This window comes from Williamwhitmania taraxaci (genome assembly GCF_900096565.1).
Classification (GTDB): Bacteria; Bacteroidota; Bacteroidia; order Bacteroidales; family Williamwhitmaniaceae; genus Williamwhitmania; species Williamwhitmania taraxaci.
Genome location: NZ_FMYP01000003.1, coordinates 57,672 through 109,153, shown reverse-complemented (window position 1 = coordinate 109,153; position 51,482 = coordinate 57,672). Strand labels below are relative to the sequence as shown.

42 protein-coding genes (1 of these 42 only partly in view) are annotated in these 51,482 nt (G+C 42.0%); 13 read left to right on the top strand and 29 right to left on the bottom strand.

Annotated elements, in window-relative coordinates; all coding sequences use genetic code 11:
* Positions 1 to 203, bottom strand: a 203-nt coding sequence (locus BLS65_RS01705) for a hypothetical protein (protein WP_394331446.1), incomplete at its 3' end; no start/stop codon positions are given.
* A gap of 190 nt (positions 204 to 393) precedes the next feature.
* Between BLS65_RS01705 and BLS65_RS01700 the strand changes: the two genes are divergently transcribed.
* Positions 394 to 1,866 (top strand): aminotransferase class V-fold PLP-dependent enzyme, encoded by a 1,473-nt coding sequence (locus BLS65_RS01700; RefSeq protein ID WP_092434802.1) that lies wholly within the window; start codon positions 394 to 396, stop codon positions 1,864 to 1,866.
* An 81-nt stretch (positions 1,867 to 1,947) separates the two neighbouring features.
* Here BLS65_RS01700 and BLS65_RS01695 read toward each other — a convergent pair whose 3' ends face one another.
* The 9 genes from BLS65_RS01695 to recR all read right to left on the bottom strand — a co-directional run bounded on the left by BLS65_RS01695 (position 1,948) and on the right by recR (position 15,391).
* Positions 1,948 to 2,511, bottom strand: a complete 564-nt coding sequence (locus BLS65_RS01695; protein WP_092434797.1) for a GNAT family N-acetyltransferase — start codon at positions 2,509 to 2,511, stop codon at positions 1,948 to 1,950.
* Positions 2,512 to 2,519: 8 nt separating this feature from the next.
* Entirely contained in the window at positions 2,520 to 5,021 is a 2,502-nt protein-coding gene (locus BLS65_RS01690; protein WP_092434792.1) for an OmpA family protein, read from the bottom strand.
* Positions 5,018 to 7,453 carry a PD40 domain-containing protein gene (locus BLS65_RS01685; protein WP_092434788.1) on the bottom strand — a complete coding sequence of 812 codons (2,436 nt, stop codon included), beginning with the start codon at positions 7,451 to 7,453 and terminating at the stop codon, positions 5,018 to 5,020. The genes BLS65_RS01690 and BLS65_RS01685 overlap by 4 nt, the downstream gene beginning before the upstream one ends.
* A gap of 124 nt (positions 7,454 to 7,577) precedes the next feature.
* Complete coding sequence (locus BLS65_RS01680) at positions 7,578 to 8,867, bottom strand: PD40 domain-containing protein (protein ID WP_092434784.1); 1,290 nt, start codon at positions 8,865 to 8,867, stop codon at positions 7,578 to 7,580.
* A 297-nt stretch (positions 8,868 to 9,164) separates the two neighbouring features.
* Positions 9,165 to 10,442, bottom strand: coding sequence for a dihydrolipoamide acetyltransferase family protein (locus BLS65_RS01675; RefSeq protein WP_092434780.1), 1,278 nt, complete (start codon positions 10,440 to 10,442; stop codon positions 9,165 to 9,167).
* A gap of 64 nt (positions 10,443 to 10,506) precedes the next feature.
* The gene (locus BLS65_RS01670) at positions 10,507 to 12,447 is read right to left on the bottom strand and encodes a glycosyltransferase family 2 protein (protein ID WP_092434777.1); all 1,941 of its coding nucleotides are present in this window, start codon (positions 12,445 to 12,447) and stop codon (positions 10,507 to 10,509) included.
* Between the two features lie 70 nt (positions 12,448 to 12,517).
* On the bottom strand, positions 12,518 to 13,723 hold the full coding sequence (locus tag BLS65_RS01665; RefSeq protein ID WP_092434774.1) for an aminotransferase-like domain-containing protein: 1,206 nt from the start codon (positions 13,721 to 13,723) through the stop codon (positions 12,518 to 12,520).
* A 290-nt stretch (positions 13,724 to 14,013) separates the two neighbouring features.
* Positions 14,014 to 14,742, bottom strand: coding sequence for a tetratricopeptide repeat protein (locus tag BLS65_RS01655; RefSeq protein WP_092434768.1), 729 nt, complete (start codon positions 14,740 to 14,742; stop codon positions 14,014 to 14,016).
* 19 nt (positions 14,743 to 14,761) lie between these two features.
* Positions 14,762 to 15,391, bottom strand: coding sequence for a recombination mediator RecR (gene recR / locus BLS65_RS01650; RefSeq protein WP_394331445.1), 630 nt, complete (start codon positions 15,389 to 15,391; stop codon positions 14,762 to 14,764).
* 273 nt (positions 15,392 to 15,664) lie between these two features.
* Between recR and BLS65_RS01645 the strand changes: the two genes are divergently transcribed.
* Positions 15,665 to 17,104, top strand: coding sequence for a sodium:solute symporter (locus tag BLS65_RS01645; protein ID WP_092434820.1), 1,440 nt, complete (start codon positions 15,665 to 15,667; stop codon positions 17,102 to 17,104).
* Between the two features lie 16 nt (positions 17,105 to 17,120).
* Positions 17,121 to 17,990, top strand: coding sequence for a ChaN family lipoprotein (locus BLS65_RS01640; RefSeq protein ID WP_092434765.1), 870 nt, complete (start codon positions 17,121 to 17,123; stop codon positions 17,988 to 17,990).
* 58 nt (positions 17,991 to 18,048) lie between these two features.
* Here BLS65_RS01640 and BLS65_RS01635 read toward each other — a convergent pair whose 3' ends face one another.
* Both BLS65_RS01635 and alaS read right to left on the bottom strand, forming a co-directional pair.
* Complete coding sequence (locus BLS65_RS01635; RefSeq protein ID WP_092434762.1) at positions 18,049 to 18,543, bottom strand: RDD family protein; 495 nt, start codon at positions 18,541 to 18,543, stop codon at positions 18,049 to 18,051.
* 99 nt (positions 18,544 to 18,642) lie between these two features.
* Positions 18,643 to 21,261, bottom strand: a complete 2,619-nt coding sequence (gene alaS / locus BLS65_RS01630; protein ID WP_092434759.1) for an alanine--tRNA ligase — start codon at positions 21,259 to 21,261, stop codon at positions 18,643 to 18,645.
* Positions 21,262 to 21,406: 145 nt separating this feature from the next.
* On the opposite strand from alaS, the gene BLS65_RS01625 reads away from it, so the two are divergent.
* From BLS65_RS01625 to BLS65_RS01605, 5 genes are read left to right on the top strand one after another with little or no spacing between them, the layout of a single operon-like run.
* Positions 21,407 to 22,378, top strand: a complete 972-nt coding sequence (locus BLS65_RS01625) for a M23 family metallopeptidase (protein ID WP_092434756.1) — start codon at positions 21,407 to 21,409, stop codon at positions 22,376 to 22,378.
* Between the two features lie 13 nt (positions 22,379 to 22,391).
* Positions 22,392 to 23,363 (top strand): M23 family metallopeptidase, encoded by a 972-nt coding sequence (locus BLS65_RS01620; protein WP_092434752.1) that lies wholly within the window; start codon positions 22,392 to 22,394, stop codon positions 23,361 to 23,363.
* 7 nt (positions 23,364 to 23,370) lie between these two features.
* Positions 23,371 to 23,706: a MerR family transcriptional regulator gene (locus tag BLS65_RS01615; protein WP_092434749.1), complete on the top strand. Its 336-nt coding sequence runs from the start codon at positions 23,371 to 23,373 to the stop codon at positions 23,704 to 23,706.
* Positions 23,707 to 23,716: 10 nt separating this feature from the next.
* Entirely contained in the window at positions 23,717 to 24,820 is a 1,104-nt protein-coding gene (locus tag BLS65_RS01610) for a Nif3-like dinuclear metal center hexameric protein (RefSeq protein WP_092434818.1), read from the top strand.
* Between the two features lie 5 nt (positions 24,821 to 24,825).
* A complete protein-coding gene (locus tag BLS65_RS01605; RefSeq protein ID WP_092434745.1) occupies positions 24,826 to 25,602 on the top strand; it encodes a zinc ribbon domain-containing protein in 777 nt (258 codons plus the stop codon).
* A 32-nt stretch (positions 25,603 to 25,634) separates the two neighbouring features.
* Here BLS65_RS01605 and BLS65_RS01600 read toward each other — a convergent pair whose 3' ends face one another.
* From BLS65_RS01600 to BLS65_RS01590, 3 genes are read right to left on the bottom strand one after another with little or no spacing between them, the layout of a single operon-like run.
* Entirely contained in the window at positions 25,635 to 26,414 is a 780-nt protein-coding gene (locus BLS65_RS01600) for a TPM domain-containing protein (RefSeq protein ID WP_092434815.1), read from the bottom strand.
* 11 nt (positions 26,415 to 26,425) lie between these two features.
* Positions 26,426 to 26,860 carry a TPM domain-containing protein gene (locus BLS65_RS01595; RefSeq protein WP_092434742.1) on the bottom strand — a complete coding sequence of 145 codons (435 nt, stop codon included), beginning with the start codon at positions 26,858 to 26,860 and terminating at the stop codon, positions 26,426 to 26,428.
* 3 nt (positions 26,861 to 26,863) lie between these two features.
* The gene (locus BLS65_RS01590; RefSeq protein ID WP_092434739.1) at positions 26,864 to 27,454 is read right to left on the bottom strand and encodes a LemA family protein; all 591 of its coding nucleotides are present in this window, start codon (positions 27,452 to 27,454) and stop codon (positions 26,864 to 26,866) included.
* Between the two features lie 260 nt (positions 27,455 to 27,714).
* On the opposite strand from BLS65_RS01590, the gene BLS65_RS01585 reads away from it, so the two are divergent.
* Entirely contained in the window at positions 27,715 to 29,727 is a 2,013-nt protein-coding gene (locus BLS65_RS01585; protein WP_092434736.1) for a urocanate hydratase, read from the top strand.
* 462 nt (positions 29,728 to 30,189) lie between these two features.
* Here BLS65_RS01585 and BLS65_RS01575 read toward each other — a convergent pair whose 3' ends face one another.
* The 5 genes from BLS65_RS01575 to porU form a co-directional block, all read right to left on the bottom strand.
* Positions 30,190 to 30,516, bottom strand: a complete 327-nt coding sequence (locus tag BLS65_RS01575) for a thioredoxin family protein (protein ID WP_170829964.1) — start codon at positions 30,514 to 30,516, stop codon at positions 30,190 to 30,192.
* A 5-nt stretch (positions 30,517 to 30,521) separates the two neighbouring features.
* On the bottom strand, positions 30,522 to 30,881 hold the full coding sequence (locus BLS65_RS01570; protein ID WP_092434728.1) for a CoA-binding protein: 360 nt from the start codon (positions 30,879 to 30,881) through the stop codon (positions 30,522 to 30,524).
* 87 nt (positions 30,882 to 30,968) lie between these two features.
* On the bottom strand, positions 30,969 to 31,445 hold the full coding sequence (gene ispF, locus BLS65_RS01565; protein WP_092434725.1) for a 2-C-methyl-D-erythritol 2,4-cyclodiphosphate synthase: 477 nt from the start codon (positions 31,443 to 31,445) through the stop codon (positions 30,969 to 30,971).
* 1 nt (position 31,446) lies between these two features.
* On the bottom strand, positions 31,447 to 32,622 hold the full coding sequence (gene porV, locus BLS65_RS01560; protein WP_092434722.1) for a type IX secretion system outer membrane channel protein PorV: 1,176 nt from the start codon (positions 32,620 to 32,622) through the stop codon (positions 31,447 to 31,449).
* A 46-nt stretch (positions 32,623 to 32,668) separates the two neighbouring features.
* Complete coding sequence (porU, locus tag BLS65_RS01555) at positions 32,669 to 36,325, bottom strand: type IX secretion system sortase PorU (RefSeq protein WP_212590477.1); 3,657 nt, start codon at positions 36,323 to 36,325, stop codon at positions 32,669 to 32,671.
* A gap of 225 nt (positions 36,326 to 36,550) precedes the next feature.
* Between porU and BLS65_RS01550 the strand changes: the two genes are divergently transcribed.
* From BLS65_RS01550 to BLS65_RS01535, 4 genes are all read left to right on the top strand, one after another.
* Entirely contained in the window at positions 36,551 to 37,588 is a 1,038-nt protein-coding gene (locus BLS65_RS01550) for a PorP/SprF family type IX secretion system membrane protein (protein ID WP_092434716.1), read from the top strand.
* A gap of 104 nt (positions 37,589 to 37,692) precedes the next feature.
* Positions 37,693 to 39,228 carry a gliding motility lipoprotein GldJ gene (gene gldJ, locus BLS65_RS01545; protein ID WP_212590476.1) on the top strand — a complete coding sequence of 512 codons (1,536 nt, stop codon included), beginning with the start codon at positions 37,693 to 37,695 and terminating at the stop codon, positions 39,226 to 39,228.
* 72 nt (positions 39,229 to 39,300) lie between these two features.
* A complete protein-coding gene (locus BLS65_RS01540; RefSeq protein ID WP_092434710.1) occupies positions 39,301 to 40,587 on the top strand; it encodes a UDP-N-acetylmuramoyl-tripeptide--D-alanyl-D-alanine ligase in 1,287 nt (428 codons plus the stop codon).
* Between the two features lie 9 nt (positions 40,588 to 40,596).
* On the top strand, positions 40,597 to 41,271 hold the full coding sequence (locus BLS65_RS01535) for an inorganic pyrophosphatase (protein ID WP_212590475.1): 675 nt from the start codon (positions 40,597 to 40,599) through the stop codon (positions 41,269 to 41,271).
* 44 nt (positions 41,272 to 41,315) lie between these two features.
* On the opposite strand, the gene BLS65_RS01530 is transcribed toward BLS65_RS01535, so the two are convergent.
* From BLS65_RS01530 to BLS65_RS01490, 9 genes are all read right to left on the bottom strand, one after another.
* Positions 41,316 to 42,953, bottom strand: coding sequence for an AMP-binding protein (locus tag BLS65_RS01530; protein ID WP_092434707.1), 1,638 nt, complete (start codon positions 42,951 to 42,953; stop codon positions 41,316 to 41,318).
* A gap of 54 nt (positions 42,954 to 43,007) precedes the next feature.
* The gene (locus BLS65_RS01525; protein ID WP_092434704.1) at positions 43,008 to 44,039 is read right to left on the bottom strand and encodes a glycosyltransferase family 2 protein; all 1,032 of its coding nucleotides are present in this window, start codon (positions 44,037 to 44,039) and stop codon (positions 43,008 to 43,010) included.
* Positions 44,040 to 44,042: 3 nt separating this feature from the next.
* Positions 44,043 to 44,930 (bottom strand): lysophospholipid acyltransferase family protein, encoded by an 888-nt coding sequence (locus tag BLS65_RS01520; RefSeq protein WP_092434701.1) that lies wholly within the window; start codon positions 44,928 to 44,930, stop codon positions 44,043 to 44,045.
* A gap of 3 nt (positions 44,931 to 44,933) precedes the next feature.
* On the bottom strand, positions 44,934 to 45,728 hold the full coding sequence (locus BLS65_RS01515) for an inositol monophosphatase family protein (RefSeq protein ID WP_092434698.1): 795 nt from the start codon (positions 45,726 to 45,728) through the stop codon (positions 44,934 to 44,936).
* Position 45,729: 1 nt separating this feature from the next.
* Entirely contained in the window at positions 45,730 to 47,031 is a 1,302-nt protein-coding gene (gene mtaB / locus BLS65_RS01510; protein WP_092434695.1) for a tRNA (N(6)-L-threonylcarbamoyladenosine(37)-C(2))-methylthiotransferase MtaB, read from the bottom strand.
* 34 nt (positions 47,032 to 47,065) lie between these two features.
* Positions 47,066 to 48,028: a Ppx/GppA phosphatase family protein gene (locus BLS65_RS01505; RefSeq protein WP_092434692.1), complete on the bottom strand. Its 963-nt coding sequence runs from the start codon at positions 48,026 to 48,028 to the stop codon at positions 47,066 to 47,068.
* Positions 48,009 to 50,072 (bottom strand): RNA degradosome polyphosphate kinase, encoded by a 2,064-nt coding sequence (locus BLS65_RS01500; protein WP_092434689.1) that lies wholly within the window; start codon positions 50,070 to 50,072, stop codon positions 48,009 to 48,011. Before BLS65_RS01500 ends, BLS65_RS01505 begins: the two co-directional genes overlap by 20 nt.
* Before the next feature lie 12 nt (positions 50,073 to 50,084).
* Positions 50,085 to 50,576: a SixA phosphatase family protein gene (locus BLS65_RS01495; protein ID WP_125869726.1), complete on the bottom strand. Its 492-nt coding sequence runs from the start codon at positions 50,574 to 50,576 to the stop codon at positions 50,085 to 50,087.
* A gap of 101 nt (positions 50,577 to 50,677) precedes the next feature.
* Positions 50,678 to 51,482, bottom strand: the 3' portion of a protein-coding gene (locus BLS65_RS01490; RefSeq protein WP_092434684.1) for a PhoH family protein. The gene runs 518 nt beyond the window's last position; the window shows 805 of its 1,323 coding nt (coding positions 519-1,323); its start codon lies beyond the right edge, outside the window — the gene reads right to left on this strand; it ends in the stop codon at positions 50,678 to 50,680.

The window sequence follows — 51,482 nt, the reverse complement described above, 5'->3', positions numbered from 1 at the left end:
ATATCCTCGGCGCATTCGCCGCCGCATAAAACCAGCATGAGGTAGGATCGAAACAAATCACTGTAGGAATACTGTGCCTTAACTCCCCGAATGCCAAGCGTTTGGTCTATGGTGTCGTAAATAGAGGCCTCCCGGATAATTTTGTCTGCAAAATTTATTCCGCCAAAAGAGTTGATGGTGTCGCTAGAATATGTAATTTTCATCCGCTACGATGTTTTCACCTAAGTAGGTGAAAATATTTTAATCGGGAAAGCCTTGTGATGATTATTATTACAGGGGTTCCCGATTATTTTATGCTTTTATGTTGCGGATATAAGGTATTAACAGTTTCGAACAAACGTTTGCGAGGCGATTTTTTTTTACTACTTTTCGCTCGCTTAATTCTAGGGCATAATGGGAAATGTGAGTGGCAAATTAGAGGATTATTTCGATAAGTTCAGGCAAAATATTGTCGGCATTGATGCTACTTACGAGTCTCCGTATGGTGTAAAGAAGGTGGTTTATGCCGACTGGATTGCCAGTGGTCGACTCTATGGACCCATTGAGGAAAAGATGCTCAAGGTTTTTGGACCAATGGTGGCTAATACGCATACCGAGAGCAGTGAGATGGGGCGGTTTATGACTGAAGCCTATCACTTTTCGCTTCACGAAATTAAGCGCCATGTAAACGCAAATGCCAGCGATGTGATTATTATGGCTGGCTTTGGAATGACTTCGGCCATAAATAAGTTCCAGCGCATATTGGGGTTGAAGAATTTGGGGGCAAAATTTGCCTCGGCTGATGAGCGACCTGTGGTTTTTGTTACCCACCTTGAGCACCACTCCAACCACACCTCTTGGTACGAAACCAATGTGGATGTGGTAGTCGTTGAGCCTGATGAGAATCTGTTAGTCTCTGCCGATAAGTTGAGAGAGGCACTTGAGCCGTATAGGCATCGTCCGCTCATTATTGGCTCGTTTAGTGCTTGTTCAAATGTAACGGGAGTATTTACACCCTACCATAAGTTAGCTGCCGCCATGCACGAAGTTGGTGGCTACTGCTTTGTTGACTTTGCGGCGTCGGCACCGTATGTTCACATGGATATGCATCCGGAGAATGAGGCTGAACGATTGGATGCCGTTTTCTTTTCGCCACACAAATTCTTAGGTGGCCCTGGTACTTCCGGCGTGTTGATATTCAATTCTTTGCTTTATAAAAATCGTGTTCCTGATCAGCCGGGTGGGGGAACTGTAGATTGGACCAATCCTTGGGGAGAGTATAAATACATCGACGATATTGAACGGCGCGAAGATGGTGGAACTCCAGGTTTTCTTCAAGCCATACGTTCGGCACTCGCCATTGGGCTTAAAGAGCAGATGGGGGTAGATAATATTGTGAAACATGAGCACGAGTTGGTATGCTATGCGCTCCAAGAACTGGATAGTATTCCTCGTCTTGTTAAGTTGGCTGATAACTGTAGAAGTCGGATAGGTGCCGTTTCCTTTTACATGAAGGATATACACTATAATTTGATTGTTAAGTTATTGAGCGATCGGTTTGGGATTCAGATGAGGGGTGGTTGCGTATGTGCAGGTACTTATGGGCACTTTCTGCTGCACGTTACCAAGGAACAATCGCACGCTATTACCGAAATGATTTCGCATGGTGACCTATCGCAAAAGCCCGGTTGGGTGCGGTGGTCGATTCATCCGACTACTACCATGTCGGAGATTAATTTTATTGTAGGATCCCTGAAAGAAATTGCTGAGAAAGTTGAAGAGTGGGCCCTCGACTATAAATATTGCAAAAAATCCAACGAGTTTTGTTATTCGGGATTGAATAAGATAGAGCCCGCACCCATTGAGAACTCTTTTACTCTAGATTAATACCTAAACCTAACCTAGACCCGAGGGGCTTGCATTACCTAAGTGTGAGTCCCTCATTTTTTTTGATTAACCTACTGCAATCTAATTAATGCTGTTTAAAGAGAGAGGGTTTACCATCTGCAGCATTAGTTCGTCCATCCATCCGTTTTGGGTCTTTAGCCATTGCTCTTTAATGCCGACTATCTTAAATCCCATTTTCTGGAATATTTGAAGGCTTGCTGTGTTTGTGGCGGCAACGTTACAGTAGAGCTGGTGTAGTTGCAGTGTTTCAAATGCATACTTGGTTAGCAACCGGATTGATTCACTGGCATAGCCCTTGTTGCGTTCCTCTTCGTTGTGGATCAAAATGCCGATACCTGCTCTGGAGTGGAATGGATCAAAGTCGAACAAATCAATGGCTCCTACTGGGTGAAACATAAAGGAACTTTGATCCTTTGCCTCGATGATCAACCGTAATTGCTTTGCTTCATAAATATCGATATGAGCCGATTCAATATACTTCTTAAGTAGGTATTTTGAGAATGGGGTAAGGGTGTTGCTTACTGCCCATATTTTCATGTTATTTTCCCAACTGTAGAGCAATTCAATATCGCTAGGCTCTATAGCTCTCAGTCGGATATGTGCACTTTGCAGCAAATTGTCCATAAATATTTCTATTTGATCCTACTCAAATTGGTAACAAAAGCATCGGGGTAGATTGGTGAAACTTTTTGCTTTAGTACCTGGATTGCCATTTCACGATCGCTAAATTCGCCCAAAATATAACGGTACATGTTGTCTTTTCCTCTTACCTCCTTCACCAAATCGGCTAGTCCTTTAAAATTGGAGACGGGCACTGGTTGTTTTGCGGCTAATATTTGAATGGTGAACTTGACCTCATTTGAGGCAGCAGGCTCTTGTTGCTCAAGGTTGCTATCTTGGGTTAGAGTTGATAGAGTAACGTCACTGATAATGGTTGCTGTTGCGTATCCGCCGTCGATACACTGGTTCATCAACTTGATTGCATCAGCTTTGTTGCCGAATTCACCCACCGTAACGAGGTATCCAACAGGTGTTTTATATGGCTTAACAATTTGGTTTTTCAGCAGGGGCAACGTTTGAAAAAATGTGGTATCGGGCTGATTGCTTGTCCGACATAATAGGATCGTAAAGAAGTTCTCTTTATTGGCCTTCAGGTTTTCAGGGATGGAGATATCCTCTGCGATAATTAAAGACCTATCTGATTTTAGAATTTTAATGGATACCCGTCGGTTGAATCGACGGCCTAAAGGGTTGTCGGTTCCATCCGGATTTTGATTGATGGCAATATTTTCAGCTGCGCCCACACCCCGGGCGACAAATCTAGAGGGATCAATTCCTTTGTCCGTAAGGAGATCTATCGCTGCTTTCGCACGTTTCAACGAGAGCGTCTTGTTGTATGCTTGTGCTCCTTTTGTATCCGTATGACCAACAACCTCAACGAGAACTGAAGGATATGCTTGCATGATGTTGTAAACCTTTTCGAGTTCAACTTGGGCGTCTCGGGAAAGGATATAACTGTCAAATCCAAATTGAATAGATCTTACGGTTAAATATTCCCCCGAAAGCACTTCGCTTGGGATAAGAAAAAAGGTGTAAGGTAGTGTTGCTCCGGCAACTTCTTCCGGTACATAAAAGTCGTTTCGGATAGTCTGATAACCATCGGCTTCGGCAATCATGGTATAGTTTCCTGTTGATACCGAGAAGGAGAAGTCTGTGCTTCCGACAGCCATCTTTGGCAAAAGCGTATCGCCAGAACGTTGATCTATGGTGAATAGTTTTAGGTTAGCACTTGATAAATCGGCCTTGTCTTGGCTTAAAACGCTACCACTAATTTCAGCCAAATTACTATTAGGAACGAGCCCAATCTCGGCAAGTTGAGTTATAACTTTTGTTGTGTTTTTTCGCTTAAAGACAAGTCCTTTTATGCCAGGTCCACAAAGGGGGCTGAAAAAAAGATCGTCGTCGGTTGAGTTCATTGGATAGCCTAGGTTTATTGGACTGGAGTATCCTTCAGAACTTACTTTGGAGAAGAATATGTCGTAGCCTCCCATGTTTTCGTGACCTTGGGATGCAAAGAACAGCATTCCTTTGTCTTCACAAAAGTAAGGGGCTTCTTCGTTGTAAGGGGTATTGATTGATGAACCTGCATTTTGAGCTGGGCCCCATTCCCCCTTGCTATCTAACTCCGATTTATAGATGTCTATTCCTCCAAATCCACCTTTGCGATTCGATGAGAAGTAAAGCGTTTTTCCATCCTTGGATATAGATGCGTTGGTCTCCCAGTAAGGCGTGTTAATGTTTTTGTTTAGTTTGGTTGCCTTTGACCACTCCTTTCCATTGAACTTACTATAGAATATTTCACCATTTCCATGGTCGTTGCTGAAAATGAAGATCTCCTTTCCATCTGCACTGCAACTCGAAATGCTGATTTCGCCATCAAGCCCAACAGGTATATTGAGGCTTATAGGTGTTGTCCATTTTCCTTCAACCTTTTTGCTCCAGTATAATGCCTCATAGAATTTTTTGTGTTGAGTGAAGAATAATGAGGATTCGTCTTCCGAGACAATGGGAGCGTAGGCCAATTCTAGGTTTGGAAATTCAAATTCTAAAATATCGAGAGTTGTTTTCACTGGTTTTGCAAGAAAAAACTTAGCTTTTTCGCAGGCTTTGATTTGTTGATCAACAAAGTCGTGATTGTAAACATCCTTAACGTCGAGTTGTGCCTTAAAAGTGTTGTAGGCTATAATCGCTTTTTCTAACTCAATCTTTATTCGATAGGCATCACCTAGGTAAAGCCAGATAATCGGGGGCGCTGATGTTTCTTTATAAGAACCCTCTTGGTAGGTATCGCTTATCTTGTTCGAGGCATACTCGAGATAGGCCAGTGCTTTTTCCTTCTGTCCTGGAATATTAAGCAAGCAAAATCCTATTCGGTAGTTGATGTTATGATTCGCCGGTTCAATCCTTTGGGCTTGGGAGTATAGAGCCAGAGCTTCGCGGTAATCTCCATACTGGAAATAGTATTCCGCATCCGAAAAAATATCTTTAAACGATTTCGGGAGGCTTTCCTGAGAAAAACTTGGCGAAATGCTAAAAGTTAGTAGCACCGATAGAAGTAGATGAAGCCCTTTCATTTTCTGTCGCGTTTTTTTTGTTTTCTTTTCTTCGCAAGAATCAATAGAAATATAAAGGCGCCAATTGCGAGTATGAATCCGCCTGTATATTTGATGATATGCATTGCACTCGGCCTTTCAAAGGCAAGCGTGAGGTCGTTCCGTGCCTGTGCATTAAGCGAGTAAAACTCTTCAGAGGCTATTTCAGCCATAATAGAAATCAGTTCCTGCTTGTAGTTTTGAAACTCAACTTCGTCGATTGATTTTAGCAATGCAATTAGTTGATCAAATGTGGTAATATGGTTTGTTTCTGGGTCGATACTGTTTAGCATCAACTTCAATTTGCCGCTTGCTTTTGCCTTTAGCAAGTTTGCAAGCGCAAGGAAAGTGGACCCGCTTCGATCCTTTTTAATAGAGCCTGTCTTCGAATAGGAGATGTAACTGTTGTCGCGATTAGCAGCAAACTTATCGAGGTAAACTATGAGGGCATTCAGTAGTTCATCACTGGAAATTATCCCTGATTTTTGTGCTTTCAACAAGGACGCCATTAGAAATAGCGGCGATCCCGACTGGGTGTTTTGGGCTGTGGTGAATATGCTCTGGGGGATGTTTAATCCAATCGATTTGAATATTCTGTAGAATTGTGTCGCTTGATTATCGGAATTACTCGCTGCAAATGCACTGTTCTCCTTGGTGGAATGGGGCATGCCTGGTACGTAAAATATATCTTCAATCAGGCTGCGAATTTGCTGGGTAAGGTTTGTTTGAAATCGTATGTCGAGTAGAAAGGGTATGTTTAGGTTGCTAAACGATCTGGTTTCAAGTCGATTATGGTCAGTGTCTCTAGCGGAGTTGCTCTTTTGTGTATTTTCTAAATCAGATATTGCTTGAGCATTAATTGGAACGAAATTGGTTGGAGCCTCTTCAATGTTGCCCTTCTTTGACGCTAGAAGATTGACTTGGTCGCGTAGGTTGTAGCGCTTGCCCTCAAAGTATAGTTTAATCCTTTTATTTGCGTCGGAATAGTCGTCGAGGTTCAATCCCTCCGGTAAAATAAGTGCCAACTTTTGTGCGTTTACCGTATCTATGACCAATGACTTTTTGCTAGACGATCGCTTTCTTAGTTCTAACTGGTTGTGCATTACTACTTCCTTAGCGTATCGTTCCGAGAAAATTTCAATTTTAAAAATATCCATCTCACCATAGCTGTCTTCGTCAAAACGGGCCAGTAATCCATATTGGCCATCATCAATCGGGCAAAACTCAATATCGTCATCGGATGTGTTAATCGGATAGCCTAGATTTTCCGGTTTTGACCATTCGTCGCCTTTGCTTGCGTTGGCGAAATATATATCATAACCGCCGAGCCCGAGAAAGCCATCCGAGGCGTAAAATAGGGTTGTACCGGTTGATGTTAGTGAGGGCGCTATTTCGTTGTAAGCGGAGTTTATGTTTGGGCCTAGATTTTGAGCAACATCCCAAGTTCCATTAGGCAGTTTACGGCTTTTATATAAATCTAACTCTCCGTAACCACCTTCTCTATTACTCGAAAAGTAGAGCGTTTTTCCATCAGGGGAAATTGCTGCACTGGCTTCCCAATACTTGGTGTTGATGTTGGATCCTATATCTTCAATGGGATTCCATCTTCCGTTGCGATAATGGCTTACATAGATGTTTCCATCTCGGTTATCATCTTTGTAAAGGTATAATTCGGTTCCGTCAAAATTAAGCGATAACGTTTTAAGGTTTTGGTCGGTTTCTAACTCTGGAGTTATATTCACAGGAGTCGACCATTCATTGCCTTTTTTACGGGCAACAAAAACAGCTTGATAGAACTTACGCTTGGAGGTGTAAGCCAGAACTTGTCCATTGTAGGAAAGTGTAGGGCTAAAGTTGGAGAATCGATCGTTGATTTTCTGCCCTAAGTTGCTAAGCAAAAAGTTAATGGGTTTTTTTTGTATGGCTTTCGAACTTTCGATTGTACCCAGCTGAAGTTTGAGCATCGATATGTCGTAATCAGTGTCCTTCTTACCTGTCAGGCTTTGGAATTTTAAGAATGCCTCTTTTGCTTTGCTTAACTGGTTGTTTGCCAGATACGCACTGCCTAAAAAGAAGAATGATTCAATGGGCGCATTAGCCTCTTTTATCGAGTTTTCCTTGTAACGTTTACTTGTGCTGGCTGTGGCCGTTTCCAAAAAAGGGATTGATTTGTTTTTCTTTCCCGGTATGTTGAGATAGCAAATGCCGATACGATAACTGAGGTTGCTATTTTTGGGGATTTCGCGAACAACCTGCTGGTATAGTGCTAATGCTTCTTCGTAATCTTCAAAGAAAAAATAGCTGTTGGCATCAAGATAGAGTTCTTCTACAGAAGTTTTTTCATCTTTTTCTTGAGCTTGAACTAAACAAACCAGCAGCAGTAGCAGTGCAGTTGCAATAAACTTTAATTTCATTATAATGATTTAGCCAGTAATAGTTAGGAGTAAATAGCACATAATAATGCCTAAGCCAAGTTATGACTTTTTTAGAAAACATCCAATTTAAACTTTAAGCATTTTTGAAGGGGAATCGAAAATGCTAAGGATGTGTTGTAGCAATGGTTTGGATGTCATAATCACCAAATCCATTGATGTCGGGTCGGGCAATAATGAAGCGATTACCATTGTCCATAACGCAGAAATAAGTGTCGTCGTCGGTAGTATTGATACCGAACCCTAGATTTTGAACAGGACCAAAACTGGTTGTACTCATCGGAGCCGAGAAAATGTCGATCCCTCCATAACTTGGATGTCCGTTGGAGGAGAAGAAAAAGGTTTGGCCATCCTCTGACAGCACTGGCGAGTCTTCATCGAACGTGGTATTGATTCCTGGTCCAAGATTGATTGCCTCACCCCACTCATTGTTTACGCCTAGGTATGATTTGTATAGATCATAACCGCCATATCCGCCCTCTCGATTGCTGCTGAAATATAATGTTTTGCCGTCTTTTGAGAGGCAAGCCGACATCTCCATTGCATTGCTGTTGATATTTTTGTTGAGCCGCACCATCGAATTCCATCTCTTTGCAATGGTGTCGTAGCTGCTCATGAAGATGTTGAAATCATCCAACTCGCTGCGTGTAAAAAGGAGAATGTTTCCATCGAACGAGAGAGAACTGGTAAAGACAGAGCCTTCTGCATTGACCTCTGCTGTGACGTTTTTTGCCGGTATCCATTGGTCTTTTGCTCCAATTCGGCTTATGAAAATCGCACTGTAAAATCGCTGCATTGAGGTGTATGCAAGTACTTTGCCTGTTCCCGAAACAGTGGGTCTTACTTCTGGAAATGAGGTATTAATGTTGTTTCCCAAATTGGTCGCTTCTCGCTTGATTTTGTTTGCGGAGGGTGATTGCGCCATGTCTATTGAAACTAAATGATTGGCTACAATCATCTGCTCTCTTTTCTCATCGGGTTTTAGAAGTCTTTGGTATTCTTCGTAAGCTACTTTTGCTTTTTGAAGATTGCCGGTAATTCTATAGGCATTGCCTAGAAAAAGAAATGCCTGTCGAGGAGCTCCTGTTTCTGTAAAGTAGCCTTCTCTGTATGATGGGTTTATTGATGTAACTGCCTTCTCGAGATATAGAATTGCCTTTTCCTTCTCCCCAGGTGTGTTTAAGTAGCACTGCCCTATTCTGAAGTTAATGTTAGGATTATTTTTCCCCGCCTTGTAGAGTTCTTTGTACAAGGGAAGCGCATCCCTATATTCCTCGTATAGTACATAGTACTCCGCATCTACAAATACACGCTTGTAGTATGATTCTTTCTGGGAAAACCCGAGGGATATATTAATGAAAAATAGGATACAAATTGAAACAGTCGATCGCCCCACCTTCTTGATATTTTGATTTAATGCATCGCTTAAATGTTTCCTTACGAGAACAAAAATGGGAAAAAGATTTATCTAATGAAAATATATATTCAATTATTACAATACAATGGGCGGAGATCTATTCCTCTTTTTTTATACATCCTCAATGATTGGAGGGTGTACAGCTGTTCTCCTCGAAGATTAATTATTTTATTTTAGTTCGAAGTAACAATCGTAGTAAGCCGTTGATCCTGTTTGTTTTTGATTATGGCTACAAAAAAATTCGACCGACAAGGTTATTTTTGTCGGTCGATTATCTTAGTAAGTTCGGTTGGTGTCGAACTGTTCGAGCAGTGTTTTAATTCGTCGCAGAAACATTCCTCCTAGTGCACCATCCACCACGCGGTGGTCGTAGGCAAGCGAAAGTATGGCGATGGATCGTATTCCTATGGTGTCGCCCAACTCCGATTCAATCACAACGGGTGTTTTTTTGATAGCACCGATGGCTAAAATGGCCACTTGCGGCTGATTAATTATGGGTGTTCCTGCTAGTGTGTCAAACGCTCCAAGGTTTGTGACGGTAAAGGTACCGCCTTGAATTTCATCGAGCAGTAAGTTGTTGTTTCGGGCTCTTTCGGCAAGATCGTTTACCGCAAATGCCATACCAGTGAGGCTTAAGTGTTCTGCATTTTTTATCACGGGAACTATCAAGTTGCCACTGGGTAGCGCTGTTGCCATTCCCAAATTGATCCTTTTCTTGAGTAGAATCCGGTCACCATCAACAGAAGCATTAATCCCAGGAAATTCTTTTATCGCCTTAGCAATGGCTTCGAAAAATATGGGTGTGTAGGTGAGTTTTTGTCCTTCCTTTTTCTGGAAATCATTCTTAACACGATCTCGCCATTTAACGATTCCGGTTAAATCCACATCTATAAAACTGGTTACGTGGGGCGACGTTTGCTTTGACATTACCATGTGATCGGCAATGATCTTTCGCATACGATCCATTGGAACTACTTCTATTTCCTGTAAATTTTCTGACGACTTTGTCGGCTGTGCTGGGGTTGGCTTGTTTTGAGTTGTTTTTGTGGGAGCAATATGCCTGCTTTTTAGGAAACTGAGCATGTCCTCCTTTGTGACTCTGCCATCCACGCCGCTTCCTCTAACGGTTGCCATTTCTGCATTCGACACATTTTCTTCCTTGGCAATACTCCGAACCAATGGTGAAAGGAAAATATCGGAGCTGATAGGTTGGGTTGTACCCGCACTTTTATTCTCTGGAATAGAACTTGTTGGTGATATTACCTCTGAAGTTTTTGAATTAACTTTCGAAGCAATAGGTGTGTCCTCTTCTCCTTCTACCTCAATTATCGCAATTACTTGGCCAACTTTAGGTATTTCTCCCTCCTTAAATAATACTGACGTTAGTTTGCCAGCAGCAGGAGCGGGTATTTCAGAATCGACTTTGTCTGTAGCTATTTCAACAATAGGTGTATCCTCTTCTACATTTTGGCCAAGGGCTACTAACCATTTTGTAATAGTTGCATCTATTATTCCTTCACCCATGGCAGGGAGGATTACCTCAATATTTCTCATTGTGCTGGCTTTCTTTTTTCTACCTAATAAAGAATAACTAGGAGGTTTTGTTCAATGTTAACCCTTAAAAGTTTCCTTTAATAAGGTTAGGAAAACTCTTTAGGATAATTAAGATGTCTCCCGCAGCAGTATAGTTTTTTGCATACATTAAATTTGTTGTGTGTGCATTTTCAGTATTAATAGATAGGGCATTGCTAGGTGATATAATCCCATGTTTTAGGTTAGGGAGTAGTTTTAGTTGAGGGTCGTTGTGGAGGTAACCCACTACTGTTTCTTTTCCAATAAGTAATTTTAGAATACGAAATAAGAAAGTTTTAGGCTTTTTGTTTACTGGAAGCCAAAGAGGAATGGTTGATAAAAAGAAAAGTCCGAAACTAAAGTCAATAATTCTTTTTAGCCTTCGGTTTGTTGTAGATGCTAGCGTTTCTTGCCCAATAGTGTAAAGATCACCTGCAGTTTCAATTGAGTTGCTGCCAATAAGGGACAACCCTTTTGTGGGTGCAATTTTGAAATCGCAATTGAGCGATGATAGCTGCAGCATCAATGTTATAATATCGGTAGTAGATAAGTCGTTGGCGGAAAAAATTACTTCATCAATCTTTTGTACCCTTATTTTCTCCTTAAGTATTAGTAGTTGTTGATCGAAGTTATAATTGATTTGGGTTGGGTTAAACTGACTTACTTCACCTTGTGCTCCTGATAGTTCCAGCAGTTTGTTAATCCTATCCGTTTCATTTGTATCGGCAACGATTATTTTTTTGATTTTTTTTGGTTTAAGCGGAATGAATCCTTTTCCAAGGATTTTTCCGGCAACAATCCTCATGGTTGGGATCAACAAGAGTATGATTGTGGCGCTTGACGCAATAATTGCTCTTGAAAATCGAAATTTCTCGGGTAAAAAATTGTAGAATAGGAGTATGGTAATCGCCGCGATTACGACTCCTTTCCATACCTTGTTCAGCCGAAGAGGTCGGTCATACCCTCCACTAAGAAATATGGATAGCAGAAAAATAATAATAATCCCGGCAAGGAATGGGTTGGTGAGGTTTGTGGGAAATGGAACACCCTTCATGTTAGAACCCCAGACGTGTGTAATGGTTAAATAACCTATGGACGCCGTTAGGCTGTCGAGCAATGGCAGGATGATTTTGGTAAGTCCTCTCTTTATTAGAGAAATTAGTGCTCGGAGGTAAATCGCAAAGCGAATTGCTGAGGTATAAAGTTGGGCATCTCCGGAGGAGAAATGTTTTTGCGCAAACAAGATCATCGCCTTGTAGAATACCATTACGTAGTTTATGCTCCCTTTTTTTGTGCTTTCCCCTTTGTAATGAATTATGGATGTTTCCGCGAAGTAGTAGTTTTTATACCCAGCCTTCAATATTCGGTAGGAAAGGTCGATATCTTCGCCATACATAAAGAAATCTTCGTCGAGTAAACCTGCTATGTTGAGCGTTTTCATGCGCATAAACATAAAGGCTCCAGCCAGAATCTCCACCTCATTTGTTTTGTCGGCAGGAAGATGCCCCATGTAGTATTTGGCAAATCGAGCCGATCTTGGCCTTAATTTTATGATGCCGGAGATTTTGTAGAATGCTACTGCAGGTGTGGGAAGTCCTCGCTTCGACTCGGGCAGGTAGTTCCCCTTGCCATCAATCATTTTTACGCCCATTGCCCCCGCATCCGGATGGCTATCCATGAAATCAATGCACTTCGAAAATGTTTGTTCCTGAACCAGCGTATCGGGGTTCAACAGTAGTATATACTCTCCTTTCGAAAGCTGTATTGCTTGGTTGTTGGCAACTGCAAAGCCAGTATTTTGCTTATTTTCGATAAGGTTTACCCAAGGGTGTTTTTCCCGAACCATTTCGCAGGATCCGTCACCAGATAAGTTATCAACTACAAATACTTCTGCATCAAGACCTGCCGTTGCTGCTTGAACAGTTTGTAGGCACTGGTCGAGGAAGTGTTTAACGTTATAGCTGACAATGATAATGGAAAGCTTCATGCCGTAAATGTAAAAAAAAACTACCCAACCTAATCGGTCGGGTAGTTTCCTTTATCGTTGTGTTGAATTATTACATAAGTTTTTTAACCGCATTGGCTAATCGACGGACGCCTTCCTTGTTCTGCTCCTCGCTCATGTAGGAGAAGTTCATACGAAGGGTGTTTCTTCCACTACCATCGCAATGGAATACGCTTCCAAGAACAAACGCAACATTCTCTTTAATGGCAATCTCAAAAAGTTTTTCAGCATCCATATGGCTCGGAAGTGTGATAAACAGGAATAGTCCTCCCTCTGGTTTGGTCCAGCTCACTCCCTCGGGCATATACTCGCTCAGTGCCGAAAGCATGGCATCGCGCTTTTTGCGGTAAATGGAGATGATGTTACCAAGATTCTGATCAAAGTAGCCCTTCTCAAGGTAGTTGGCGGAAATCTTTTGTAGGAAAGGTGGTGTGCAGAGGTCTGTTGCCTGCTTCGCCATAACGATCTTGTCTATAATCGCTTCGTTGGCAATTACCCAACCAATACGGAACCCTGGAACAAATATCTTTGAGAACGTTCCTAGCAATATGACATTATTGGCATTATCGAGTTCGAAGATGGTTTTTTGAGGCGCACCTTCGAAGCGGATTTCGCGGTATGGGCTGTCTTCTAATATTAATACATCATATTTTTGACAGAGAACAATGATCTCTTTTCTACGCCATTCGGGCATCGTAATGCCGGCTGGATTTTGGAAATCGGGGATGATGTAAACAAACTTTGGCTTTTCGCCATTCTGCTTCATCTCTTCCAATTTTTGACCGAGCAAGTCGCTGCGCATACCATGCTCGTCTAAACTGATGCCTACCATTTGTGCACCATAATTATGGAACGATTGCAAAGCGCCAAGGTAGGAGGGAAGCCCGCAAATGATTTTGTCACCTCGATTTATAAATATCTTTGGAACTAAATCGAGACCTTGTTGGGATGATGTTAGTATAATTAGGTTGTCAATACTAATATTAAGGCCTTGGTTCTTGTATCTCTCAACCAATATTTTGCGAAGTTTTCCGTCTCCTTCGGTTGCTCCATACTGAAGTGCTTGTGCTCCCTCGTTATCATAAACTTCAGCAGTAATCTCTTTTAGCTGCTCTATTGGGAATGTTTCTGGAGCAGGAAGCCCACCTGCAAAAGAAAGGATGTCAGGTCGTTGTGTAAGTTTCAGCAATTCTCTAATTGCAGATTTCTTCATTTCCTTACCACTGTCCGACCAAATCTTGTTTAAATCGCTTATCATGATTGTTCTTTTTATGATGGTTTGCTTTCGAATTGTCAAAGAAAATCACTATTTGACTTCCATAATTGATAGTTATTACGGTTCGAAGTTGCAAATTGTTATTTTTATTACCAAATATTTTACTTTTATTTCATTTTTAGTGAAAGTGTTTCAAAACATATTCGCGTTTGGGTGTCGGTTTTTGTAGTAATCTGCTGGCTTATAAATTGGAATAGATGTCTTTAGTAATACCTAAATGAAAAAAGCATTACCTTGGAGGCAATGCTTTTAAATGTATTGGAATGGGTTCGTTACTTAACCTGTTTTGTGCAATAAGTAATGATCATCTTGCACGCATTTGTATTGTTTAGGCGGCAGGAGTGATGAAAATCTAGGCAAGCTTCCGGTTTAATATCTTGTTTGTAGTAGCACATACCTCTATTGTAGAGTGCAATGGTGTTTGATGGATCTATTTCAAGGGCTTGGTCGAAACTGGTTATTGCCTCTTTATACTTCTCTTGCTTATAGTAGAGAATTCCGATATTGCTATAGGCACCACCGTTGCTAGGGTTTATCGCAAGAAGTTTGTTAAAGTCGGCAAGGGCTCCTTCATAATCTTCCCTTTTAACTTTCAGGGAACCTCGGTTGAGTATTATTTGTTCCTCGAATGTTTTATTGTTTTGCTCGGCAGCCTTATCTAGAAAGGAGATGGCATTGTCAAGTTCGTTTTTCTTAATGCTGATGATTGCTTGCGCCAGCAAAAAACCTGCATAGTTAGGGTTTCCGACTAACGCGCTGGAAAGCAAACTTTGAGCCTCCTTTATGTTGTCGGAAAAGAGGTTGCTCGCAATTAGTCCGTAGGTGGCATCTAAATCGCCTGGTTTCGATTTTAGTGCAATTTTAAAGTCCTCGATGGCTCCCTTAAAATCTTTTTTATCGATTTTTTCAAAACCGGTTTTTAGCGCCGATTCGTAGTCTTGCCCATAGGATGTTCCTACCAGGCTAGAAAGTAGAAGGAATATAAAAAAAACGTTTTTCATGTTCAAATCATTTCTGGGACTATAGCGTATTTGTCCCTGCGTCAAAAAGTATCCTGTTTTTTATGGAGCGGCTCAGGGTAACCTCATCGGTGTACTCCAACTCGTCTCCAAAGCCAATTCCTCGGGCAATAGTTGTAACCGTTACCGAGTGGTTTCTAATTTTTCTAAAGATATAAAAATTAGTTGTTTCTCCTTCCATCGTAGTGCTAAGTGCTAAAATTATCTCTTTTACGGTTCCGCTCGCAATTTTGTTGACCAATGAATCAATCTTTAAATCGGATGGGCCTACGCCTTCCATCGGCGAGATAATACCTCCAAGGACATGGTATACTCCGCTGAAACTCCCTGTGTTTTCTATGCTCATGACATCACGTACTGATTCTACTACGCACACCAAACTATGATCGCGGCGCGGCGATGCGCAAATGCTACAGGTCTCTGAATCGGAAATATTGTGGCACAAGGAGCAGTATTGGGTTTGGGTGCGCATTTCAATTACTGAGCGGCCAAACCGTTCTACATCTTCCTGCGGTTGCTTAAGAAGGTGGAGTGCTAATCGCAAAGCGGTTTTTTTTCCAACACCAGGGAGTTTTGATAATTCCTCTACAGCATTTTCAAGATGTTTGGATGGAAAGTTGATGAGATTCACATGAAAAGGTATTAGTATATTGCTGAAATTACGGTTGCTTACTATTCTTTTTTTTGCTTCTTCCGACGATGATACATCACCCGCTATGTCTCATCCCGTTGTTTTACCGCTGCAAATTTATCAATAATGGTTGAATAATCGGGTAAGAAAAGGTATTCGAATTTCCTGAGGTGTTCTTTGATCATCGGTATAATGAATACTCATGAGGTTTGTTTTAAATCCAAGTTGGGTGTTTTGGGTAAATATGTTTTCTTTGTTAAAAAAAGTATTTCTATGTCGCCTCTGTTGGTTAGCTTTATTATAGTTTTTTATTTTGTTGTTCTTGTCGGAATCTCCTACCTAACCACTCGAAAGGTCGATAGTAAGAGTTTTTTTGGTGGGACGCGAAAATCTCCTTGGTATATTATCGCCATTGGGATGATCGGAACTTCCATTTCCGGGGTTACCTTCATTTCGGTGCCTGGGGCTGTTTACACTGAACAGTTCTCCTATTTGCAAATGGTTTTGGGTTTTCTCGTTGGTTATTTGGTGGTTGCCAATGTGCTGCTGCCGCTCTACTATCGATTAAATCTCACTTCAATATACTCCTACCTCGAATCAAGATTTGGTTTTTTTTCCTATAAAACGGGTGCGCTCTTCTTCCTGCTTAGTCGATCGATAGGTTCTGCATTTCGATTGTATATTGTGGCAATCGTCCTTCAAACAGTCATTTTCGATAAGGTTGGTGTTCCTTTCTGGGTTTCTGTTTCAGTAACAATTGGACTGATCTATCTCTACACTTATAAGGGCGGGGTTAAGACTATTATTTGGACCGATCTGGTTCAAACTTTTGCAATGCTCACCGCAGTTGTGCTATGTTTAGTGTTGGTGTCAAACGCCATGGGTTTCTCCTTTGGACAAATGGTAGATGCAGTCCACAACAGCAAGTATTCTAGAGTTTGGTTCTTCGACGATCCCATGAGTAAACTCTACTTCTGGAAACAATTTCTAGCAGGAGTTTTTATTCCTATTGTCATGACAGGACTTGATCAGGATCAAATGCAAAAGAATCTTAGCTGTAGGAGTTTGTCCGATGCCAAAAAAAACATGTATTGGTACAGCTTAATGTTTGTTCCAATCAATCTCATATTTATGTCGATGGGCGTGCTCTTGGTTCTTTATGCCCAAAGGATAGGACTCGATATCCCGGCTAAAACCGATAAACTATTCCCGCTCATTGCCACCGGGGGGTATCTGCACGCGACTCTTGGGGTAACCTTTGTAGTAGGGGTAATTGCTGCGGCATACTCCAGTGCCGATTCTGCGCTAACAGCCCTAACTACATCTTTTACTGTCGATATTTTAGGAGCCGGCAAGTATGACGAAACTAGACTGAAGCGCATTCGGACAATGGTTCACCTCGGGATGTCGCTCCTACTCATTGCCATAATTCTGCTCTTTAAGGCCATTAACAATGAGGCGGTGATAAAGGCAATTTACACCGTTGCGGGTTATACCTATGGACCTCTGTTGGGCCTATACGCATTTGGGGTGTTGACCAAACGAAGGGTGAGGGACTACCTCGTTCCCGTGGCGGCGGTGCTTGCGCCCATACTCTGTTTTGGTGCTACATACTTGTTTGCTATCGGATTCGAATTGTTGATATACAATGGTGTCGTTACTTTTGTCTTGATTTGGTTAACAGGGATTGGTCTTAAAGTATCTAACAAGTAAATTAAAACGTGTCCTTATGAAGAAAATGGTTGCTTCGCTTATTCTTTCATTATTGGCGATTGTTATTCAGGCACAGGAGGTTGTGCCCTATAGAATATTTAACTCCAAGGCTAGTATTGTGTCTTTCGAAATACTGGCCGAACAGGCCAATAATTCTGATGTAGTGTTTTTTGGTGAACTCCATAACAGCGCAATTGCTCATTGGCTGGAATTGGAACTTGCCGTATCTATGCAGAAGCGCTTTAGTAGTAATTTGGTTCTTGGTGCTGAAATGTTTGAGGCCGACAACCAACTTTTGCTAGATGAACTACTCGAGAAACGAATACCTATCCAGAAGTTTGAAGCGGACGGACGGTTTTGGCCCAACTATAAAACCGATTATAAGCCGCTCGTGGAATTTGCGCTGGCGAATAAATTGCGTTTTGTGGCTACCAATATACCTAGACGGTATGCCGCAGCCGTAGGTAAGGATGGATTGTTTATTCTGAACTCGTTCTCGGCTGATGCAAAAAGGTATTTTGCCCCTCTTCCCATTCTTTACGATACCAGTTTGTCCTGCTACAAGTCGATGCAAAGCATGGCGATGGCTTCCGGTGGTCATGGACCTGCGTATATAGTGGATGCCCAAGCGGCAAAAGACGCCACAATGGCTCATTTTATTATGCTAAACTTTCCTAAAGAGGGCGCTTTTTTGCATTTCAATGGAAGCTATCATTCCGATAATCATGAAGGAATTGTGGATTTAGTTCACCGGAAAATGCCCAAGTTGAAAATTCTTGTTATTACTACAGTGGAGCAAGATCAGCTGGAAACGTTGGATGATGAAAATGAAGGACACGCCGATTTTACGATTGTTGTCAATAGTCGAATAACAAAAACCTATTAAGCGCGGATTTATCAATCAAAAAGCGAAACGCCGAAGATTGCTTCGGCGTTTTTTATGGTTAGTTGTCTTTTTTTATGACGAGGCAGTCAGCAATGATGTCGTGCAAGGCTTGCTTTTTTACCGTAAACCCAGCCATGATATAGCCGATGTAAATTGTCATGTTCGAAATGATTTTTCCAAAATAGCGACCGGTAGCCCGAGTAAACGTAATCTTGTTTCCCTCTATATCGGTAACCTTTATTCCCAAGGCCATTTTCCCAAGCGTACCTTGTTGTTTCGACGACTCCATTATGGCGTAGTAAAGCCATCCAACAATTAACGATACGGCAAACAGTAGCGCGACAAAGCCCATTACAACGCTAATAATGGCAATTGCCTTTGACGCGTCGCCTTGCTCCTTTGAGGCCGTAATAATTCCTGTCACCATGCCGAAAATTAGTGGCAAAGTAAATATTACAATAACTGTCTGTAGCAATAGTTGGTCAATTATATTCGCTACAAATCGAAGCCAGAATCCTGCATATTTTGGTTCTGTTTTTTCAATAAGTTCCATGCTTATTTGTTTTAGGTTCAGGTCCCAATTTACAACCTTTTTAGAAATAATGAAAGCGCTGAAACAAATCAGCGCCTTCGTGTTTTTTAAGATATAAATTTATTGTGTAATCAGGCTAGTTGCCTTGGCTATTGCTGCTTGGATACCGTCAATGTTTTTTCCGCCGGCAGAAGCAAAGAAGGGTTGGCCACCGCCACCACCTTGTATTTCCTTAGCTGCCTCTCTAACTATGGTTGACGCATTCAGCCCTTTTTCTTTCATCACAGAGTCGCTGAGCATGATGGTGAGCGATGGCTTTCCACCTGCAATACTTCCTGCCACAAACGCGAGGTTGACGATTTCTCCCTTTAGCTGGTAGGCAAGATCCTTGATTGAATCGGGGCTAAGATCGAATGTTTCGGCAATGAGCGTAACACCGTTTAATACCTTCGCTTTCGCTTTCAACGCCTCCTTTATTATAGATAGTTTCTCCTTCATCAACCCTTCTAGTTCTTTGGTAAGTCGCTTGTTTTCTTCAAGCATCTTCTGAATTCCATGGGCAATAGGACCGTTGTTGTTGAGTAGGGTTTTCGCTTCCTTTATTTCGTTGAGGGATTCGTTGATGAATTGCTCTGCTCTATCGGCAGTTATGGCCTCTATACGTCGAACACCTGCAGAGATTGCTCCCTCCGAAGTGATCTTAAAGAATCCGATCTTGCCAGAGGCAGAAACGTGTGTTCCTCCACATAATTCAACAGATGTGCCAAATTGGATAACACGAACACTATCTCCATACTTTTCACCAAACAGAGCCATTGCTCCAAGTTTCTGAGCTTCGGCAATCGGAGTGTTTCTTCTTTCTACGAGTGCATGGTTTTCCCTGATTTTTCTGTTTACAATCGCTTCTATTTTTGCAATATCCTCCTCACTTAGTTTTTGGAAATGGGCAAAGTCGAAGCGAATATTTTCGGGGTTAACCAACGATCCTTTTTGCTCTACATGTGTTCCAAGTGTTTCTCTTAGTGCTTCATGGAGCAAGTGGGTTGCTGAGTGGTTGTTGGCAGTAAGCTGTCTCTGGTGAGTGTTTATGGCAGCGTGAAAACTGACTGATGGATTTTTTGGTAATGTTTCAGTAATGTGTACAATAAGGTTGTTTTCCTTCTGAGTGTCAATAATTACAATGCGTTCTCCATCTGCTTCAATGTATCCTGAATCGCCCACTTGTCCACCCGATTCAGCATAAAATGGAGTTCGGTCAAACACCAGTTGATAAAGTGTCTTGTTTTTTGCCTTCACGGTACGGTAACGGCAAATATTTACCTCCGATTCGATATTGTCGTATCCGACAAACTCAACGGTGGTAAGTGGTTTAACCTCCACCCAGTCGTCGGTTTCGGTAACTGCAGCAGCCCGACTTCTTTCCTTTTGAACTTCCATGGCTTTGTTAAAACCATCACGATCAACGCTCATGCCTTTTTCGCGAAGAATTAGCTCAGTAAGATCGAGCGGAAATCCAAAGGTGTCGTAAAGTTCGAATGCACTGCTACCACTAATCTCTAACTTTCCATCTTTACGAGCCACTTCTATGTGCTGGTCAAGAAGCCTTATGCCCGTGTCTAGTGTTCGAAGGAAAGATGATTCTTCCTCTGCAATAACCTTTTCAACCAATTGCTGCTGCTTTTTTAGGTCGGGGTAAGCATCACCCATTTGGTCAACCAGCGTTTGAACCAACTTGTAGAGCGAGGGTTCTGTGAAGCCTAAGAAGGTGAATCCGTAACGTACTGCTCGGCGTAGAATACGCCGAATAACGTAACCTGCTTTAACGTTTGAGGGTAGTTGTCCATCGGCAATGGCGAAGGATATGGCTCTTAGGTGATCGGCAATAACGCGCATGGCAATGTCCGCTTTGGCATCGCTACCATATACCTTTCCCGAGAGGGATGCTATTTTTTGAATGATTGGTTGGAAAACGTCAGTGTCGTAGTTGCTTTGTTTTCCTTGAACTGCCATGCACAGACGTTCGAAGCCCATTCCTGTGTCCACATGTTTTGCGGGCAGTGGTTCAAGGGCACCGTTGGCTTTTCTGTTGAACTGTATAAATACTAAGTTCCAGACCTCAATTACGAGTGGATCGCTTGTGTTTACAAGCGTTTCTCCTGGAATTAGAGCTCTGAGTTCATCGGACCGAAGGTCTATATGCAGTTCGCTGCATGGTCCACAAGGACCTGAATCGCCCATTTCCCAGAAGTTATCTTTTTTGTTTCCCCAGATAATTCTGTTTTCGGGAAGATACTGCTTCCACAACGCGAGCGCTTCGCTATCGGGATCAATTCCCTCTTCTGCATTTCCTTCAAAAACCGTTGCGTAGAGTCTTTCCTTTGGAAGTTTTAGTTCTTCCACCAAAAATTCCCAAGCCCAGTTGATAGCCTCTTTCTTGAAATAGTTGCCGAACGACCAGTTGCCGAGCATTTCGAACATAGTATGGTGATAGGTGTCGTGGCCTACTTCCTCTAGGTCGTTGTGCTTCCCCGACACACGCAAACACTTCTGTGAATTGGCTACTCGTGAGTATTTTGGGGCTGAAATATTCAGAAAAATATCCTTAAACTGGTTCATCCCTGCATTGGTAAACATCAGGGTAGGGTCGTTCTTCACAACCATAGGAGCGGAAGGCACAACTTCGTGTTGTTTGCTTCGGAAAAACTCCAAAAAGGCAGTTCGAACCTGTTTTGAATTCATAAAATGTTATATTTAAGTGATTTGTTTGAGGCTACTTTATACTTTAATCGCAATATTTTGACGAAAATAGGTTGTAAAATTAATTTATTTCGTTTAGTTTTGGAACCTAAACACAACTTTCTTTCAATAATACGGTATTAACTGCATGCCAAAACATCACTACAAGTTCAATCCGATTACACTCAACTTCGATATCGTTGCGATGCCTTTCAAACGGAAGGTGTTGCGAGCAGTGGGTTATATGGTTGCCGGCTTTGTAATTGCTACCGCTTTTAGTTTTGCTTTTACCTATTTTTTCGATACGCCAAAAACGCTTGCATTAAAGCGGGAGCGTGCCGATTTGCTCGTAAAGTATGACTTGTTGGAAAATCGCTTATCTGATGCAAGCCAAGTATTAACGGATATGCAGCAGCGCGATAATAATATTTACCGAAGCATTTTCGAGGAGGACACCATCCCTTCTTCCATACGGGAAGCTGGATTTGGTGGAGCCGAACGCTATGAGGCTTTCTCTGGAATAAAAAATGGTGCAGTGGCTGTGCATGCATCAATGTTTCTTGACAAAATTACTAGGCAGGCATATATTCAGAGTAAATCTTTTGATGACGTTATTATACTTGCCAAGCAAAAGGAACAACTATCTGCCCGAATGCCGGCAATTCAGCCGGTTTCGCTACGAGACAACATGCGCTTAACCGATTTCTTTGGATTTAGACGAGATCCGTTTAATCGCTCAGTTAAGTTTCACGAGGGGATTGATATTTCTGCACCCATTGGATCGGAAGTCTATTCTTCTGGCGATGGTGTAGTGGAATTAGTGGTATCCTCGAATCACGGTTATGGAAATAATGTTATTGTTAACCATGGTTTTGGTTATAAAACTCGCTACGCGCATTTGAAGGCCACGAAGGTTGTTGTAGGACAGCGTGTTAAACGCGGCGAAATAGTCGGTCTCCTTGGCAACACAGGACGGAGTACCGGGCCACACTTACACTATGAAGTTATGTATCACAATAAACCTGTAAACCCCATCAACTATTTTGGGAATTTAGATCAGGCCGATTTTGATAAGATTATTGACCGGGCTGCGCTGCTTTCCGGTGTTAGCCAAGACTAATTGCTACTAGGTGATGCAAAAAAGTAAATATCATTTTAATCCTGAATCACTCAGCTTTGATGCCGTTCGGTTGAGTTTGCGTACCAAGTTGGTGAGGGGATTGACTTATTTTTTTGCCAGTGGGGTTATTGCGGTAGTATACTACATTGGCTATTCGTTTTTCTTCGACACACCTGTTGAACGCGGTCTTAAGCGCGAAAATGCACTGCTTTCGCTTCAGTTCGAAATGCTCTCGGGTAAGTTCGATCAAATAGAAAAGGTTATTGTTGATTTAGAACAGCGCGATGAGAATATTTACCGAACTATTTTTGAAGCCGATCCAATCCCTTCGAGTATTCGAAACGCCGGAATGGGTGGCGTTTCTCGTTATGACGAACTAGAGTCGCTGACGAATCCGAAAATTGTAAAGGCATCATTTAAGAAGTTAGAAAACCTCTCAAAACGAGTTTACATACAGAGTGTTTCCTATGATGAATTGGTGAAATTGGCCAAGACTAAGGAGGAAATGCTGATGAGCGTACCAGCTATTCAGCCTGTAAGAAATAAGGATCTTAAACACGTGGCGTCTCCCTTTGGCATTCGTATTCACCCATTCTATAAGGTGTTGAAAATGCATACTGGAATGGATTTTACGGCCCCATCAGGAACTGAGGTGTTTGCTACTGGGAATGGCCAAATTATTAAGGTAGAGCAAGGGCAGCGAGGTTATGGTAACGTTGTAATGGTCGACCATGGCTTTGGATTCAAAACCTTGTATGCACATCTTAGTAGTATCTCCGTTCGAACGGGCCAACGTGTAAAGCGTGGCGATGTAGTGGGGAGGGTAGGCAACTCTGGTATGTCCATGGCGCCGCACCTTCACTATGAGGTATTAAAGAATGATACACCTATCAATCCTATAAATTTTTATTTCAACGACCTTACCCCTGAAGAGTACGATCGTCTTATTGAGTTAGCTGCAAATAGTGGACAATCATTAGATTAGAGTTTCTATGCCATACAAAGAGAAGAAAGTCGAGAAACTTTACTACGCCATAGGGGAAGTTGCCGAGATGTTTGATGTAAACACCTCGCTCATTAGGTTCTGGGAGAAAAGTTTTGATATTATTAAACCGAAAAAGAATAAGAAGGGCAACCGTCTATTCACAAAGGAAGATATCCAGAACTTTCACCTTATTTACTATTTGGTGAAAGAACAAGGTATGACTTTAGCCGGTGCACAGAAACGGATTAAGGAGAACAAAGAGGGGACCGTAAATACGTTTGATATTGTTCAAACACTGACGGGAATCAGAGAAATGCTCATTGAGGTCAAAGAGTCGCTGTAATCCGATGACAATGCAACGCCTACTCGTATCCGAAATCACTACATGTATTGAAACCTTTGCACCGCTACAACTCCAGGAGTCTTACGATAATTCAGGCCTTCAGGTAGGGCTTTCGTCTTCCTCCGTTGCAGCGGCCATTCTTTCCTTAGATATTACCGAGGAGGTGATTGACGAGGCTATAGCAAAGGGAATTGACATGGTCATTGCTCATCACCCTTTGATTTTTTCTGGAATTAAAAGCCTGACAGGAGCAACGGAAGTGGAACGTATTGTGGTTAAGGCTATTAAAAATAATTTATGCATCTATTCTTGCCATACAAATCTTGACATTACCGCCAACGGCGTTAGTTTTATGATGGGGCAGAAGATGGGTCTAACGAATCTTAAGGTATTGGATCCACTGTCGAACCGTCTACAAAAGATTGTGGTTTTTGTTCCTGAAGCACATGCTCAAGACGTTCGTCAGGCCATGTTTGATGCTGGAGCGGGCAATATCGGAAACTATAGTTCGTGTAGTTTTAGCCATACAGGAACAGGCAGCTTTAAGGCTGAAGCGGGTGCAACCCCTTTTGTTGGGCAGGTTGATGTATTGCACTCCGAACCGGAAGTTCGTATAGAGGTTGTTTGCCCTAGCTACTGCACGGGAACGGTTCTGCGGCGAATGGTTGAGGTTCATCCGTATGAAGAAGTGGCATATGATGTCATTCCTTTGGCAAATACAATTGGGAATCTTGGACTTGGAGCTGTTGGCGATTTTGAAGAGCCAATTTCCATCGATGATTTTCTGGCCGTGGTAAAGAATACTTATCGTGTTCCTTGCATTCGATATACCAATGCCGTATCAAAAACAATCAGCCGAGTGGCTGTTTGTGGTGGGAGTGGATACTCTCTTCTTGAGAAGGCAATATCTTCTGGAGCCCAAGCATTTATTACCGGAGATGTAAAATATCATAATTTTTTTGATGCCAAAGGCAAACTTATGCTGATGGATATTGGACATTTCGAGAGCGAATATTCTTCTTTGGAGATAATTTCTAGCTTATTAAAGAAAAATTTCCCTAATTTTGCCGTTTACATAGCAGAAACAAATTCAAACCCGATAAATTATTTGTAGGCCGTATGGTGACAGACAAAGGTAAGGTTGCTGAGTCCAACGAGTTGTCGGTATCCGACAAACTCAAAGCATTATATGATCTTCAGATCATCGATTCCACAATTGATAGGATAAAACTTCTTCGCGGCGAATTGCCTCTGGAGGTTCAAGATTTGGAAGACGAGATTGAAGGCTTAGAGACCAGAGTTAAAAACTTGGAGCAAGAAGTTGCTACCCTCGATGCCTCCGTTTCAAAGAAAACGCTCGATATTTCTGAGTCAAAGGCTCTTGTTAAGAAGTATGAGGAACAGCAAAAAAATGTTAAGAATAATCGTGAATTCGATTCGTTGAACAAGGAGATTGAATTCCAGACCCTCGAAATTGAGTTGAGCGAAAAGAGAATTAAGGAGTTTTCCGCTCAAAGCAAGGACAAGAAAAGTCTCATTGAGGAATCATCCGCTCTTTTGACTGAGCGTAAAGCCGATTTGGCTAATAAGCAGATGGAACTTAACGAGATTGTTTCGGAAACCAAGAAAGAGGAAGATTCACTTTATGCGAAATCCGAAGCCTGTCAACGGCTTATCGAAGTAAGGTTGCTTTCGGCTTACAAGCGATTGAGGATTAACGCTCGTAATGGTCTTGCTGTAGTAACTGTAAAGCGTGATGCTTGTGGGGGCTGCTTCAATAAGATTCCGCCTCAACGTCAACTCGACATTCGCCTTGGCAAAAAGGTAATCGTTTGCGAGTATTGTGGTAGAATTTTAGTTGATGATACTGTCGCAGAAGATCAAATTATTGGATAAATGAAAAGGGCTCAAAAATGAGCCCTTTTTTATTACCAACTTCCGCCGGCGCCACCGCCGCCGAAGCTTCCGCCACCACCGCCGGAAAATCCACCGCCGCCAAAGCTTCCACCTCCAGAGCTGAAGTTGCCAAAACTGCTCCCTGCGGCACCAGCCATCAACCAAAATGGTAGACTGCTGCCAGTAGATGAGTATGTTTTTCCTCCACCTCCTCTACGTGAGGCTAGAAATAGCATTAGTGCTAGCAAGCCAAAGAAAAGAATCCCGCCGAATACTCCGCCTTCTTTTCCTTTCTTATCACCTTTGTAAGTGCCGCTCGAAAGTTTTATAATGGTTGTTGTTGCCGCATCAAGTCCTGAATAGAACTGGTTTGATCTGAATGCCGGAAGTATCTGCTTTTCGATAATTCTTCGCGACATGGCATCGGTAACCTTCTCTTCCATTCCATAACCTGTGGCAATAAATACTTCTCCTTTGCCTTCGTTATTTGTTGGCTTTATGAGCAGTAGGATGCCGTTGTTCTTACCTTTTTGCCCTATCTTCCATTGTTCTCCCATCATGGCAGCATAGGCAGCCTTGTCTTGGCCGTCGAAACTGTTAACGGTAACAATATAGATTTGGGTGGAGGTTGTATCGGCGTAGTTCCGAAGTTTCTGCTCCAATTGTGCTTGTTCTTGCTGGGATAGTAAACTTGTAAAGTCGTTCACCAACCGTGGGGGCGACATCGGACTCGGGATCGTTTGGGCGAAGGAAATAGAACCAACACCCAATACCATCAAAAGTAGGAGACCTATTTTTTTTAAAGAACTCATTACCATCGTTTTTATTTAAATGAAATCTCGTTGGGTAGTTCGTTTACATCGTCACTTTGGTATGGGAAGTGTGCCTTCAATTGTTCTCCCGCTTTTAAAATGCCATTTACCAACCCATCAGCAATGTTCCCACTGCTGAAATCCTGAACTACATCGGCTTTAATCTCGTTCCAGAAATCAGATCCAGTTTTGGCATTTATACCAGCATCACCAAGTATTGCAAATTTACGGTTTTCCACCGCTAGGTAGAAAAGGACTCCATTCCGCTCCGCTGTTTTGTGCATGTTTAGTTTTGCGAATACCTGCGACGCTCTATCCAGTACTTCTAGGTTGCACTTCTTTTCCAGATGTACCCGAATTTCTCCGGAAGTACTCATTTCTGCCTGAGCAATTGCCTCTACTATTCGACGTTGCTCCTCTGCAGTAAAAAAAGTTTTAGCGCTCATACCCTAAAATTGAACTTTTGGTGCCTCTTCTGCTTTTGCATCAGCCTCGAAGTATGCCTTGGCCTCGAACCCAAAACTCTTTGCAAAAATAAGTGTTGGGAAACTCTTGATGTTGCTGTTGTAGATCTTTACAGCCTCGTTGAAGTTACGCCTCTCTACAGCAATCCTGTTTTCGGTTCCTTCCAGCTGCGATTGTAGCTCAAGAAAGTTCTGATTTGCCTTTAGGTCTGGGTATTTTTCAACCGTAACTAGTAGTCTTGAAAGCGCTCCGCTAAGCTGACCTTGTGCTTGCTGGAATTGCTTCATCGATTCAGCATTTAAGTTTTGTGGATTTATCGAAACCTTCGTGGCGTTGGCACGTGCCTCTACTACAGCGGTAAGGGTGCTTTTTTCAAATTCGGCATAACCCTTAACTGTGTTTACGAGGTTGGGGATAAGATCTACCCTACGTTGATACTGGCTTTCAACATTTGCCCAAGCGGTGGTTACTGTTTCGCCCTGCACTACCATGCTGTTGTAGCTACCCTTTATCCACATAAATAGAATTATCACCACAATCGCGATAACTCCCAGAATGATCCATGATTTTTTCATTAGTAAGTGATTTTAGTTATAATTTTCAGTGTAGTTTAAATGTATGGGTTGTGAAGATGCCTTCCTCCAGAATATCAATCCCATCTGTGACATGCTTTTCTTGTTTTTATAAACATGGGAGAAAGAAAATTTGTTTCGACTAAGGTATCAAAAACTATGCAAATATTTTCTACAGCATGTCCGATCAATTTTCGGGTTGTCCTTAAGGCAAATATTTTAACTTTGCTACTCTATAATACTAAATTTAAATCGATTTCGATATGACCAGAGACGAGTTTCAACGGCTCATTTTGCAAGGAATTCCAAACGAACTACCCAATCCAAAGCCCTATGAGCCTGAGATTAATCATGCGCCCAAGCGCAAGCATATTCTAACTCAGGACGAGAAGAAATTGGCACTAAAGAATGCACTTCGCTATTTTGCCAAAAAGCACCATGCCATTTTGGCGCCTGAATTTGCAAGTGAACTGGAAGAGTATGGCCGCATCTATATGTATAGGTTTCGTCCCGATTATTCTATTTATGCTCGCCCCATATCCGATTATCCCCATAAATCGCTTCAAGCAGCATCAATTATGTTAATGTTGAGCAATAATCTCGATTATGCAGTAGCTCAACACCCTCACGAACTTATAACCTATGGTGGGAATGGAGCTGTATTCCAAAACTGGGCTCAGTATCTGCTTACCATGAAGTATTTGTCGGAAATGACCGATGAGCAGACGCTTGCTCTATACTCCGGCCATCCAATGGGGCTGTTCCCTTCTCATAAGGATGCTCCTCGCGTTGTGGTTACTAATGGAATGGTTATCCCCAACTATTCCGCCAAGGATGATTGGGAAAAGTTTAATGCCTTGGGCGTTTCCCAATATGGGCAAATGACTGCTGGCTCTTTTATGTATATTGGGCCACAGGGAATTGTGCATGGAACCACAATTACCGTGTTAAATGCTGCTCGTAAGCGCCTGAAGCCTGGTGAAAATGATATCAGTGGTAAACTTTTCGTCTCCTCCGGATTAGGAGGGATGTCCGGCGCTCAGCCAAAGGCTTCGGTTATTGCTGGAGTTGTTGGAGTTGTGGCCGAGATCAATCCCAAGGCGGTCCATACGCGGCATTCCCAAGGTTGGGTGGATGAGGTTTACACTAGCCTCGACGAACTTATTCCACGTATTAAGCGAGCTGTTGCGGCGAAAGAAGCAATATCCTTGGCCTTTCAAGGTAATGTGGTTGACCTATGGGAGCGCTTGGCTTTGGATCGTGTTTCGGTAGACTTAGGTACGGATCAAACTTCGCTCCATAATCCTTGGGCTGGTGGTTACTATCCTGCTGGACAGAGTCTTGAAGAGTCAAATCGAATGATGGCAGAGCAGCCAGACCTGTTTAAGAAGAAGGTGGAGGAGACCCTTGTAAGGCATGTTGCGGCCGTGAATAAACTGGTGGGTAATGGAATGTATTTCTTCGATTACGGCAACGCATTTCTCCTCGAGGCTAGTCGTGCCGGTGCTGATATTCTCAACGATAAGGGAAACTTTAGATACCCTTCGTACGTTCAGGATATTATGGGGCCAATGTTCTTCGATTATGGGTTTGGACCATTCCGATGGGTCTGCGCTACAGGTAATCCAGCGGACTTGGAAACTACCGATAGGATTGCCTATGATGTGTTGGCTCAAATCGCTAAAACGGCGCCAAGTGAGATTCAATTGCAACTTGCCGATAATATGCATTGGATTAAGGAAGCTGGCAAAAATAAAATGGTAGTTGGATCGCAAGCGCGCATCCTATATGCCGATTCGGAAGGCCGGATAAAAATTGCCGAGGCATTCAACAAGGCGATTGCAAACGGTGAAATATCTGGACCCGTTGTGCTTGGTCGCGATCACCACGATGTATCGGGTACCGATTCTCCATACCGTGAAACATCCAATATCTATGACGGGTCAAGCTTTACTGCCGATATGGCAGTGCAGAATGTCATTGGTGATTCATTTCGAGGTGCCACATGGGTTTCCATACACAATGGTGGTGGAGTTGGTTGGGGCGAAGTGATTAATGGCGGCTTTGGAATGACCCTCGATGGATCTGCCGATTGCGATAGACGGCTAAAACTTATGTTGCTGTGGGATGTTAATAATGGCATTGCTCGTCGAAGCTGGGCTCGTAATGAACCTGCGATTTTTGCCATTAAACGCGAAATGGAGCGGACACCACTACTTAAAGTTACCTTGCCTTCAATTGCTGATGACGAATTGATTGATAAGTTCTTTAATTAATTATAATTGCCCTGCCGAGTAACTTCTGCAGGGCAATTGCGTTTTAATATTGTTGTTTATTTCTTTTTTTAACCATCTACCCATTATGAAAAACTATGCGGCTTTTTTGATTCTGCTCCTTTCAATTTCGATCGTTGGTTGTGAGAAGATAAGCACTGCTGATGATGGTTCTTTGTATGGCTCATGGAAGGTGAGACTAGATGTTCCCCCTTATACCACATATTTGGTTAACATTGAGAGAGAATATGCTGGTATCGATACCACTGTTTTTGTGTTCAACAACTTTCAGAATCGAGATGATATGGTTTTTTGTAAACTCAATGATAGTACTTTAACCATATGGAATTCGAGTGAAGTCACAGGAACGGGAGTGTATCATAAAAGTGAACGGAAGATAAATTGGGCATATACCTCTTTTTCAAATAGTACTAGTACACCTATTTATGCTACTTATACCAAGAACTAACCAATGAAATAGAGGTTGTAGATTCGTTCAAGTGGTATTCTTATCTCGTCAATAGAGAATCGTCCCGATTTGCGAATTTGTTCCTTCCCGTCGAAGTAAATAATTACGGTTGGTGCTGAATATACAGCCATTGGTGCCGCAAGTTCGGGATGTTGAGGTAGGGCGATGTGGTAAGCGTTAAGCAATGGAAATTCCTTGGCCATGCTCTCAATCTTAGGCAATAAGGCGCCGCATGCACCACAATCGTCTGTGGTAAGATATACCAGACATGCCTCTTGCCGCGTAAAGAATTCGATGTCTACCTTTGTCTGTATCTTTTCCACGTGATTTAAAACGATTTGTTATGAAGCATCACTAACGTGCAGCCTAGCACAACGTCAATGTTATGTTCCCTAGCAATTTTGAAAAACTCTCCGTTTTCGGTTCCCGGATTGAAAATAATCCGTTGAGGCTTAAGATTTAGAATATAATCGTAGTAATCCTTTTGTCTTTCGGGATTGATGTAAAGCGATACGGTATGAATATCTGTCTCCTCTGGCTTACCAACTTTGATGGTTACACCAAACGCTTCGCCTTCTTTTGCGCCAACAGCCACAAAATCAATCTTGTTTTCGGTTAAACTTTTCATGGCAAGGTAAGAGAACCGCTCTTTTTTTGTGCTTGCCCCAAGAACGAGTGTCCGTTTCATCTAATTTGCCTGGTTTTCATCTCACAAAGGAGTTGCGTATACAATTCACCACAAAGTTACCGAATTATTGGACGCTAACCAACATGACTAATGGGAAAGAAGCACTACCGCATAAGCCGAAATCCCTTCTTCTCTACCTACAAATCCCAACTTCTCGGAGGTTGTAGCTTTGATGGAAATATTTTCGATAGCAATCTCCATTACATTTGCTAGTGTTTCTTGCATCTGTGGAATAAATCCCATTATTTTTGGCCGTTGGAGACATATTACGGTATCAATATTCCCAACAGTATAGCCTTTTTCCCTTAGGAGTTTCATTACCTCATGCAGTAAAATTTTACTATCTACGCCTTTAAACGTAGGATCTGTATCGGGAAAGTATACTCCAATGTCTCTCAATCCTGCCGCACCAAGAAGTGCATCGCAAATAGCATGTATGAGGACATCTCCATCGGAGTGAGCAACTGAACCGAGGTTGTGTGGTATTAGCACACCGCCTAACCAAAGGGGTAAACCTTCGGCTAGGCGGTGCACATCGTAACCATTTCCAATGCGTATGTTCATTCTATCTGCGATTTGAGTTTCCCGACTCCATTTGGAAGGTTAGGGTGAATCGAACGGTGTTGGCCATAGGATTGTTTCGACCCGAAGCTGGAATAAGGTAAGCAAAGTCGAGGTTAAAGTAGTTGTATTTTACACCAGCTCCAACGGAATAGTATTTCCTGTTTCCCTTCATCTCACTTTCGTGAAAGTATCCACTCCTTACTGAAAACTGATTGGCATAAGTGTATTCTGCACCAATAGAGTAGGCTATTTCTTTTACTTCTTCAGAAAAGCCATCTGGTGCATCGTAGAACGATTGAAATAGTGCCTTCGTAACTGATATGTTGTTGTTTTTTCCTTTGACAATGTTTCCGTCAATGTCGTAGATTGGAGGTGTGGGTACTAGCAACTTGTTGAAATCGAGCGCTACAGATATTTTGTTGTATTGATCTAAAAAGGCAGTGGCTCTACCTCCCAATCGGAAGTTCATTGGAATGAAATCCTTTTTCTGATCTTCATTGTAGGATAATTTCGTACCAATGTTGGAAATGTTTGCACCAAATGCCATTTCTCCTTTTTTATCGGCAATCATGATGGGCTGCTGGTAGTAGGCAGCAATGTCGGCAGCAAATGCTTGACCTGCACTCGACGCGCCTGAATTTGAATAGCCTCCAGTTAAGTCTGATCGAATATAACGAAAAGCAATAGCACCGGATATCTTCTTTCCAAAAAGCCTAGAATAACCTACATCAAAAGAAAATTCATTTGGCTTGAACTTCTTTACTGTATTGCCACTTCCGCCGGTAAATGTGATATCTCCAAAGGAGAAATATCGGAGCGAAGCGGATATTGTTTGATCCGGACGAAAGCGGTAGTAGCCGGCAAGGTAGGTGAGGTTTATGTCGTTAATCAGATTTCTAAGCCATGGGGTGTAGGTAAGACTTACTCCAACTTCACTCTCCATAAAGGCATACTTTGCTGGATTCCAAAATTGGGAGTTTACATCAGGAGTAGTTGCTGCTCCTAGATCGCCCATTGAACCTCCACGGCTGTCGGGAGCAATAGTAAGGAACGGAACGGCTGTTTGAATTGAATTTATTCCTCCGCCAAGATCTCCTTTTGAAATTGTTTGAGCGTCTAGCCCAATTGAAAGAAATACTAGTGCCAATAAGATTATAGGCTTTTTAATCATCTCCATAGGTGTGAATTAATCGACAAATATAACTATTTTCCGTTTTAGGGCTCTATTTTAAAATTACTAGTTTTTCAAACCTTTCTACCGATTCTCCAGTGTTGGTTCTAACGCGAACCCTATAAACGTAGGTTCCACGTCCGATATTGTCTCCGAAATCATCTTTTCCATCCCAAAAAATCGGACCAATGCGTAAGGAGGTTGGAGGAAGGCTTGAATATTCTATGGTTTTGACCAACTTCCCCGAAAGCGTGAACACTTGTATTAAAACATCAAGATTATTGTTCGGGCGGTTATGCTCAAAATAAAAGGCAGTATTTTCGGTAAATGGGTTTGGGTAGTTAAGTAGATGTTCAATGGTAAAGTTCTCTTCTTTTACTACTCTAAAACTTAGTTTTTTTGATCCTGAATTATTGTAGGTGTCCCAAACTTTTAGGCTAAGAGAATACTCTCCTGGTTGCAGTTTTTCTAGCGGGTATTCAATTTTTCCTGCCGTATAGCTGTCCTGATTGGCTTTATAGTAATCGTTCAATACAATTTTCGTGGAAGTTGTGCCTGTAATTTCAGCTATGATATCGTGACCAATTCCGTTGCCGGTGGTATTTATACCCGAACTATCCTCAATAATGGCTATGAGTTTTGGCTGTTCAGGGGTAATCCCTCCATCAACAAAATTTTCATCGTTCAGAAATAGTTCTACCGAGGGTGGCGATATATCCGTAGGCGCGTTTGTGTTGATTCCCCCAACTAAAAAATCGGAGAAGTTGGCCAATCCAACACTTTGGCCAGTTGTGGCTTGTAAGTATAATTTGCCTTTTCCTATGTTGTAGGCTATGTCTTTCGGAACAATAAATTCTGATTTAAACGTTCCGTTTTTAATCGTGGCATTTCCTTGGTAAAGTATGCTGGAGCGTGTCTTATATATAAATGGGGTTCCGTTGTCGTTGTTGAGGGTGGTAACCTCCTTCTCTTTATCGTAAAACAAAATATTCACATTTCCTTCACCGCTCGCTCTGGTTGTATTTACACTGCCTTCAATAGTAACCTTCGAGAGGGCTTTCAGTGTGTCGACAAATGCTGTGGTGAGCGATTTGCCATTTAGTTTTTCTGCGTTTATTTGAATTGTTGAATTGTTTAGTTTTAATGCTGGGTCCCCAAGTAGCGAAAAGTTTAGTTTGTTGAAATCAGGACCCGTGTTGTTTTTAGCATCCCTCACCAAATCCCCTAGGCGTGGATATTCCCCATCCATTCCTTTTTCGAATACTTTGTGAAAAAAATTGTCGTTGAGAGTAAAGTTGGGGTTGGAGTATACTAATCGGGTAGTAGAAAGGAGTGCTACGCCGCCTCCATTTGGGTTGAGCAAAATGTACTCGCCCGCCGAAGTTCTGTTGTAGTCGTCGTATCGACTAAATTCGCAAGTTGCTGTAATAAAAAGTGCTAACTTATTCTTGTTTGTCCACGACATAATGTCGGCTATAGACACCACCCTTTCATGTGCCAGATATTGTTCGTTTCCATGCCCCGTATAATTGACGATCAGTGCACCTTTGTTTACTTTTTTATTTATGGCATCAGTCACGTCTGGATATCGGGCTCCCGAGGGGGATGATATTTGTGCGTAGGAATCAAAATAGATCTTATCAACGATATAGTTTGGGTAGGTCGTTTCTACATAAGTTGCTATTGTATTTGCATCCCTCATGTGAATGTTTCCATCTTCATCGTCACCAATAAAGGTCAACTTGTTTACCCAGTCCATGCTACTGGTTGGGTTCATGTAGCTCTCGATTTTATCCACCATTACCTTGGCTTCTTCTGCATTACTCGCTGGAAGACGACCAACCCCGATGTCCATTAACCCGGTACCGGGGACTTCACCAATATCAAGCAGACCAAAAAAGTCGTCACTCACGTAGGAATTTAATACTTCCAATGAATTGTCCGATTGATAGGTTATCATGAATGGACTTTCCGGTGACAAGTTTCGGTTTTTATAGGAGCCATCGCCAAACAGCAGGAGGTATCGTGGTGTAGTTTCCGGTGATGTTGCCTTTTCGGTAAGAAACTTCAAGAAGTTACGGATAGCAGCAGCATCAGGCTTTCCACCCGAAAATTCATTAAACACCTCTTGAGACGTAACCACGAGCGTTGTAAGTCCATCTGCCGATTTGTGAAGATTGCTAATGCGTTGCGCTTGGGTAATGTAATTTGGGGCAGACACAATTACAAGGTTCGCAGGAGTTGCTCCGGTTAAGTTTTGATTTTCAACACTGCCTACCACTGTGGGACTTTCGAGTCTCGAACTGTTAAAGGCGATATACTCTTTCATTATAGAAGTGTTCACAACACCTTTTAATATTCCATTGCTGAGAGAAGTCTCTACGCGCTTTACATCCCAGAGTGATGATATTTCCCAGAGTTGACTCTCTGCTATTCCACTTGAAATTGAAAATTCCGTAATCTTGCCATCCCCCACAACGGTTTGATCTCTAAATAAAACATAAGGCGTGGAGAGATTTAAGTTTCTCCTGAAATTGAGTTCGAGGAAATCCAGCCATCCGGCAGCCGACGGAGATGGGCGGGAATAGGTTATGTTAATATTTAATGGGCTATTTGATGCGCTAAATGTTGCGGATTTCTCCGATATATTCGCTGCTGCAGATGTCTCGTCGTAGGAAACGCCCGAATGGGTAGTAGTTAAAACCGGATTACCCGCATAGGATAGAGTGAAACTGCTCGAAGAACTCGATCGGGCTGCTGTTCGCATCCGTGCCCAAATTGGGGCAGTTGTAATTAAATCAGGAATAGGAAAGGAATAGTTTCGAGAATCTAAAATATCGAAACTCTCCCCAAACCAACCTCTGCCCGATTTTATCAGGTTGGTGTCTTCCCTTTCTATATAGGTGTAGTCGTCGTAACTGGTGGAGAAGGTATTTGCATTCGTAATTTTAGTGGCTGTAACTATCGTGGCCGTTGATGGTTTGCTGTCGGTTATAAAATAGTAGGCAAAATCGCTGTAGTCGTGGATTTGGTGGTTGAATCGATTCGTAGAATTATACTTCCAGTCTACAGCGTCTTGTAAAAAGAAAACCGCCATATCCCCACTATTAAACTGGTTATCGCTTCCCAAAAGGAAAGAGGTTGGAATTTGTTGCAAGTCAACGGGATAATCTGATGATGGCGTTTTGGCTAACATGGTTGATTGCGAACCCCAAAGAGTGACTTTACTTGGATTAAGAAAGCCCATGCTAATAAGATTGTCGTAAGTAAGTCGATAAATCCCAGTTTTTGAGATTTTTATCTTTTTCCATAGGCCATCGGCGAGCACTGAGTTTGCACTCCGATTATTACCGTTACTTTTTTTTCTTGAAATTACTGATCCAGATGTAACTAACGTTAAGTCAGCACTTAATAGTTTCTCTATGCCGGTTGGTCCTTTACGAAATGGTATCATTGTAATGCAAAGATATTGCCTCCCGTTTTCAGTCGAAATGTATGCATTTCCACTAAAATCATCTTTAAGCGTGCTTGCAGAAATAAATGTGTTGGATATATGGTCGTCAATAGTTACTTTCGTTTGGTCAAAAAACACAGAAATGGCATCTGGACGATATTCAAATGGTGTTGGGATTTTGTAAAATAAGTGTGGAATAGGATCGTTGTTAAGATAAAACATGCCGTCAAAAAGGGGAAATGAGTTGATTGCCATACCCGAATTTGGTAAAGTTTCTAATAACCAGTTGACTTGGACTGATATCTTAGTTGATGATTGTTGTGAAAAAAGGGCTTTCAATGGAATTGAAAGGGCGAGAAGTAAGGCAACAGTAAACCTCATTTGGGGTGAATTATGTGGAATAACAAAAAAACTTGGTAATTTAGCCTTCTGGAAGCATTCAAATTTTAATCCAACGGCTAAAGTAGTTATTTATTGTAGATGAAAAGCGCTAGGAAAACCGTGTTTAAATTTGTTTGCATCGTTGAATTGATGTTGTGGACGGTAGGTGCGCATTCGCAAGATTTTACATTCGATCAATTTTACCCAAATAGGGTTCGTTTCAATCCTGCCTATGCTGGTTCTGAATATTTCCAGCATCTTTCAGCAGTTACTCGGTATCAATACCCTGGTCTAGGTGATCCGTATATTACAAATGGTGTTTCATTTGATACTTATATTGAACCTATTCGTAGTGGATTCGCCGTTATGGCAACCCGCGATGCTCAAGGGGGGGGGATTTATAGTAGGAATTATCTGGATATGGCTTACGCCTATAAACTTAAAGTTTCAAAGGAAATAGTAATTAGGCCATCTTTGCAAGTAGGTTTTGGCTACTACCAGACGAATCCTTCTGGTATTCGTTTTCCTGATATGTATGATAATGGCGGTAATTTAGCCAACGTGGAGAGTTATGCTTCACAATCAAAAATGCTATATGATTTTAGTGGTGGGATTCTGTTTTCATACCGAACGTTCTATGCGGGTCTGGCTGTTCATCATATTCTTGAACCAGTTGAATATTCTACTCCGGTAGGTGATTTTAAAATTCCACGAAAAATTACTTTACATGCAGGATATGCAATACCGCTGGAGAGTGGCATACGGTATCGTTATCAGAAAAAAGTGGGCCACTCGCGAATAGGCAGAGTGGAGGCTTACCCTACCGTTGTATTGGAATTGCAGAATGGACAAACACGCGCTCAAATGGGTGGATTAATTGTGTTGGAGTCCGCCTTTGTAGGCACTTTTGTAAAAAACACTTTCCCTGGGAGTGATTTTAGGGTAGCTTTTCTTTTTGGATATTACACGAAGAGTATTAACTTTGGATATAGTTTTGATCTTGGTTCATTAAATGGAAAGGTTTTTGGTTTTAATACTACCATTCATGAGGTAACCTTAACCATGAAAATCAAGTATAAAAAGTTGAAAAGAAAATATTGGTGGGAGCGAAAAGCAATATTTGGCCCCGAATATTAGTTTTGTAAAAAAAATGTGCGATAAAATACCATGCCGCTTGCTAATATTTTTTAAATTTGAGCGGTGATGTTAGATTAACCTCCAAGCATTAAAATATTTTACCTATGAAATTCAGGTTTAGTTTACTACCTATTTTTGCCAGTTCAATGGTATTGTTCACTGGCTGCGGAATCATTGGCGGCGGCGGCGGTGGCAGTGATAAGTCTTCTGCAACCGGATGGCAATACAATAACTACGAGAACGGCGGGTTCGAGGTTAAGGCAAATTATGTCCCAACGCTGGGGCCAGGTCTTGTTTTTGTTGAAGGTGGTTCGTTTACTATGGGCCGTGTGGAACAGGATGTTATGTATGATTGGAATAACATGCCTCGTAGAGTAACGATTGCTTCGTTCTATATGGACCAAACGGAGGTTCGTAATGTGGACTACCGAGAGTACCTTCACTGGGTGCGCCGAGTGTTGGTTTCTTACCCACAAGTTTATAGAAATGCTTTGCCCGATACTCTCGTGTGGAGGACAAAATTAGGGTATAACGATCCATATGTTGAGACTTATTTCCGCCATCCTGCTTACAATGAGTTTCCTGTGGTTGGTGTCAATTGGGTGCAAGCTAACGATTATTGCCTCTGGCGTACCGACCGGGTGAATGAAATGCTTTTGGTTCAAGAAGGTATTTTGAAGTTTACTCCAGAGCAGAAGGATGCTGATAATTTTAATACAGAAGCCTATTTGGCTGGTCTATACCAAGGTACGGTGAATAAAAATATGCCTAGTCTTGATCCTAATAATAAGGAGGGTAGACCTGTTTCCTTTGAAGACGGAGTTCTTCTTCCCAAGTATAGGCTTCCAACTGAAGCGGAGTGGGAGTATGCTGCACTTGGTTTAATTGGCAATACTTACGAAGAGCGCCTTACGGATCGTAAACTATATCCTTGGAACGGACATAACGTTAGAAATGGAGATGTGAAGGAAAGAGGCAAGATGATGGCCAACTTCCGTAGAGGACGAGGAGACTACATGGGAACCGCTGGTAACCTAAATGATAATGCTTCCATTCCTGGAGACGTTAAGGCTTACTATCCTAATGATTTCAACCTATATAATATGGCTGGGAACGTTAATGAGTGGGTACTTGATGTATATCGTCCGCTTTCAGCTCAGGATGTTGAGGAGTTTCGCCCATTCAGAGGAAACGTTTTTGATCAAGTGAAGCGTAACGAGGAGGGCCAGATTGTTGAGAAGGATAGTTTAGGTCGTCTTATACGGGAGCCGGTTAAAGAAGCCGATGTTGCTGGCCGTCTTAACTACAATAAGTCAGATTATCGTAATTACCTCGATGGTGACTTAGCTTCTAGTAGTGAGTATTCTGGGATTAATGATATGGATAAAGCAGAAGACCTTGGATCAACTCGAATGTATTTTCAAGGAAAGGAAGGTTCTAAGATGAAACCAAAAGATGGTATGGCCTCTTTGGTGAATGATGAGACTCGAGTGTATAAGGGAGGCTCTTGGAAGGATAGAGCATATTGGTTGGTTCCAGGTACCCGTAGATTCTTAGATCAAAAATCATCCCGTGACGATTTAGGTTTCCGTTGTGCAATGGAGCACGTAGGTAGCCCCTCGGGAAATATGAAGAGATAACTAGTTTTACCGATATTAATTGAGATAGACCCCATTCTTTACATGGGGTCTATTCCTTTTTGATCATTCGTTATGGACCCTGTTTTATTTATTTACTCCTTTCTGCAAAAAGGAGGAAGAGCAATCACCGATAGTCGGGAAGTTGGCCCACATGATGTGTTTTTTGCCCTTCGAGGCGATAACTTTGATGGGAATCGGTTTGCGTTGGATGCCATAAGTAAGGGAACTTCTCTCGTTGTTATTGATGATCCTGCATTTGCTGTTGAGGGCACCTTGCTCGTTTCAAATGTTCTTGAGTCCTTGCAAAGGGTTGCAAACCACCACCGCCGTGTATTGGGTATCCCCATATTAGGTATTACTGGGAGCAATGGAAAAACAACCACGAAAGAACTCCTCAGTAAAGTATTGCAGAAAAAGTTTAAGGTATCCTTCACGCAGGGAAACTTGAATAATCATATTGGGGTGCCTTTAACAATCTTAAGTTTCTCTACAACTACTGAATTTGGGATTGTGGAAATGGGAGCGAACCATTTGCATGAGATTGCGCAACTTTGCAGTATTACCGAACCTAACTTTGGAATTGTCACCAATGTGGGAAAGGCGCATTTGGACGGTTTTGGCTCATTTGAAGGAGTGAAAAAGGGTAAAGGTGAATTATATGACTACTTAGCCAAGAACAAGGGCTTGGCGTTTTATAATCAATCTAATGCGTATCTATCCGAAATGATTGCGTCCAGGACTGTCGATTCAATCTCTTATTCGGCATCGCTCTTTGGTGCAGAACTCTATCCGACGACATCGAAAGAGCCGTTTCTTCGAACTTCCTTGCCATCAGTTGGTGTCGTTTCGACCCATCTTTTCGGAAAATATAATCTTGAGAATGTTTTAGCCTCATTTGCTGTGGGACGTAAATTTGGTGTTCCCGACTTGCTTATTAAAGAAGCCATTGAAGAGTATGTTCCAGGGAATAGCCGTTCGCAGATCGTAAAAACCGAGAACAATACGGTTTTACTTGATTGCTATAATGCAAACCCCACGAGTATGCGATCTGCACTTATGGATGTTTCCGAAATTGATAATGGGAAGAAAATCGCAATTCTTGGGGATATGCTCGAACTTGGTAGCTTTTCGGAAGAAGAGCATACTGCTATTTTAAATCAAGCTATGGATTGCGGATTTGAAAAGATCTTCCTTGTTGGTCCACTATTCTCCAAGGTTGCCAAAGATTACCCTGTTTCTTCATTTCCAGATTCGGCCTGTTTGCTTGAACACTTTGCGAATAACCCTGTTCTTAATTCTTTTGTCTTACTGAAGGGGTCTCGCGGAATTCGCTTAGAAAAAGTATTTGATTCGTTATAATAACTATATATGGAAAACGGGAATAGAACCATGGACCCTTTAGTCGGGAAGTTAATGGGATTGCGTTATAAATCTCACCCTTGGCATGGGATAAGTTTGGGTAAAGATTCGCCACAAGTTGTTTGTGCATTTATTGAAATGGTTCCTACTGATACCGTTAAGTATGAGGTGGATAAGGTTACTGGATATTTGCGTATCGATCGACCTCAGAAGTATTCAAATGTGATCCCTGCTTTGTACGGCTTTCTGCCACAAACCTATTGCGGCGAAAAGGTAGCTGAACTTAGTTGTGAGCGACTTTCAAACCCTGATATTAAAGGTGATGGTGATCCACTTGATATCTGTATACTTACCGAAAAGGTGATTACGCACGGCGATATAATTGCCGATGCAAAGCCAATTGGTGGATTCCGGATGATAGATGGAAGTGAGGCTGACGATAAAATAATCGCCGTTCTAAACAAGGACGCTGTTTATGGTGGCTATAACGACATTAATGACGTACCCACCTTGGTGATTGATCGTCTCCGCCACTACTTTCTTACCTATAAGGATCTTCCGGGTGAAAAGCGGCACTGCGAAATAACCCATGTTTATGGCATTGAGGAGGCTCATGAAGTGATTAAAAGGTCGATGGACGACTATACAAATCGTTTTAGTATAGATTCCTTACTATATTTGTAACGAAAATGGCCTGAAGTTTTTACTTCAGGCCATTTTTTTATGTTCTAAACGGTGGTGTATAAATACCGTTTTATCTTAAGTGTTGGTGTCTTTTCGAATGGATTGCCATTATCCATTACTACGGTTAGCTGACTCGATCGATTTACTCGAGAGTTTACATAAATCTGCAACTCTTTTAGTATTTCATTCTTTTTATCTTCGTATTCGCGTTGCAGATTTTGAGCTACTTGTTTAAACTCATTATACTGCTTTTCGATTTGTTCGTAATTGAGGTGAACACTGGCAATTAACTTCCCTTTAAATTCATACACAAGCGATTCTTCCACTAGCGTGTGGCGGTTTAATAGTGCTTCAATATCTTCTGGATAGATATTTTCTCCATTTGCGCCAAGAATAATATTCCTCAGCCTGCCACAGATATATAAGTATCCTTTTTTGTTTTGCTTGCCTAAGTCACCGGTCTTCAGCCATCCGTCTTTTGTGATTATATTGTCTGTAAGTTCGGGCTGTTTGAAATAGCCAGCCATTACGCTTCTTCCTCGTGCCCATATCTCCCCAATTCCTGTTTTTGGATCGGGATTAATGATTTGCAGTTCAAGATTTTTGACAGGGAGGCCGGTACTATACAATTTGGTTTCACGAGGAGGCGATCCGGCTAACAGTGGGGAAGCCTCAGTCATACCATATCCAATAGAGTATGGGAATTTGGCCTCGTTGAGGAATCTTTCCGTTTCTAAGTCGAGTTTTGCACCTCCAATTCCGAAGAACCGAATACGACCACCAAATTTCTTTTTCAGTTCGATTCCTGCTAGGTAATGCAGTAGTTTTCTACCTATGGCAGTTCCATATATGGCGGATGATACTTTGTTGCTGGTGAGCTTGGGCTTAATACTGTTTTTGAAAATTTTCTCCATAATGAGGGGAACCGTAAGCATTGTGGTTGGCCTAATGGAGATTAAGGCTGGCAACAGGTTGGTTACTGCTGGTGGTTTGCTTAAATAGTGGATTGTCGATCCCGAAATCATCGGTAATAGAAAGCCTATGGTAAACTCATACGCATGTGCCAGTGGCAGTATCGATAGAAAAACATCAGTGCTATTCACGTCTTGAACGGCATAGCATCCTTCAACATTCTGCAAAAAGTTGTCATGGGTAAGCATTACGCCTTTTGGGGTTCCTGTTGTGCCTGATGTGTAGATTATTGATGCAATGTCAGAAAGCGTGACGTTTTCGCTATGGCGTCTGTTTACTGATTTCTGCTGATTTTTTAAGGGAATAATGCCATTATCTGATATTTCGAAAATTGGGAGAGTCGAGGCAGTATCGAGTTTTAATAGTTGCTTGTTAGAGACAAATATTGCCTTTGCTTCCGAGTGTTGAAGTAGGGCGGCGATATCACTCGCTGAAAATTCAGGGAGGATGGGTACTGCTGTCGCGTCGGATAACATTATTGCAAAGTAAGCGATTGGCCAAAATGGAGAATTCTCAGCGATTATGGCAACCTTGTCATTCTTGCCAATACCAATATTTCGTAGTTGTTCCGATATAGCCAATGACCTTTCTTCTGCCTCGGAGTAGGTTATAGTTATTCCTAGGTCGTTGTTTAGAAACGATTTATTAGAGTATGTGCGCGACGAATGACAAAATGCTTCCGCTAAATTATTTAAAGTTATTTTACTCATATTTCTAGGATAAGCCACAATTTGTATAAACGAGTTAAATCCCTAAACAGTTTCTTAATCTTCCTTAAAATTCAGGGAAGTGAAAGTCTTCTTCTTTTTAAAAAAGAAATCATATACTATACTTCCTCTGTAAATTTCAGGGTGAAGGGTATTTCTACTTGAGTGTTCGAGTTGTTTTCTAAGTCTCTTATAATGGAACGATTTTTTGTAGAATGCGCAATATGCTTTTATTATTGACATCGAGAATCTCCATTTTCCCGAAAGTAAGAATACTAATGACGCTCCCATATCCATGAAGAATCGGGCAAAGAGCGTGGTTAATAGCATTCCTGAAGGCAAGTTTTTAACTAGTAGAATAAGGTTGTTGCGGTAGTTAAGGAATAGTTTGCGGGGATTGTCGTTTGGAAGAGTTCCGCCCCCCACGTGGTAAACTGTCGATTCTGGAACAAATAGTATTCTATGTCCCATATTTTTAAACCGCCAACAGAGATCAATCTCTTCCATGTGGGCAAAGAAAAACTCATCGAATCCGCCTGCGCTATGGAACGCGGAAGCTCTTACCATCATACATGCACCTGTGGCCCAAAAAATATCGCAGGTGTTATCGTATTGTCCGGAGTCTTTTTCCACGTGGCTCAGAATGCGTCCTCGGCAAAAGGGAAAGCCAAATCGATCGATATATCCTCCTGCGGCACCAGCGTATTCAAAGTGCTCTGGACTGTGAAATGCAAGTGTCTTGGGCATGCAAGCGGCAATGTTAATATCCCGGTCCATGGCGGCAATCAATGGTTGTAGCCACCCATCGGTTGGCTTTACGTCGGAATTTAAGATCAAATAGTAATCGGAATTTATCGATGATAACGCTCGGTTATAGCCTCCTGTAAAGCCATAGTTTTGATCGAACTCTATAGTTTTTACTTGGTTCAGGTTTTCTCGAATCCAATTTACGGAGCCATCATTTGACCCGTTGTCTGCAACAACAACCTCTACTCCAGGTAGGTCGGCTGTTTTTACAACTTCAGGGAGAAACGTCTTTAAGAATGATATTCCGTTCCAATTGAGGATTACTATGGAGAGTTTTGCCATTGTTTATTTCTCTGAAGTGATGTTTTCTCGTTTGTGCTTCCATCTGCGATGCGACCATAACCAATACTCCGGTTGCTCTTGGATGTGCTTTTCCAAAACTCTGGTGTGCGCTTCGGTTATTTCGAAGTTTGTTGTCGACTCTGGGTTGTCCGAAAGCAATTCTGCTTCAACTTCGTAGTGGCCTCTTGATTTCTTTTGCATGCTCAGAAAGATAACTGGGAAGTTGGTTTTTTTAGCAAACCGTTCAACACCAGTAAATACCGCAGTGTCCTGATTCAAAAAGGTTGTCCAGAAATTTGATTGGTCTCTGGTTGGTGCTTGATCTGCAATAAAAAGTGAAAGAGTCATTGTTTTTGAGCGATCGTATCGGAGCAGAACCCTCATGCCATCGGCCATGGAAACGGTTTCGACACCAAATTTTTCGCGCATTTTCTTAAAGTAGTTGTCGAATTGTTGGTTTGAGAGTGGCTTATATAATGCCACTACCTTGTGTCTGGATTGAAGTTGGAAACCTGAAAACATCTCCCAATTTCCATAGTGGCCCATCACACAAATTATGCTCTTCCCTTTATTGTATTGATTGTTGATAACCTCTGGGTTTTTGAATGTGCAGCGCTTTCGAATTTGCTTTTCAGTAATGTGTGGTAATAGTAAGGTTTCCATCGTTAGATCGCTAAGGTGGTGGTAAAACCTTTTTTCAATAGTGAGTATTTCTTTTATCGTTTTCTGAGGAAAAGATTTTTGTAAGTTTTCTCTTACCACTTTAGTCCTATAGCCCACAATTCGATATAGAACTATATAAAGCAGGTCTGAAATAATGAAAATTATTCGAAGCGGCAGCCAACTTAGAAATAGCGTGAATATCTTGAAGAAAAACATTCCAATTTTCATTGTTTATATCTTGAAGAAGTTGCTGATTTTTTGAACTGCTAATTTATGTATTTGGCCGTTAGTAGCAATGATTTCCTTTCCGAAGATATAATTGTTTTTGCCACTAAAGTCGCATACTTTACCACCAGCCTGTTGTAATATAAAGGCACCCGCTGCTACATCCCATGGTTGCAGGCTATATTCGTAAAATATTTCGAATCGACCGGCAGCAACATACACTAGATCGGTGGCTGCGGAACCAAGCCTTCTTATTCCATGCGATTCACGCATAAAATATTCGAGGGACGTTTTGAATGCTTCCATTTGGGAGAAATCGTAGTAGGGAAACCCCGTGGCCACGAAGGCATCTTTTATTTCGGCTGAATTGGAAACGGATATCTCTTTACCATTTAGGTAGGCCGGACTACCTTCCCACGCATAAAAACACTCGTTAAGAGAGCATTCCATAACGGCACCCAGAATGAGCCGATCCTGATGCATTAACGCAATGCTTATGGCGTAGGGCGAGATTCCATGGATGTAGTTGGTGGTTCCATCTAATGGGTCTATAATCCAGAGGTAATCTCCGTCTTCCCGTGCAACGGTCCCTTCTTCTGCAAGAAAGGTGCTCCCTGGCAAAATGTTTTTTAGCCTTTCGATAATTCGTTTTTCCGATTCCTTGTCTACGTAAGAAACAAAGTCGTGCAAGCCTTTAACCTCAATGTTGCTCTGTGAAAACGATAATCTTTCTGTTTTCATAAAGATGCTCACCTCTTGCTGGAGGGAAACAACTTGGGAACATATTTCTTGTAAGTTCATACTAGATAAATTCAATGGTTGCCGTTTCGTTTTTAGAAATTCCTGTGATTTTAACGGGAACCGTTTTGTTTGTAAGTTCCTTGCTGTATGGTATTTCAATCTGGATGTAGTTGCCGGTATAACCATGCATAAAATCTCCTTTCTTTCGTCCCTCAAAAAGAACCATCTCCGTTGTGCCTATATTTTGGAGATAGAAATTTCGATGTAACTTGTCGGAAAGTTGCTTAAGCCGATGTGTTCTGTCCGTTATTTCTTTCTGTGTAACTTTTGGTTCCATTGTTTCTGCAGGAGTGTTGGGCCGCACAGAGTATGGAAATATGTGTAGAAATGAGACGTTTAAATCCTCGAGGAGAGTGTAGGATTGCATAAACTCCTCTTCCGTTTCTCCTGGAAATCCAACAATAACGTCGATTCCTATAAATGCGTTGGGCATTACCGTTTTAATCCTGCGAATTTTTTCTGCGAAAAGTTCGCGCTTATAGCGCCTCCGCATTAGCGCCAGAATCTTGTTCGAACCCGATTGTAGCGGTATATGAAAGTGGGGGAGGAATCTCTTTGAATGGGCTACGAAATCAATAATTTCTGAAGTTAGTAGGTTAGGTTCAATGCTGCTAATTCTATACCTGTCCACCCCTTCGGAGGCGTCGAGAGCCGTAATCAGTTCTAGGAATGTCTCTCCTGTAGTTTTTCCAAAGTCGCCTATGTTTACTCCGGTAAGGATAATTTCTTTTATCCCCTTTTGTGCAATTTCACTTGCTTCGGCTACAATCGCTGGAATGGTTAAATTTCTACTTTTACCGCGGGCAAGGGGGATTGTGCAGTAGGAGCAATGGTAGTCGCAACCATCTTGAATCTTTAGGAACGACCGGGTTCGATCGGAGGAGGAGTATGCTGGGAAAATCTTTTCAACCGATGCGATGTCGCACGAGATAATCTCTGGTTCGGAATCTGCTTGGATGTTATCCAGAAGCCGGAATAGATTTCCTTTCTCCGATGCTCCAACAACAAGGTTTACTCCCGGGATAGCCGCAACCTCCTCGGGCTTAAGCTGAGCATAGCATCCCGTAACTACAATTTTAGCGTTTGGTGATTGGGCAATAAGCTTACGAATGGCATACCTGCATTTCTTATCGGCGTTTTCCGTTACCGAGCAGGTGTTTATTATGTAAACATCGGCAGGCGATGTGGAAGGAACGCGCTGATAACCGTTCTCTTCAAATTCTCGCCCAATGGTTGAAGATTCTGAAAAATTTAACTTACAACCCAGTGTATGAAACGCAACTTTTTTTGACGGTAGAGGCATTGGAAAAACATATAATATAGAGTGGGCAAATTTACTACTTTAATCGTTCTGTTTTTGCCAAATAAGCGCTCATGTTTTTCTTACTCTCCTTGTAGAGGTTTTTTACAATACCATCGGAGACGCCAATGGTGGGGACAATTATGCTTTTTGCTCCAATCCAATCCGATACGGATAAAAACAGTTCCCCTGCAGGGATGATCACATCGGCTCTGTCGGGGTTTAGTCCTAAATCGGTTATCCGCTCTTCGTAGCTGAGCTGCGACATTTTTTTGAATAAGACTTGCAGTTGGCTGGGCTTGATGATGACCTGCTCTTTTTGGTTTATCATCTTGTTAATCTTGTTGATGTTTCCTCCTGATCCAATTATATCAACATTGCCGTATTCCGATCGAATCTCTTTTACCCATGCCTCAAGGGCATTCCATTTTTCTCGTGGAACTTGCTTGTTGAGCATTCGCAAGGTGCCAATATCGAATGAACGAGACTTTTTAACCTTTTTGTCGATAAAGAGTGAGAGTTCGGTACTACCGCCTCCCACATCCATGTAGAGATGTGGTCGTGTTGAATCTACACTTTGGGTTATCTGATTTGAATAGATGATCTTTGCCTCTTCCTTGCCGTCGATTATTTCAATCTCGACACCAGTGTTTAATTGAATTCTTTTTACGATTTCTTGTCCATTCTCGGCCTCGCGCATAGCTGACGTAGCGCAGGCGCGGTAAGCCTCCACCTCATTTACAAGCATAAGATGCTTGTATGCAAGCATGAGCCGCTCCAGTCGTTCAATATTGCGGTCGCTGATTCGGTGCAAGGTAAATGCCTCTTCACCAAGCCTTACCGGCATGCGTATCAGGGATGATTTTTTAAATTCTGTTTTTCCTTTACGCTCCACAACATTGGTGAAAAGTAACCGTACTGCGTTCGATCCGATGTCTATTGCAGCAAGTTTATGGATTTCCAAGGTTGTCAATATTGCATTAGTCTTCGCTTTGACCATGATAATATTTGTAAAGTTCTACTTGTGAACGGAATGGTTTATTCTTTCCGCAATATTTGTATCTGTTGCCTAGGTTTTCTTCGATGATTCTTGCTTTTTGGTTGTCCTTCAAACCGAAAAGAATTACATTTTTGAGGTTCTCTTTAATTAGCGGGTCGTAGATTGGCGTGGCAACTTCAATCCGGCGGTCAAGGTTGCGGGTCATCCAATCGGCTGATGATATGTAACATAGTTCGTTTCCACCATTGGCGAAAATGAATATTCGCGAGTGTTCCAGAAAACGATCAATGATTGAAACCACTTCGATCTTATCACTGAGGCCTGGTATTCCTGGAATTAGAGAGCATATTCCTCTAACAATCAGTTTTATGCTAACGCCAGCCTTATTTGCTTCATAGAGTTTGTCAATAACTTCAAAATCAACGAGGTTGTTAATCTTGGCAAGCATATACGATGGTTTTCCCTCGGCAGCATTCTCCATTTCCTTTTCGATCAAGGAATAAAGTCGCTTTCGCATGTGATTGGGCGATACAAGTAGATGCCGGTATTGATATATGAGGTAAGGATGTTCCAGAAAGGTGAATACTCGCTCTATTTCCGAAGAAATTTTACTGTTGCAGGTGAGCAGGGTAATGTCGGTATAAACATTGGCATTTCCTTCGTGGAAATTCCCCGTGCTGATGGCCGTATATTGTATTGACTTTCCTCCTTCTTCGCGCGTGATGAGGGTCATTTTGCAGTGTACTTTCAGTGAGGCCACCCCAAAGATGACGTTCACGCCAGCCTCTTCCATTCTTTCGGCCCATTTTATGTTGGATCGTTCGTCGAATCGAGCTTTTAGTTCCACCATTGCAGTAACCTCTTTGCCATTTTGGGCAGCATTAATTAGAGCTCTGACCACTTTCGATTCAGTGGCAACCCGGTAAAGAGTGATTTTTATTGATTTTACTTCTGGATCAATAGCTGCCTCTTTTAGTAAACGAATGTAGTTGGAAAAGCTATGGTAGGGAAAGTGGAGAAGAATGTCCTGTTCCCGCATGGCCTGAAATACTGATTTGTTCTTTTCGAGAACGGGGATGGGGATTGGGCGTAGCGATGGGTTTACTAAGTGCTTTTTCTCTAAACTGGGAAACTTAAGGAAGTCACGGAAGTTGTGATATCTACCGCCAGGAATAACGGTATCAAATTGGTCTAATCCCATTTTCTGAACGATATAGGAGAGCAGGTCTCCCGAAATCTTACTGTCGTAAACAAAACGGACTGGATCTCCTTTTTTTCTGTTTTTTACGCCTTTGGCAATTTTTTCGAGAAAACTTTCTGAAATATCGTTGTCTACATCTAGTTCGGCATCCCGAGTTACTTTAATCGTGTAGGATTCAAAGTGATCGTAGTTGAACGTACTAAATACTTTGGCTAGGCAATATCGGATTACATCTTCCAGTAGGATGATATAAGAGTTGTTGTCGGTGCTTGGGAGGACAACAAATCGGGAAAAGTCCGATGTAGGTATCTCGATAATGGAGTATTCCTTGGCCAATTTGCGCCGGTTCGTCATTTTTACTGCCAAATAAATGGTCATGTCTTTCAGTTCGGGAAAGACATTTACTTGGTTTAGCATTATGGGCGAAAGCGAGTGCGTAAGGTCTTTTTCGAAAAAATTGTTTATAAAATCGATATGTTCTGGTAGCAGTTGGGATTCGTTTAGTAGGAATATCTTCTCTGCTTCTAACTCTTTCTTGATTTCAAAATACAGGGCGTCGAACCTTTTTTGGAACTCAGTAACAATACGTTTTATTTGGCCTAGAATTACTTTGGGGTTATCGCCGTAGAACTCTTTTGCTTTTTTTTCATACTCCATGAGGCGCCGGAGGGTTGCTACCCGCACCCTGAAAAACTCATCCAAGTTGTTGGAGAATATGCCCAGAAATCGAAGCCGTTCAATTAAAGGAACCGATGGGTTTTCCGCCTCTTGAAGTACCCGTTGGTTAAACGCCAACCAGCTGATCTCCCTGTTTATATAGCGTGATGGCTTTTTGAATATCATTTAAAGGTTGTGTTAATCTTTTTTTGGAAAAAACAATTCGAAACTCGTTAAGTTCTCTTTTGAAATGGTTTTCCACGATTCGGCCTTAAAGTTTAGCACAACAACACCCGATGTAGGGAGGTCGAATATTGGTTCTTTTAAGTATTCGTTTGCCGCAAAGGTAAAGGTTGGGTTGTGTCCGACCATTAACAGAGAGTTAATTTTTTCGTCGGTTTCATAAATTTGTTCAATGATATCCTTCTCGCTTACCGCATACAGCCTAGGGGTTAGGGTAATCGATTCAATTGGAACGTGAAGGCACTCAGCAAAAATTATTGCAGAATGGCAGGCGCGTGCCGCATGGCTCGTGATTATTTTCTCCGGAATAATATGCTTGTCTTTCATGATTTTGGCAATGGTTATGGCATCTCGGGTGCCTCTTACCTTTAGCGGTCTGTCAACGTCTTCAAACATCTCCTCTGGCCCATATGCTTTTCCGTGTCTAACTAAAATTAATTGTTTCACAGCAGTGTCTTTTTTGGGTTAGTAATAAGTGTTTATTCATTTAGATTACCCTGTGAAGCGTCCATCAGAACTCGTCACAGGGTAATAATACCTGAAACAGATTAAAGGATATTACTTGCCAATTCTGCTAACGGGCTTCTTTCTCCCTTAACTAAGTTGATGTGTGCGAAGATTTCGTTACCGTGCATTTTGTCGCTGAGGTAGGTTAGCCCATTTGACTTTATGTCGAGGTAAGGCGAGTCAATTTGGTTGATATCGCCCGTAAATACGAACTTTGTGCCCTCGCCAGCACGGGTGATGATTGTTTTTATTTCGTGAGGTGTTAGGTTTTGGGCTTCATCAACGATAAAGAATGCGTTGGAAAGACTTCTTCCGCGGATAAAGGCCAGCGGGGTAATAACAAGTTTTTGGTCTTTCAACATCTCCTCTACATGCATGTATTCGCGGCTTTGTGATTTGAATCGGTTTTTAATTACTGCCAGATTATCGTAAAGGGGTAGCATGTATGGTCCAATTTTTTCGCCTACATCACCGGGAAGGAAGCCTATATCTTTATTGGCTAGCGGTACAATTGGCCGTGCGAGCAGTATTTGATCAAAACTTTTTTCCTGCATTAGTGCGGCAGCGAGGGCAAGCAGTGTTTTTCCTGTGCCTGCTTTCCCTGTGAGTGCTACCAGCTGTACTTCGGGCCGCAGCAAGGCGTCGAGTGCAAAGGTTTGCTCCGAGTTTCGTGGCTCAATACCATATACTCGTTGCTTATCAATCCGGTGGATAGTGTCTGTTCCTGCACTATAGTATATTAGCGCACTTGAATTGGCCCCTTTTAATACAACATATTGGTTTGCATAAAACTGGTATTTAATTGCGGATGCCTCAATACCTTCGGGCTGCTGGTAAAGTCTTGCG

Bases quoted from the DNA above. Each gene is read 5' to 3' on its own strand.
- BLS65_RS01500 (WP_092434689.1), bottom strand. From the start codon at position 50,072: ATGATATTCAAAAAGCCATCACGCTATATAAACAGGGAGATCAGCTGG.
- BLS65_RS01625 (WP_092434756.1), top strand. From the start codon at position 21,407: ATGCCAAAACATCACTACAAGTTCAATCCGATTACACTCAACTTCGAT.
- alaS (WP_092434759.1), bottom strand. From the start codon at position 21,261: ATGAATTCAAAACAGGTTCGAACTGCCTTTTTGGAGTTTTTCCGAAGC.
- BLS65_RS01550 (WP_092434716.1), top strand. From the start codon at position 36,551: ATGAAAAGCGCTAGGAAAACCGTGTTTAAATTTGTTTGCATCGTTGAA.
- BLS65_RS01595 (WP_092434742.1), bottom strand. From the start codon at position 26,860: ATGAGCGCTAAAACTTTTTTTACTGCAGAGGAGCAACGTCGAATAGTA.
- porU (WP_212590477.1), bottom strand. From the start codon at position 36,325: ATGGCAATCAACTCATTTCCCCTTTTTGACGGCATGTTTTATCTTAAC.
- BLS65_RS01610 (WP_092434818.1), top strand. From the start codon at position 23,717: ATGCAACGCCTACTCGTATCCGAAATCACTACATGTATTGAAACCTTT.
- BLS65_RS01605 (WP_092434745.1), top strand. From the start codon at position 24,826: ATGGTGACAGACAAAGGTAAGGTTGCTGAGTCCAACGAGTTGTCGGTA.
- BLS65_RS01530 (WP_092434707.1), bottom strand. From the start codon at position 42,953: ATGAGTAAAATAACTTTAAATAATTTAGCGGAAGCATTTTGTCATTCG.
- BLS65_RS01505 (WP_092434692.1), bottom strand. From the start codon at position 48,028: ATGGTCAAAGCGAAGACTAATGCAATATTGACAACCTTGGAAATCCAT.
- BLS65_RS01665 (WP_092434774.1), bottom strand. From the start codon at position 13,723: ATGATAAGCGATTTAAACAAGATTTGGTCGGACAGTGGTAAGGAAATG.
- BLS65_RS01585 (WP_092434736.1), top strand. From the start codon at position 27,715: ATGACCAGAGACGAGTTTCAACGGCTCATTTTGCAAGGAATTCCAAAC.
- BLS65_RS01675 (WP_092434780.1), bottom strand. From the start codon at position 10,442: ATGAGAAATATTGAGGTAATCCTCCCTGCCATGGGTGAAGGAATAATA.
- BLS65_RS01535 (WP_212590475.1), top strand. From the start codon at position 40,597: ATGGAAAACGGGAATAGAACCATGGACCCTTTAGTCGGGAAGTTAATG.
- BLS65_RS01700 (WP_092434802.1), top strand. From the start codon at position 394: ATGGGAAATGTGAGTGGCAAATTAGAGGATTATTTCGATAAGTTCAGG.
- mtaB (WP_092434695.1), bottom strand. From the start codon at position 47,031: ATGCCTCTACCGTCAAAAAAAGTTGCGTTTCATACACTGGGTTGTAAG.
- BLS65_RS01570 (WP_092434728.1), bottom strand. From the start codon at position 30,881: ATGAAACGGACACTCGTTCTTGGGGCAAGCACAAAAAAAGAGCGGTTC.
- BLS65_RS01655 (WP_092434768.1), bottom strand. From the start codon at position 14,742: ATGAAAAACGTTTTTTTTATATTCCTTCTACTTTCTAGCCTGGTAGGA.
- BLS65_RS01645 (WP_092434820.1), top strand. From the start codon at position 15,665: ATGTCGCCTCTGTTGGTTAGCTTTATTATAGTTTTTTATTTTGTTGTT.
- BLS65_RS01600 (WP_092434815.1), bottom strand. From the start codon at position 26,414: ATGAGTTCTTTAAAAAAAATAGGTCTCCTACTTTTGATGGTATTGGGT.
- BLS65_RS01640 (WP_092434765.1), top strand. From the start codon at position 17,121: ATGAAGAAAATGGTTGCTTCGCTTATTCTTTCATTATTGGCGATTGTT.
- BLS65_RS01520 (WP_092434701.1), bottom strand. From the start codon at position 44,930: ATGAAAATTGGAATGTTTTTCTTCAAGATATTCACGCTATTTCTAAGT.
- BLS65_RS01685 (WP_092434788.1), bottom strand. From the start codon at position 7,453: ATGAAATTAAAGTTTATTGCAACTGCACTGCTACTGCTGCTGGTTTGT.
- ispF (WP_092434725.1), bottom strand. From the start codon at position 31,445: ATGAACATACGCATTGGAAATGGTTACGATGTGCACCGCCTAGCCGAA.
- gldJ (WP_212590476.1), top strand. From the start codon at position 37,693: ATGAAATTCAGGTTTAGTTTACTACCTATTTTTGCCAGTTCAATGGTA.
- BLS65_RS01670 (WP_092434777.1), bottom strand. From the start codon at position 12,447: ATGAAGCTTTCCATTATCATTGTCAGCTATAACGTTAAACACTTCCTC.
- BLS65_RS01515 (WP_092434698.1), bottom strand. From the start codon at position 45,728: ATGAACTTACAAGAAATATGTTCCCAAGTTGTTTCCCTCCAGCAAGAG.
- BLS65_RS01690 (WP_092434792.1), bottom strand. From the start codon at position 5,021: ATGAAAGGGCTTCATCTACTTCTATCGGTGCTACTAACTTTTAGCATT.
- BLS65_RS01525 (WP_092434704.1), bottom strand. From the start codon at position 44,039: ATGGCAAAACTCTCCATAGTAATCCTCAATTGGAACGGAATATCATTC.
- BLS65_RS01540 (WP_092434710.1), top strand. From the start codon at position 39,301: ATGGACCCTGTTTTATTTATTTACTCCTTTCTGCAAAAAGGAGGAAGA.
- BLS65_RS01635 (WP_092434762.1), bottom strand. From the start codon at position 18,543: ATGGAACTTATTGAAAAAACAGAACCAAAATATGCAGGATTCTGGCTT.
- BLS65_RS01615 (WP_092434749.1), top strand. From the start codon at position 23,371: ATGCCATACAAAGAGAAGAAAGTCGAGAAACTTTACTACGCCATAGGG.
- porV (WP_092434722.1), bottom strand. From the start codon at position 32,622: ATGGAGATGATTAAAAAGCCTATAATCTTATTGGCACTAGTATTTCTT.
- BLS65_RS01695 (WP_092434797.1), bottom strand. From the start codon at position 2,511: ATGGACAATTTGCTGCAAAGTGCACATATCCGACTGAGAGCTATAGAG.
- BLS65_RS01590 (WP_092434739.1), bottom strand. From the start codon at position 27,454: ATGAAAAAATCATGGATCATTCTGGGAGTTATCGCGATTGTGGTGATA.
- BLS65_RS01620 (WP_092434752.1), top strand. From the start codon at position 22,392: ATGCAAAAAAGTAAATATCATTTTAATCCTGAATCACTCAGCTTTGAT.